The organism is Streptomyces sp. NBC_00464 (genome assembly GCF_036013915.1).
In the GTDB taxonomy this organism is placed as follows: domain Bacteria; phylum Actinomycetota; class Actinomycetes; order Streptomycetales; family Streptomycetaceae; genus Streptomyces.
The window spans coordinates 54947-112617 of record NZ_CP107899.1; the positions used below are offsets into that span (position 1 = coordinate 54947).

48 protein-coding genes and 1 pseudogene (2 of these 49 running past the window's edge) are annotated in these 57671 nt (G+C 71.1%); 31 read left to right on the top strand and 18 right to left on the bottom strand.

Going from position 1 to position 57671, the window contains the following annotated elements; all coding sequences use genetic code 11:
• Nucleotides 1–1758: the 5' portion of an ATP-binding protein gene (locus OG912_RS00290; RefSeq protein WP_327707599.1), read on the bottom strand. The gene continues 876 nt to the left of window position 1, outside the view; 1758 of the gene's 2634 nt are visible here — the first part of the coding sequence; its start codon is at nucleotides 1756–1758; its stop codon lies beyond the left edge, outside the window.
• Nucleotides 1759–1867: 109 nt separating this feature from the next.
• Here OG912_RS00290 and OG912_RS00295 point away from each other — a divergent pair, with 109 nt between their 5' ends.
• Nucleotides 1868–2398: a DUF309 domain-containing protein gene (locus tag OG912_RS00295; RefSeq protein ID WP_327707600.1), complete on the top strand. Its 531-nt coding sequence runs from the start codon at nucleotides 1868–1870 to the stop codon at nucleotides 2396–2398.
• Between the two features lie 94 nt (nucleotides 2399–2492).
• Nucleotides 2493–2858: a hypothetical protein gene (locus OG912_RS00300; protein WP_326740332.1), complete on the top strand. Its 366-nt coding sequence runs from the start codon at nucleotides 2493–2495 to the stop codon at nucleotides 2856–2858.
• A gap of 28 nt (nucleotides 2859–2886) precedes the next feature.
• On the opposite strand, the gene OG912_RS00305 is transcribed toward OG912_RS00300, so the two are convergent.
• Genes OG912_RS00305 through OG912_RS00315 form a run of 3 tightly spaced genes read right to left on the bottom strand, consistent with a single transcriptional unit; the run spans nucleotide 2887 to nucleotide 6987 of the window.
• Nucleotides 2887–4116, bottom strand: coding sequence for an FAD-dependent oxidoreductase (locus OG912_RS00305; protein ID WP_327707601.1), 1230 nt, complete (start codon nucleotides 4114–4116; stop codon nucleotides 2887–2889).
• Nucleotides 4113–5534, bottom strand: coding sequence for an NAD(P)/FAD-dependent oxidoreductase (locus tag OG912_RS00310; protein ID WP_327707602.1), 1422 nt, complete (start codon nucleotides 5532–5534; stop codon nucleotides 4113–4115). The genes OG912_RS00305 and OG912_RS00310 overlap by 4 nt, the downstream gene beginning before the upstream one ends.
• Before the next feature lie 19 nt (nucleotides 5535–5553).
• The gene (locus OG912_RS00315; protein ID WP_327707603.1) at nucleotides 5554–6987 is read right to left on the bottom strand and encodes an FGGY family carbohydrate kinase; all 1434 of its coding nucleotides are present in this window, start codon (nucleotides 6985–6987) and stop codon (nucleotides 5554–5556) included.
• Nucleotides 6988–7307: 320 nt separating this feature from the next.
• Between OG912_RS00315 and OG912_RS00320 the strand changes: the two genes are divergently transcribed.
• Both OG912_RS00320 and OG912_RS00325 read left to right on the top strand, forming a co-directional pair.
• Nucleotides 7308–8315 (top strand): hypothetical protein, encoded by a 1008-nt coding sequence (locus OG912_RS00320; RefSeq protein WP_327707604.1) that lies wholly within the window; start codon nucleotides 7308–7310, stop codon nucleotides 8313–8315.
• An 86-nt stretch (nucleotides 8316–8401) separates the two neighbouring features.
• Nucleotides 8402–9931, top strand: coding sequence for an amino acid permease (locus OG912_RS00325; RefSeq protein ID WP_327707605.1), 1530 nt, complete (start codon nucleotides 8402–8404; stop codon nucleotides 9929–9931).
• 63 nt (nucleotides 9932–9994) lie between these two features.
• Here OG912_RS00325 and OG912_RS00330 read toward each other — a convergent pair whose 3' ends face one another.
• On the bottom strand, nucleotides 9995–10765 hold the full coding sequence (locus tag OG912_RS00330) for a sulfite exporter TauE/SafE family protein (protein ID WP_326740326.1): 771 nt from the start codon (nucleotides 10763–10765) through the stop codon (nucleotides 9995–9997).
• 131 nt (nucleotides 10766–10896) lie between these two features.
• On the opposite strand from OG912_RS00330, the gene OG912_RS00335 reads away from it, so the two are divergent.
• From OG912_RS00335 to OG912_RS00360, 6 genes are all read left to right on the top strand, one after another.
• Nucleotides 10897–12069, top strand: coding sequence for a substrate-binding domain-containing protein (locus tag OG912_RS00335; protein WP_327707606.1), 1173 nt, complete (start codon nucleotides 10897–10899; stop codon nucleotides 12067–12069).
• A 102-nt stretch (nucleotides 12070–12171) separates the two neighbouring features.
• A complete protein-coding gene (locus OG912_RS00340; protein WP_327707607.1) occupies nucleotides 12172–13533 on the top strand; it encodes an ABC transporter substrate-binding protein in 1362 nt (453 codons plus the stop codon).
• A 47-nt stretch (nucleotides 13534–13580) separates the two neighbouring features.
• The gene (locus tag OG912_RS00345; protein ID WP_327707608.1) at nucleotides 13581–14576 is read left to right on the top strand and encodes a carbohydrate ABC transporter permease; all 996 of its coding nucleotides are present in this window, start codon (nucleotides 13581–13583) and stop codon (nucleotides 14574–14576) included.
• Nucleotides 14573–15448, top strand: coding sequence for a carbohydrate ABC transporter permease (locus OG912_RS00350; protein ID WP_327707609.1), 876 nt, complete (start codon nucleotides 14573–14575; stop codon nucleotides 15446–15448). Before OG912_RS00345 ends, OG912_RS00350 begins: the two co-directional genes overlap by 4 nt.
• A 37-nt stretch (nucleotides 15449–15485) precedes the next feature.
• Nucleotides 15486–16526: a hydroxyacid dehydrogenase gene (locus tag OG912_RS00355; protein WP_327707610.1), complete on the top strand. Its 1041-nt coding sequence runs from the start codon at nucleotides 15486–15488 to the stop codon at nucleotides 16524–16526.
• Nucleotides 16523–18424: a DUF2264 domain-containing protein gene (locus tag OG912_RS00360; protein WP_327707611.1), complete on the top strand. Its 1902-nt coding sequence runs from the start codon at nucleotides 16523–16525 to the stop codon at nucleotides 18422–18424. The genes OG912_RS00355 and OG912_RS00360 overlap by 4 nt, the downstream gene beginning before the upstream one ends.
• A gap of 46 nt (nucleotides 18425–18470) precedes the next feature.
• Here the strand turns inward: OG912_RS00360 and OG912_RS00365 are convergent, their stop codons facing one another.
• From OG912_RS00365 to OG912_RS00395, 7 genes are all read right to left on the bottom strand, one after another.
• A complete protein-coding gene (locus OG912_RS00365) occupies nucleotides 18471–19103 on the bottom strand; it encodes a LutC/YkgG family protein (RefSeq protein WP_327707612.1) in 633 nt (210 codons plus the stop codon).
• Nucleotides 19100–20641: a LutB/LldF family L-lactate oxidation iron-sulfur protein gene (locus OG912_RS00370; protein WP_327707613.1), complete on the bottom strand. Its 1542-nt coding sequence runs from the start codon at nucleotides 20639–20641 to the stop codon at nucleotides 19100–19102. The genes OG912_RS00365 and OG912_RS00370 overlap by 4 nt, the downstream gene beginning before the upstream one ends.
• Nucleotides 20638–21405, bottom strand: a complete 768-nt coding sequence (locus OG912_RS00375) for a (Fe-S)-binding protein (RefSeq protein WP_326740317.1) — start codon at nucleotides 21403–21405, stop codon at nucleotides 20638–20640. The genes OG912_RS00370 and OG912_RS00375 overlap by 4 nt, the downstream gene beginning before the upstream one ends.
• Nucleotides 21406–21615: 210 nt before the next feature.
• Nucleotides 21616–22347, bottom strand: a complete 732-nt coding sequence (locus OG912_RS00380; RefSeq protein WP_327707614.1) for a FadR/GntR family transcriptional regulator — start codon at nucleotides 22345–22347, stop codon at nucleotides 21616–21618.
• 170 nt (nucleotides 22348–22517) lie between these two features.
• Nucleotides 22518–23561: a S66 family peptidase gene (locus OG912_RS00385; protein WP_327707615.1), complete on the bottom strand. Its 1044-nt coding sequence runs from the start codon at nucleotides 23559–23561 to the stop codon at nucleotides 22518–22520.
• A 55-nt stretch (nucleotides 23562–23616) separates the two neighbouring features.
• Entirely contained in the window at nucleotides 23617–23994 is a 378-nt protein-coding gene (locus OG912_RS00390; protein ID WP_327707616.1) for a nuclear transport factor 2 family protein, read from the bottom strand.
• Between the two features lie 100 nt (nucleotides 23995–24094).
• Nucleotides 24095–24874, bottom strand: a complete 780-nt coding sequence (locus tag OG912_RS00395; RefSeq protein ID WP_327707617.1) for a crotonase/enoyl-CoA hydratase family protein — start codon at nucleotides 24872–24874, stop codon at nucleotides 24095–24097.
• A gap of 135 nt (nucleotides 24875–25009) precedes the next feature.
• On the opposite strand from OG912_RS00395, the gene OG912_RS00400 reads away from it, so the two are divergent.
• Together OG912_RS00400 and OG912_RS00405 are read left to right on the top strand one after the other, a co-directional pair.
• The gene (locus OG912_RS00400; protein ID WP_327707618.1) at nucleotides 25010–25900 is read left to right on the top strand and encodes a DUF2510 domain-containing protein; all 891 of its coding nucleotides are present in this window, start codon (nucleotides 25010–25012) and stop codon (nucleotides 25898–25900) included.
• 117 nt (nucleotides 25901–26017) lie between these two features.
• Nucleotides 26018–26323: a hypothetical protein gene (locus tag OG912_RS00405; RefSeq protein WP_327707619.1), complete on the top strand. Its 306-nt coding sequence runs from the start codon at nucleotides 26018–26020 to the stop codon at nucleotides 26321–26323.
• Here OG912_RS00405 and OG912_RS00410 read toward each other — a convergent pair.
• Complete coding sequence (locus OG912_RS00410) at nucleotides 26308–28020, bottom strand: tetratricopeptide repeat protein (protein ID WP_327707620.1); 1713 nt, start codon at nucleotides 28018–28020, stop codon at nucleotides 26308–26310. The genes OG912_RS00405 and OG912_RS00410 overlap by 16 nt on opposite strands.
• 473 nt (nucleotides 28021–28493) lie before the next feature.
• Between OG912_RS00410 and fusA the strand changes: the two genes are divergently transcribed.
• A complete protein-coding gene (gene fusA, locus OG912_RS00415) occupies nucleotides 28494–30578 on the top strand; it encodes an elongation factor G (RefSeq protein WP_327707621.1) in 2085 nt (694 codons plus the stop codon).
• Between the two features lie 66 nt (nucleotides 30579–30644).
• On the opposite strand, the gene OG912_RS00420 is transcribed toward fusA, so the two are convergent.
• Nucleotides 30645–32090 (bottom strand): glyceraldehyde-3-phosphate dehydrogenase, encoded by a 1446-nt coding sequence (locus OG912_RS00420; protein WP_326740308.1) that lies wholly within the window; start codon nucleotides 32088–32090, stop codon nucleotides 30645–30647.
• A 206-nt stretch (nucleotides 32091–32296) separates the two neighbouring features.
• On the opposite strand from OG912_RS00420, the gene OG912_RS00425 reads away from it, so the two are divergent.
• From OG912_RS00425 to OG912_RS00470, 10 genes are all read left to right on the top strand, one after another.
• The gene (locus OG912_RS00425; RefSeq protein ID WP_327707622.1) at nucleotides 32297–33235 is read left to right on the top strand and encodes an LLM class F420-dependent oxidoreductase; all 939 of its coding nucleotides are present in this window, start codon (nucleotides 32297–32299) and stop codon (nucleotides 33233–33235) included.
• Nucleotides 33236–33402: 167 nt separating this feature from the next.
• The gene (locus tag OG912_RS00430) at nucleotides 33403–36372 is read left to right on the top strand and encodes an ATP-binding protein (RefSeq protein ID WP_327707623.1); all 2970 of its coding nucleotides are present in this window, start codon (nucleotides 33403–33405) and stop codon (nucleotides 36370–36372) included.
• Between the two features lie 90 nt (nucleotides 36373–36462).
• On the top strand, nucleotides 36463–36603 hold the full coding sequence (locus OG912_RS00435) for a hypothetical protein (RefSeq protein ID WP_327707624.1): 141 nt from the start codon (nucleotides 36463–36465) through the stop codon (nucleotides 36601–36603).
• Nucleotides 36600–39959 (top strand): S8 family serine peptidase, encoded by a 3360-nt coding sequence (locus OG912_RS00440; RefSeq protein WP_327707625.1) that lies wholly within the window; start codon nucleotides 36600–36602, stop codon nucleotides 39957–39959. The genes OG912_RS00435 and OG912_RS00440 overlap by 4 nt, the downstream gene beginning before the upstream one ends.
• Before the next feature lie 429 nt (nucleotides 39960–40388).
• A complete protein-coding gene (locus OG912_RS00445) occupies nucleotides 40389–40565 on the top strand; it encodes a hypothetical protein (RefSeq protein ID WP_187285003.1) in 177 nt (58 codons plus the stop codon).
• Nucleotides 40566–40575: 10 nt separating this feature from the next.
• Nucleotides 40576–41268: a hypothetical protein gene (locus OG912_RS00450; RefSeq protein WP_327707626.1), complete on the top strand. Its 693-nt coding sequence runs from the start codon at nucleotides 40576–40578 to the stop codon at nucleotides 41266–41268.
• Entirely contained in the window at nucleotides 41265–42296 is a 1032-nt protein-coding gene (locus OG912_RS00455; RefSeq protein WP_327707627.1) for a DUF6895 family protein, read from the top strand. Before OG912_RS00450 ends, OG912_RS00455 begins: the two co-directional genes overlap by 4 nt.
• Before the next feature lie 43 nt (nucleotides 42297–42339).
• Nucleotides 42340–43263, top strand: coding sequence for a DUF6895 family protein (locus OG912_RS00460; protein WP_327707628.1), 924 nt, complete (start codon nucleotides 42340–42342; stop codon nucleotides 43261–43263).
• Between the two features lie 71 nt (nucleotides 43264–43334).
• Entirely contained in the window at nucleotides 43335–44318 is a 984-nt protein-coding gene (locus OG912_RS00465) for a serine hydrolase domain-containing protein (protein WP_327707629.1), read from the top strand.
• Nucleotides 44319–45028: 710 nt separating this feature from the next.
• Nucleotides 45029–45604 carry a M23 family metallopeptidase gene (locus OG912_RS00470; RefSeq protein WP_327707630.1) on the top strand — a complete coding sequence of 192 codons (576 nt, stop codon included), beginning with the start codon at nucleotides 45029–45031 and terminating at the stop codon, nucleotides 45602–45604.
• Nucleotides 45605–45866: 262 nt separating this feature from the next.
• On the opposite strand, the gene OG912_RS00475 is transcribed toward OG912_RS00470, so the two are convergent.
• Complete coding sequence (locus OG912_RS00475; RefSeq protein WP_327707631.1) at nucleotides 45867–48758, bottom strand: AfsR/SARP family transcriptional regulator; 2892 nt, start codon at nucleotides 48756–48758, stop codon at nucleotides 45867–45869.
• 679 nt (nucleotides 48759–49437) lie between these two features.
• Here OG912_RS00475 and OG912_RS00480 point away from each other — a divergent pair.
• Together OG912_RS00480 and OG912_RS00485 are read left to right on the top strand one after the other, a co-directional pair.
• Entirely contained in the window at nucleotides 49438–49941 is a 504-nt protein-coding gene (locus tag OG912_RS00480; protein ID WP_327707632.1) for an N-acetyltransferase, read from the top strand.
• Between the two features lie 160 nt (nucleotides 49942–50101).
• Nucleotides 50102–50347, top strand: a complete 246-nt coding sequence (locus OG912_RS00485) for a hypothetical protein (protein WP_327713650.1) — start codon at nucleotides 50102–50104, stop codon at nucleotides 50345–50347.
• 60 nt (nucleotides 50348–50407) lie between these two features.
• Here the strand turns inward: OG912_RS00485 and OG912_RS40005 are convergent.
• Both OG912_RS40005 and OG912_RS40010 read right to left on the bottom strand, forming a co-directional pair.
• Nucleotides 50408–50620: pseudogene (locus tag OG912_RS40005) on the bottom strand (MmyB family transcriptional regulator); the annotation flags it as partial.
• Nucleotides 50524–50862, bottom strand: a complete 339-nt coding sequence (locus OG912_RS40010) for a helix-turn-helix domain-containing protein (RefSeq protein ID WP_443060934.1) — start codon at nucleotides 50860–50862, stop codon at nucleotides 50524–50526. The pseudogene OG912_RS40005 and the gene OG912_RS40010, both read right to left, overlap by 97 nt.
• 207 nt (nucleotides 50863–51069) lie before the next feature.
• On the opposite strand from OG912_RS40010, the gene OG912_RS00495 reads away from it, so the two are divergent.
• The 3 genes from OG912_RS00495 (at nucleotide 51070) to OG912_RS00505 (ending at nucleotide 53106) form a co-directional block, all read left to right on the top strand.
• Complete coding sequence (locus OG912_RS00495; protein WP_327707633.1) at nucleotides 51070–51492, top strand: hypothetical protein; 423 nt, start codon at nucleotides 51070–51072, stop codon at nucleotides 51490–51492.
• Complete coding sequence (locus tag OG912_RS00500) at nucleotides 51489–52529, top strand: zinc-dependent alcohol dehydrogenase family protein (protein WP_327707634.1); 1041 nt, start codon at nucleotides 51489–51491, stop codon at nucleotides 52527–52529. The genes OG912_RS00495 and OG912_RS00500 overlap by 4 nt, the downstream gene beginning before the upstream one ends.
• Nucleotides 52530–52887: 358 nt before the next feature.
• Nucleotides 52888–53106, top strand: coding sequence for a hypothetical protein (locus OG912_RS00505; protein ID WP_327713651.1), 219 nt, complete (start codon nucleotides 52888–52890; stop codon nucleotides 53104–53106).
• A 558-nt stretch (nucleotides 53107–53664) separates the two neighbouring features.
• Here the strand turns inward: OG912_RS00505 and OG912_RS00510 are convergent.
• Nucleotides 53665–54111 carry a hypothetical protein gene (locus tag OG912_RS00510; protein WP_327707635.1) on the bottom strand — a complete coding sequence of 149 codons (447 nt, stop codon included), beginning with the start codon at nucleotides 54109–54111 and terminating at the stop codon, nucleotides 53665–53667.
• 223 nt (nucleotides 54112–54334) lie between these two features.
• Between OG912_RS00510 and OG912_RS00515 the strand changes: the two genes are divergently transcribed.
• The 3 genes from OG912_RS00515 to OG912_RS00525 all read left to right on the top strand — a co-directional run.
• Nucleotides 54335–55084: an ISAs1 family transposase gene (locus OG912_RS00515; protein ID WP_327707636.1), complete on the top strand. Its 750-nt coding sequence runs from the start codon at nucleotides 54335–54337 to the stop codon at nucleotides 55082–55084.
• A 524-nt stretch (nucleotides 55085–55608) separates the two neighbouring features.
• Nucleotides 55609–56514 (top strand): sterol desaturase family protein, encoded by a 906-nt coding sequence (locus OG912_RS00520; RefSeq protein ID WP_327707637.1) that lies wholly within the window; start codon nucleotides 55609–55611, stop codon nucleotides 56512–56514.
• 127 nt (nucleotides 56515–56641) lie between these two features.
• Nucleotides 56642–57671 carry the start of a non-ribosomal peptide synthetase/type I polyketide synthase gene (locus tag OG912_RS00525; RefSeq protein WP_327707638.1) on the top strand. It continues 8297 nt past the right edge of the window, so the window shows 1030 of its 9327 coding nt (coding positions 1–1030); it begins with the start codon at nucleotides 56642–56644; its stop codon lies off the right edge, out of view.

Here is a 57671-nt window from a genome sequence, read left to right on the forward strand (position 1 = left end):
GCCGAGGCCCCGGGCGGGGTGGCCGTTGACCAGAGCCCGTTCGCAGAGGTCCACGATCAGCTGGGAGTTCTCTCCGCGCAGCATCGCGTCGAAGGCGCGCAGCGTGAGCAGCGCCCGCTCGGCGTTGTCCCGGCCGGTGAGGTGGTCGGCGTTGGCTGCGAGCCTGCGGGAGCGGCCTGGGCCGTCCTCCTCGCCGGCCTGCATGCCCTCCCAGAGGAAGTGAGCGGCCTGGAGGCGCATCAGGCCCGGTCCGGGTGCCGTGCGCTCGGCCTCGGCGGCGAGGGCGAGCGCCGCCTCCTTCAGCTGGTTGTTGTGCGACAGCGCTGCGGCCAGCCGGTAGGTGGCGTCGACCCGCAGGTCGTCGGCGAGGCCCGGCATGTCGAGCGCGGACCGCAGGTGCTGCACGGTGGTGGGCGGCGAGCTGAGCAGCGTGGCGCAGCCCAGTTCGTAGAGAAGGGTGGCGCGAGCCTCATGGTGCGGGGGCTCCTGGAGCGCCCGCTCCAGGCAGCGGCGGGCGGCCTCGGGGGCGCCGACCGCGAGGTGCTGGTTGGCGGCCGCCCGGAGCTGCTCGACCAGCTCCTGGTCGTCGTCCGGGTGGACTTCGAGCAGGTGGCGGGAGGCGGCGGCCGGCCCGAGTCCGGCCCGGGCGATCGCCCAGGCGGCCCTGCCGTGCATGGCGGTGCGGGTGGCCGGCGGGATGGAGCGGTACACGGCGGTGGCGATCAGGGGGTGTACGAACTCCAGCGGGTCGAAGCCGCTGACGATACGGGCCTCGCGCAGCCGGGCGGTGCAGTCGGCCGCCTCGGCGGCGCTCATGCCGGCCAGGGTGGCGGCGAGTCCCTGGGAGATGTCCGTGCCGAGGACGGCTGCGGCCCAGGCGAACCGGTTGGCGTTGGTGCCGAGCCGTTCGAGACGGGCGACGAGTCCGCTGCCCCGGGCGGATGCGCCGAGCTCGCGCAACAGTCCGGCGGACTCCTCCAGCGGGGCCAGTTCGCGGTCCTGGACCTTGGCGACGAGTTCGACCGCCTCGTAGGGGTTGCCGCCGGTGACGGCCCACACCTCGCGGCAGAAGGGGTCGTCGGCGTGCTCGCCGAGCGCCGCCCTGACCAGTTCGGCGGTGGCGTCGGGGGTGAGCGCGCGCAGGGCGACCCGGACCTGCGCCGGATGGCTGCCCGCCGCGACGCTCTGGGCCTCGCGGGCGGCGAGCTCCTCGGGGCGGTGTGCCTGGACGACCAGGACCTTCAGTTCGCCGAGCCGGGCGGTGAACGAGGCGAGCCAGGCGAGGGATTCGCCGTCCGCCCAGTGCGCGTCGTCGACGATGAGCAGCAGCGGGCGGTGGCTCCACCGGGAGGCGAGCTGGGCGACGACCCAGTCGAGGCCGTCGCGCACACCCTGCGGGTCGGGCTGCGTTCCGGTCGGCTCGGCGAGGCCGAGGGCCGGTGCCGCGATCTCGTACCAGGCTCCGAACAGGGCCTTCACGTCGTCGGCGGGGAACTGGTCCAGCGCGGGCTGGAGCAGTTGGCGTACGACGTGGAACGGCACCGAGGTGACCGTCTCGCCGCCGCGGGCGGACCAGACGGTGCACCGGTCGGCCGCGATGGCCCGGATCTCGGCCAGTAGCGCTGTCTTGCCGATGCCTGCTTCGCCGCTGAAGACCAGCAGCCCGCCGGTCGCCTGCGCGCCGCACAGTGCTTCAACGGCTTCTGCGGCAGCGGCGAGTTCCGGTTCTCGCTCGTACAGCGGCCGGGACGGCTTCATGCCTACCCTCCCCCAAAGTCGTATCGATGACAGTCGAGCCTAGTCGTGCGCGGGGGGCCACCGACAGTGGTTCGGACAGTTCGTCGCAGGTACGGGGCACAATCAAGGGGTGGACGAGACGCGCAGGGACCGGGACACCGAAGGCCGGGCGCACAATGCGCGCCCCCGGGACGGGCTGGGGCGCCCGCTGCCGTACGGCACGCCGGGGGTGGAGCGGCAGCCCGAGGGGGTGGTCCGCACCCCGGCGGAGACCGTTCGGGAGGCGCAGCGGCTGCTGGACGCCGGAATGCCGTTCCATGCGCACGAGGTCTTCGAGGACGCGTGGAAGTCGGGCCCCGCGGCGGAGCGTGAGTTGTGGCGCGGGCTGGCCCAGCTGGCCGTGGGTCTGACCCATGCGGCCCGGGGGAACGTGACGGGCGGGGCACGGCTACTGCGGCGCGGTGCGGCGGCACTGACGGAGTTCGCCGGGTCCGGCGGGGCGGACGCCTCCACGGAGACCGCCGCGGCAGCCGTGCACGGCATCGGCATCGGCGCACTGACCAGCTGGGCCCTGGAACTGGCAGCGCGGGTGGAGGACGCGGGCGTACCGGCCGTCGACGCGGCCGCCGAGGCACCGCGGCTGCGAGCGGACGGCGGGTGACACGGGCCTGGGTGGCGCCGAACTCCCCTTACTTTCCCAGTCCTTGACCCGGAGCGGTGAACACTGCCGTGCGAAACCATTACCATCCGGCGTCATGAGCACTTCTGACCAGGACCAGGACCAAGCCGTGGACGCACCCATAACCGCACCCGAGGACACCGCGGACACCGCCGAGATCGCCGGAGCCGCCGAAACCACCGACCGGAGACTGACGCCGCGGCAGGCGAGACACCTGCGCATCGTCCTGTCCTCGGTCGGGATGGCGGCGATGGCGGTCGTTCTCGGGCTGCGGATCGCGAGCCGGTCCTCCGTCCTGGTGGTCGGGGTGTACGGACTCGCGCTGATCCTGTGCGGGATCGTGATCGAGCTCAGCAGGAACGGCCGGACCCGGCTCGGCAGCTGGCTGCTGGGCGTCGGCCTGGTGGCGGCGATCGGTTCGGACTGGCTGCTGATCCCCTGAGTGTCCGGATGGTCCCTGAGAACCCCGGTCAGCCGACCGAGACGCGCACCGTGCCACCGTGCGGATCGGCCCGGTCCAGCCAGTCGGCGGGCAGGTGGAGGGGGCGGCCCGGCCGGGCGGGGCGCAGCAGGCGTCGGCGGTACAGCTCCAGGCCGTCCTGCCGGACGACGAGCAGCGGGGCCGTCAGCGGCCGGCCGGTGCGCAGGATGAAGCGGTTGCCGGTCGGCCGGTCGCCGTCGGGGCCGGTCAGATTGGGTGCGATCCACTCCAGTGGGGCCGCGACGGTGAGCGCGGCCCGGCCGGCGGGCCACGCGCCGGTTGCCAGATGGCGTCGTACGGGGGCCGCGAGGGCCCGGCCCTCCGCCGCCGCGGTGCCGGCTCTCTCCACGGCGTGGAGCAGATTGCCGGCGGCGAAGACGCCGGGCGCGTGGGTGCGGTACGCGGCATCGTGGGCGGGGCCACGGGTGCCGGGGTCCAGCGGTACGTCACCGCGGCGCGCCAGTTCGTGGTCGGGGATCCAGTCACCGGTGAACACCACGGTGTCGCACGGCAGAGTCGTCGTTCGGCCGTCCCCGTGGCGCACCGCGACCCCGGTGAGCCGGGGGCTGCCCGCCAGTGCCGTGACGGTGGTACGGGTGAGCAGCGGGGCGCCGTGGTGTCGTCCCAGGGCTGCGGGCAGGGCCGCCGGGCGGTCGGTGACCCGGGCGACGACTTCCACTCCGGCGGCGCGCAGGGTGTCGGCGGCGGCGATGCCGACCGGTTCGTCGCCGACGATCACGGCGCGGGTGCCGATGTGCTGGTGGTGGATGTGGACGGCCTGCTGGAGTTCTCCGGTGGTGTAGACGCCCGCCGGTCGGGTGCCCGGGACGAGCCGGGCGCTGCGCGGGCGTTCGCGGGCTCCGGTGGCGAGGACGACGGCGTGTGCGGTGATCCGTTCGAGGCCGCCCGGTCCGGTGGCGTCGAGGGTGCGGGGTCCGGCCCAGCCGGTGACGGTGATGCCGGTGCGCAGGGTGGCGCCCGCGCGTGCCGCCGCGGCCGTGGACCGGCGGGCGTACTCGGGGCCGCTCGTCCCGCCGTTCGGACGGCTGCTGCCGAATCCCGCGTGGTGGCAGTGGCGCGGGATGCCGCCGGCGCTCTGTTCGCGTTCCAGGACCTCGACCCGCCGTACCCCGGATGCGGCGAGTTCGGCCGCGGCGCCCAGCCCGGCCGGTCCCGCTCCGACGACCAGCACGTCGACGGTCCGCTCGCGGCGGGTCATGGCCCGTTCCCCTCGATCAGTGCGCGGAGCCCCGCCCCGCAGTGGAAGCCCTGGCAGCGTCCGTTGCCGGCCCTGGTCCTGCGGGCCAGGCCGGCGACGGATCGCGGTGGGAGCGTGGCGGCCAGCGCGTCGCGGATCTCGCCCGCGGTGACGCGTTCGCAGTGGCAGACCAGGGTGCCGTACGCCGGGTCGCGGGCGATGAGTTCCGCGTTCAGGTACGGGCGTTCGGCCGCCTCGCCGAGGCCTGGCATGGTGAGGGGTTCCAGTTCGGCGGGGGTGCCCGGGTCGAGTCCGGTCCGGGCGAGCAGGCCGGTGACGTGGTCCGCGATGGCCATGGACGCGGTCAGCCCGGTGGAGCGGATGCCGCCGACGGCGATGTAGCGCCGGCCGGGGTACTCCTGGATCCGGTAGTCCTCCTGGCCGGTGGCTGCCCGCAGTCCGGCGTAGACGGCGGTCACCTCCTCGTCGAGGAGCCGGGGCAGGATCCTGCGGCCCTTCTCCCGCAGCAGGGCGATGCCCTCCTGCGTCGACTCGGTGGCGGTCTTGTCGTCGAGCTCCTCGGCGGTGGGGCCGAGGAGGACGTTCCCGAAGACCGTCGGCGCGACCAGAACCCCCTTGCCCGCGCTGGTGGGAACGGGAAGCAGGATGTGGCGGACGAGGTCGCGGGCGAGCTTGTCGAACACGATCAGCTGGCCGCGGCGCGGGGTGACGGTGAAGACGTCGTGGCCGAACCGGCGGTCGATCTCGTCGGCGTACAGCCCGGCGGCGTTGATCAGGAAGCGGGTGCGCAGCGGTCCGCGGCCGGTCGTCAGGGTGTGGACGGTGGACCCGGGTTCGATGTCGCGGACCGGGCAGTCCAGGTGCAGATGGACGCCCGCGCGGACGGCCTGGGTGGCGAAGGCGAGGGGCGTGGTCCAGGGGCAGATGACCGACTCGTCGGGGACCTCAAGACCGCCGAGCGCTCCCGGGCCCAGGTGGGGTTCCCGTTCGGCGACCTCGTCGGCGTCCAGCAGCCGGGCCGCTCGGTAGCCGTTGGCTTCGGCCTTGGCCAGCAGGGCGGGCAGCGCGGCGAGTTGTTCGGCGTCCCAGGCGACCAGGAGGGCGCCGACGCGTTCGACGGGGATGCCCGTGTCGGCGGCGTATGCGGAGAGCCTGCGCTGTCCTTCGCGTACGAGGCGGGCCTCCAGCGTGCCGGGCACGGCGTCGAAACCGGTGTGCAGGATCGCGGTGTTGGCCTTGGACGTGCCGTTGCCGATGTCGTCGGACGCCTCGACGAGGGCGGTGCGCAGGGGGTACCGGGCCAGTTCGCGGGCGATCGCGGTGCCGACCACGCCCGCCCCGATGACGGTGACGTCGTACGGGGCTCCGCCGGGCAGGGCCGGCAGCGGGTCCCCGGCGGCCGTGACGGTGTGCGTCATCGGGCCGCTCCGGCAGGGGTCATGACCGTTCCAGGAGCGTGTCCACGGCGGCGCGGAATCCGGCGAGGCGCTCGGCCGCCTCCTGGGGGCCGATCCGTGGTTCGTACACCGCGGCCGGCCGCCAGGCGGGTACGGCCTCGGCGAGGGAGAGCCCGGGGTCGAGACCGAGCCGGGCCACGGCCCCGGCGCCGAGTGCCGTGACGTCGGGGAGCGCGGACACCTCGACGGGCCGTTGCAGCAGATCGGCCTGGGTCTGCATGAGGAGTGCGGAGCGGGTCAGTCCGCCGTCGACGCGGAGCGCGGACAGCGGCGATCCCAGATCGGCGGCCACCGCGTCGGCGAGCTCGACGACCTGTGCGGCGATGCCCTCGCACAGGGCCCGCACGAGGTGGCCCGCGGTGGTGTCGAGGCTCAGGCCGGTCACCGATCCGCGCAGGTCACCGCGCCACCAGGGGGCGGCGAGTCCGGCGAGCGCCGGTACGAAGGTGACTCCGCCGGAGTCGGGGACGCCGCCGCCGACGGGGTCGAGGTCGGCCGCGCCGGAGATCACCTTGAGGTCGGTGAGCCAGCGGACCGCGGAGGCGGCCGTGTAGACCTGTCCGTCCAGGCAGTAGCTGGTACGTCCGCCGAGCCGCCAGGCCACGCAGCTGACCAGGCCGCTGGAACCGCGCCGAGGTACGGGACCGGTCTGGGCGAGGAGGAACGCGCCGGTGCCGTAGGTGCACTTGGCGGTGCCGGGTTCCAGGGCACCCTGTGCCAGCAGTGCGGCCTGCTGGTCCACGAGGAGGCCCGTCAGCGGGATCTCGGCGCCGAACGCGGTCGTCGTGCCGAACGCCCCTGCCGAGTCGACCACGGACGGCAGGCGTTCAGCGCCCAGACCGAATATGTCCAGGGCCGCGGGCGACCAGCCGACGTCGTCGAGGTCGAGCAGCTGGGTACGGCCGGCCGTGGCCGCGTCCGTCACGAACGCACCGGTGAGCCGGTGGACCAGCCAGGAGTCACTGGTGGTGACGACGCCTTCCCCGGTCAGTTCGCGGCGGATCCAGGCCATCTTCGGAGCGGCGAAGTAGGGGTCGAGGGGCAGTCCGGTGAGGTGCTTCAACTCTTCTTCGTGCGGCGAGAGTTCTTGGCAGATCCGTTCGGCCCGCCGGTCCTGCCAGACGATCGCGTCGGTGAGCGGTTTCCCGGTGTCCGGGTCCCAGGCGAGCACCGTCTCGCCCTGATTGGCGAGCCCGACGGCGGCGACGGGTTCACCGGCCTCGGCCAGGGCCTGCGCCCCGGCGTCGAGGACCGATCCGAGCAGTTCTCCGGGGTCCGCCTCGACCGCTCCTCCGGGCCCGTACCGCGGCCGCACCGGAGCGGAACCGGAACCGATCACGCCTCGCTCGGGACAGATCACCAGCGCCTTCGTCCCGGAGGTGCCCTGGTCCACGGCGAGTACCGGGCCTGTCATCGGGTCTCCAGCGGTACGCAAGCCCTGCGGCTTGAACGGAATCGTGATCTTCGGTCGCCGGACCCCAGAGTGGTGCAGCCCAGCGGCTACGTCAAGCGCCCGCAAGGCATACGCCCGGAACTCCGCATCGAAGTTCAACCTCCGGTTTGTGGACGTTACTTGAAGAAGATCCACGATTCATTCGGGAGTTCGGCCCGGGGGGCTCTACACTCACCGCCGAGCAACAACCGGACGCTTTACAGCAGTTCATTTTTCAACTGCTGCTTCACCCCCCACGTCCAGAGGATCGATGAGTCCGACACCACGTCCCGAGCACGTCCATGGCCAACAGTGAATTCCGGCCGGTCTACCATCCGGCCGGACACGACAACGAACTCCGCTCCGCGTTACAGGACTTACGCACCGGGCGCTGGATCGCCATGCGCGATCTGCTGGAGAGCACTCCGGACTGGACCCTGTGGACCCAGCGGACCCAGGTGCTCGGGGCGGTTGCCGCAGGATCGGACGCGGTACAGGCCTGGCTGACCGAGGAACCGCGCAGCGTCGCGGCCACCGTGATGCACGCCCGGGTCGCCGTGGAGCGGGCGGTGCGCGCCCGCCGCGCCAACCATCCCAGCGGGCAGGAACTCTGGCAGGACGCCTGGGAGGCATGCCGTTCGGCCGCCCACGCCTCGCCCGCGGACCCGGTGCCCTGGGTGTGCCTGCTGGCCCTGTCCCAGCTGGACGAGCGCCAGCGACTGGAGGAGCACCGGCTGCATCCGCCCGGACCCATGCTCTTCCCCGGGCCATGGGGCCTGCTGGCGGAGGCCGACAAACGCGATCCGTACAACCGCGAGGCCTACCACCGGATGCTCCAGTTCGTGTATGCGCGCCGGGCCGGGGGTTCCCTCTCCGAGGCGGTCAACTTCGTTCAGTGGGCGGCCTCTTCGGCGCCCGACGGATCGGCGCTCCACGTACTGCCGCTGTATGTGCGAGTGGAGCGGTACCGCCGCGAGAACGGCCACGAGAAGGCGCTGGACCTGCACTGGGTCACGGAGGACGCGGAGCGCGAGGCCTTGCGCGCCCTGGAGATCTGGTTCCACCGCACACCCCGGGCCACCCATACCCTGCTCGATCTCAATCATCTGGCGCACGCGCTCTGGGGGGCGCTCCAGTTCGCCGACGCCGCTCCCGTGTTCCAGGAGCTCGGCCCGTACTTCACCTCGCTGCCCTGGGCGTACCGCACCCGCACGCCCAAGGACTCCCGCGGCGCCGAGGAGGTGTTCCTGCGTGCCCGCAACCGCGCCCTCGCCGCCGCCCGCGATCCCGGCCGGGGGCCGCACGGCTGAGCGGGAATCCGATCTCCCCATGTCCTCGTGTTTCGTTCCCCCCTTTTTTTCTGCATTCCCCTTTTTCCGCTCACGGAGGTCTCCCCATGTCCATATCCACCTCGAACCGGAAGGGTGCCGAGGCCGCCCCGCCCAAGGACGAGGAACAGCGGCTGCGCGAGCTCGGCTACCAGCCGGTGCTGGCCCGCCGCATGGGCGGCTTCGGCAATTTCGCCATCAGCTTCTCCGTCATCTCGATCCTGTCCGGCTGCATGACCCTGTACGGCTTCGGCATGTCCACCGGCGGCCCGGCGGTGATGCTCTGGGGCTGGGCCGGGGTCGGCCTCTTCGTCATCTGCGTCGGCATGGCGCTCGCCGAGGTCACCAGTGCGTACCCGACCTCCGGGGCGCTGTACTACATGGCGGACCGGCTCGGCGGCCGCAAGTGGGGCTGGTACACCGGCTGGCTGAATCTGCTCGGGCTGCTGGGCGCGATCGCCGGCATCGACTACGGTGCCGCGCTGTTCACCGGCGCGCTGATGAACCTGCAGTGGGGTTTCACCCCCACCCCGGGCAAGACGATGATCATCTTCCTCTGCATCCTGCTGCTGCACGCCGTACTGAACCTCTTCGGTGTCCGACTGGTCAGCGTGCTCAACTCGATCAGTGTGTGGTGGCACCTGGCCGGTGTCGCGGTGATCGTGTCCGTGCTCGCGATCGTTCCCTCGCACCACCAGTCGCCGTCCTTCGTCTTCACCGAGTTCGTCAATGACACCGGCTGGGAGAACCCGCTCTATGTGGCGGCGATCGGTCTGCTGCTGGCGCAGTACACCTTCTGCGGCTACGACGCCTCCGCCCACCTGTCGGAGGAGACCTCCGACGCCTCGGTCTCGGCGCCCCGTGGCATCGTCCGTTCGATCTGGGTCTCGTGGCTGGCCGGCTTCGTGCTGCTCGCGGGGCTGACGTTCGCGATCCAGGACTACGTGGGAACCCAGGAGAGCGCGACCGGAGTACCGCCGGCCCAGATCCTGATCGACGCGCTGGGGACCTCGGGCGCCACGGCGATGCTGCTGATCGTGATCGCCGCGCAGCTGTTCTGCGGCAATGCCGAGGTCGCGGCCACCAGCCGGATGGTGTTCGCCTTCAGCCGGGACAACGCACTGCCGGGGTCCTCGGTGTGGCGCAAGGTGAGCGCCCGCACCCAGACACCGGTCAACGCGGTGTGGCTGTCGGTCGTCGTCGCCGGGGTGCTCGCCCTTCCGTCGCTTTACTCGGCGACCGCGTACGGGGCGGTGACCGCCATCAACGTCATCGGCATCACGCCCGCCTACGCCATCCCGATCTACCTGAAGCTGCGCGCGGGTGACCGCTTCGAGCGCGGCCCGTGGCACCTGGGCCGCTGGTCGAAGACGGTCGGCTGGATCGCCGTGGTGTGGGTCGTCATCGTGACCGTGCTGTTCCTGCTGCCGCAGAGGTCTCCCGTGACGATCGACTCGATGAACTACGCGTCGATCGCGCTGGTCGCCGTGCTGGTCCTGGCCACCGTGTGGTGGTTCGTCGCCCGTGGTTCGTACGGCACGCCGTCGGCGTACGGAAACGCCCGCGAGCAGGCGGAGATCGAGGAGGACATCGTCTGACGGACACTCCCAGGTACTTGCCGGCCCCTCCGGATCACGACGATCCGGAGGGGCCGGACGCGCTCAGGGGTTCAGCAGCAGTTGCAGGCCACCCAGCACGGTGGCGCCGATGACGAGGCGTTCGAAGAGCCGCTGGTTGATCCGGTCCACGCATTTCCGGCCGATCCAGGCGCCCGGGACGACGAACACCAGCATGCAGGCGTCCAGCAGCAGTGACTGCGCGTCGATCAGCCCGAGGCCCACACTGAACGGCACCTTGGACGTGTTGACGATGAGGAAGAACCACGCCGACGTGCCGAGGAAGCCGAGTTTGCGGAAGCCGGCGGAGAGCAGATAGAGCGACATGACGGGGCCGCCCGCGTTGGCCACCATGGTGGTGAATCCGCCGAGCACGCCGTACGAGCGGGCCTTGAGCCGCTCGGCCGCGGTCGGCGGGCCCGCCTCGGCCGCCGGTTCCCCGGCCGCGTCCGCGGTGCGGCGCCGCCAGATCGTGACGCCCGCCATGAAGATCAGGATCGCGCCGATGGAGGTCCGTACGGCAGCGTCGCCGGCCCACATCATGAACAGCGTGCCCGCCACCACTCCCACCGCGACGGCCGGGAAGAGCCGGAGCAGAGTCGGCCAGTGCGCATGGCGCCGGTAGGTGAGCACGGCGAGCAGATCACCGGCGATGAGGATCGGGAGCAGCACTCCGGTGGACTCGCGGGCGGGCAGTACCGCCGCGAAGACCGCGAGACTGATCGTGTTGGCGCCGCTCACGGCCGTCTTGGAGAAGCCGACGAGTACGGATGCCGCGGCCAGTGCCGCCAGTTGCCAAAGAGTGAGGGTGTCCATGCCAGGAACAGATCGTAATCCCTCAGATCTCCGGCCTTGAGTGAGCCCTGGCGGCCACCTGGCTATGCTGCGCTCCAAGCGCTCACCAGAAGCGCTCAAACGCACATCGCGCAGGGGTAGGGGGCACCAACATGCGGGAGCCGGTGGAACTCAGGCGTCAGCGGATCCTGGCGGTGGTGGAGTCGCGCGGCGCGGTCAAGGTCAGCGCGCTCGCGGACGAACTGGCCGTCTCCGTGGTCACGGTGCGACGGGACGTGGAGGAGCTTGCACGGGCGGGGCAGCTGCGGCGCGGGCACGGCGTCGCCCGGCCGGTGCGCGATCCGGCGGGGCCGCCGGCGGTTCCCTCACCGCGGGGCGGCGACCCCGCCGGCGACGGGGGTGCGGTCGCCCTGGTCGTACCGGAGCGGCATTCGTACCTGTACGAGACGCTGCACGGCGCCCGGACGGTCCTGGAGGAGTCCGGGATCCGTATCGCGCTGTACCTCGCGCCGCAGTCGGCCGATGCCGAACGGCCGCTCGTGGAGCGGGCGCTGGCGGACGGGGCGCGCGGACTGCTGATCGCCCCGCGGTGGCGCAACGTGCTCTCCGAGGAGCTTGACTACGGCTGGCTGGCAGACACGGGCGTGCCGACCGTGCTGATGGAACGGCGGCCCCGGCCCGGCAGCATCCTGCACGCCCTGGACTCCGTCTGCTCCGACCACTGGTACGGGACGCATCTCGCCGTGGAGCACCTGGTGTCGCTGGGCCACCGCCGGATCGTGCTGGCCGCCCGGGACGACAGCCCGACGGCACGCACCGTACGCGCCGCGTTCGCCGAGATCGCGGCCGCCCACCCTGACGTGGACGACTGGACGGTGGTGCTGAGTTCGCCGGACGCGCTGCCCGGGCCCGGCCCGTCCTGGGCGGGTCCGGTGTCCGGCGTCCCGTCCGGGAGGAGCGAGGACGCGCCGGATCTCGATCTCGCGGCGCTGCTGCGCGAGCGAGGGGCCACGGCCGCGGTGCTGCATGGCGACGTGGACGCGCTGATGCTGGTGCAACGCCTGGTCGAGAACGGGGTGCAGGTGCCCCGCGACTGCTCGGTGGTGGCGTACGACGACGTGGTCGCGGCACTGGGCAGCACCCCGCTGACCGCGGTGGCGCCGCCGAGGGCGGAAATCGGCAGGGCGGCCGCGGAACTCCTGCTCCACCGGCTCTCCGGAGCGGCCGGGGCGCTCGGCCCGATGCGCCGGACACAGGTTCTGCCCGAGTTGAAGGTACGGGGATCAGCGCAGGCGATCACCCGGATCACCCCCGTCACGGACTGAGCGTTTGACCGTTTTATTTTTCTTCTGATCGATCTATTGACCGCTATCGATCAGCCGATCAGTATTCCCCGTGTCTTCATTCAGGAGCCGCGGGAGGCGCCCATGCCCGGTCGACACAGCCGTCGGTCCGTGCTTGCCACGATGACCGCACTACCACTGGCGGGCGCGCTGAGCGCTTGCAGTGGTGGCACATCGGGGGCGGAAAGCACGAGCAGGACCAGCACCGTCAGCAACAATTCCGGCCGCAACACCACGCGCATCACCTTCTGGTCCGCCCTGCGCGGGAGCCAGGAAGTGGTGGAAGCGTTCAACCGGACGCATGACACGATCCAGGTCGACTTCCAGCAGATCCCCTCGGGACCCCAGGGCGGATACGCGAAGCTCAGCAACGCCTCCCGGGCCGGGAACGCCCCGGACGTCGCGACGATCGAGTACCCCCAGGTCCCGGGATTCGCCATCGACGGGGTCGCCGTCGAACTCACCGACATGCTGAGCGACGGACTGCGGGCCAAGCTGCTGCCGCAGGCGCTGGGGCTCACCACGTTCGAGAAGCGCGTCTTCAGCCTGCCGCTCGACGTCGAACCGATGGTGATGCACTACCGCACCGACCTCTTCGAGCGGTACGGCATCGAGGTCCCGCGCACCTGGGACGAGTTCGAGGAGGCGTCCCGTACCGTGCGCCGCAAGGCACCCGAGCGGCGGCTGTCCGCCTTCGCCACGGACGGCGGGTCGCAGTTCGCCGCGTTCGCCTGGCAGGCCGGCGCCCAGTGGTTCGACACCCGCGACGGCGCCTGGAACGTCTCGCTCGCCGATGAGCCGACCCGCCGGGTGGCGGCGTACTGGCAGCGGATGATCGACCAGGACCTGGTCGTCATGAGCCCGGTGGACAGCAGGGCGTACGACGCCCACCTCACCTCCGGCAAGGTCCTGGTCCGGCTCAGCGGCGCCTGGGACGCCGGGGCGCAGATGAAGGCCCGGCCCGGCCAGAGGGGTAAATGGGCCGTCGCGCCGCTCCCCCAGTGGGACCCGTCGAACGCGGCACTCGGCACCCACGGCGGGTCGACGTTCGCGGTCACCAGCAGCAGCCACCACCCGGAGGCCGCACTGGAGTTCATCGAGTGGCAGGTCTCGCACCCCGACGCGCTGCTTGCCCGCCTCTCCAGCGGGGCCAGCAGCCAGTACCCGGCGGCCTCCGGCCTCGTCCCCGTCGGCCGCAAGGCCTTCGACCGCGGCTACTACAACGGCCAGGACATCTACACCCTCTTCGACCAGGAGGCGCACAAGATCCGGGACGGCTGGACCTGGGGGCCCCGGATGACCGCCACGCAGAAGGTCATGCAGGACGGCTTCGCCCGGGTGGGCGGCGGCCAGGGCTCGGTGCTCGACTCCGTGCGCGCGGCCCAGCGGGGCACCATGCCCGACCTCAGGGCACTGGGCCTGTCCACCACCGAGCGCAGCAGCTGAGCCGTGAACCGTCCCCCTTCCCAGCAGCAGAGAGGCAGGTGACACCGATGACCAGCCCAGTCACCACGCCGGCCCCCGCCCCCGTGAGCATCTCCGAGGCGGCGACGGCATCCACCACGTCCCCGCGCACCACCAAGGGCCTCGCCCGCCGGCGTGAACTCGGCGCCGCCGGCGCCCTGATGACCCCCTTCTTCATCCTTCTGGTGACGGTCTTCCTGATCCCGGTCGGGACCGCCGTCTGGCTCAGCTTCTTCAGCGACGACCAGCCGGGGCTCGGCTTCGGGCCGGAGCGCACGGTCTTCGTCGGCCTGCGCAGCTACACCGCCGTACTGACCGACCCGACCTTCCTCAGCGGTCTCGGCACCGTCGTCCTGTACTGCGTGATCTATATTCCGGTCATGGTGATCGGCGCACTCGCGCTGGCCCTGCTGCTGGACTCCGGCGTGGTGCGGCTGCGCACCTGGGCGCAGCTCGGCCTCTTCCTGCCGCACGCCGTACCCGGGATCATCGCCGCCGTCATCTGGCTCTACCTCTACACGCCGGGGCTGAGCCCGGTGATCGACCTGCTCGGCAAGGCCGACATCACGATCGACTTCCTCGGTGTGCACACGGTCGTGCCGTCGATCGTGAACATCGCCCTGTGGAGCAACCTCGGGTACAACATGGTGGTCTTCTACGCGGCTCTGCAGGCCGTGCCGCGCGAGGTCATCGAGGCATCCGTCGTCGACGGCGCCGGCCCCGTCCGCACCGCGCTCCAGATCAAGACGCCCCTGGTGCGCTCCTCCGTCGTGATGGTCGCGATGTTCACCCTGATCTTCGCGCTCCAGCTCTTCACCGAGCCGATGCTGCTGAGCCAGTCGACCCCGATGATCAGCTCGCGCTTCTCCCCCAGCATGTACATCTACGACGCCGCGTTCACCCGCAACAACTACGGTCTGGCCGCGGCCGCCTCGGTCGTCCTGCTGGTCTGCACGATCGCGCTCTCCTACGGCGTGACCCGCTGGACCAACCGCTCCAACACCGCCGAGGAGGACGCCCGATGAGCGCCACCGCTCCCACCCGCACCGCCGCCGTCCTGCGGCCCCGGCTGCTCGGCCGCTCCGTCGTCAATCTGGTCGTCGCCATCTCGGTGCTGTACACGCTGCTGCCGGTGCTGTGGCTGGTGCTCGCCGCGTCGAAGGACCGGGACGCCCTGTTCGGCAGCGATGTGCTGTCGCTCGACCACTTCTCCTTCGCGCAGAACCTCAAGGACCTGTTCGCGATGGACGGCGGTCTGTACACCCGGTGGTACGGCAACAGCCTGCTGTACGCGGTACTCGGCGCCGGGCTCGGGGCGCTGATCAGCATCGCCTGCGGGTACGCCTTCGACAAGTACCGTTTCGCGCACAAGGAGAAGCTGTTCGGTCTGGTGCTGGCCGCGGTGATGGTGCCGCAGACCGTGCTGGCTCTGCCGCTCTATCTGATGGCGTCCGGCACCGGACTGGTGAACACGTTCTGGTCGGTCTTCATACCGGTGCTCTTCAATCCGTTCGGCGTGTACCTCGGCCGGATCTTCAGCCAGGGCTACGTACCGAACGAGGTGCTGGAAGCTGCCCGGGTGGACGGGGCCGGCGAGCTCACGACGTACTTCCGGGTCGCCATGCGGATGCTGGGCCCCGGTCTCGTCACCGTGTTCCTCTTCCAGCTCACCGCGATCTGGAACAACTTCTTCCTGCCCATGGTCATGCTGTCCGACCAGGACCTCTACCCCGTCAGCCTCGGCCTGTACACGTGGAACAGCGCCGCCACCGTATCGCCCGAGTACTACCCCGTGGTGATCATGGGTTCGCTGCTCGCGGTCCTGCCGTTGATCCTCGCCTTCGCGCTGCTCCAGCGCTTCTGGAAGTCGGGGCTCACCGCGGGCGCCGTCAAGTAGCCGGACCCCGCACTCCCCCTCCGGAATCAGGAGAAGAATGACCGGCACCATCCCCCTCGCACCCACCGGAGGACGACGGCCGCGCGCCGCCGTCGCCATGCAGCCGGGCACCGCGGCCGCGCTGCTGAACGCCCATTCGCTGGCCGCGCTCTCACAGGTGTGCGACCTCGCGCCACTGCCCGTACTCGACGACTTCACCACCGACCGGGCCCGTGCCGTACTCGCGGACACGGAACTGCTGGTCACCGGCTGGGGCTGTCCGCCCCTGGACGCGGCAGCGCTCGCCTGCGCACCCCGGCTGCGGGCGGTGGTGCACACCGCGGGCAGCGTCCGCGGGCACATCACCGACGCCTGCTGGGAGCGCGGCATCGAGGTGTCGTCGGCCGCGGCCGCCAACGCGCTCCCGGTCGCGGAGTACACCGTCGCGATGATCCTGCTCTCCGGCAAACGGGTCCTGGAGCGGGCGCACGCCTACCGTTCGGAGCGCGGCCGCGACGACTCGCTCACCACCTCGCCCGCCCTGGGCAACTACGGCCGGACCGTGGGCATCCTGTCCGCCTCGCTCATCGGCCGCCGGGTGATCGAGCTGCTGCGCCCCTACGATCTGCGGGTGCTGCTCCACGATCCGTACGTCTCCGACGCGGAGGCCGCCGAGCTCGGCGTCCAGGCGGTCGGGCTCGGTGAGCTCTTCGCGCGGAGCGATCTGGTGAGCGTCCACACGCCTCTGCTGCCCGCCACCCGGGGACTCGTCAGCCGTGAACTGCTCATGGCCATGCGCCCGGACGGTGTGCTCCTCAACACCGCGCGGGGCGCCGTGGTCGACCAGGACGCGCTCGTCGACGTGCTGCGGCTCGGCCGCATCCGGGCGGTCCTCGACGTCACCGACCCCGACAGGCTGCCCGCCGGACACCCCCTGTGGGAGTGCGAGAACGCCCTGATCACCCCGCACCTCGCGGGCTCCCAGGGCAACGAGTGGCAGCGGCTCGTCGACCTGACGGTGAGCGAGGCCGAACGCTGGGCCGCGGGCGACGGCTTCGCCCATCCCGTACGACGCGAAAGGCTGGCATTCCTCGCATGACCGATCCCTACCCGAACTCCCCGCTGGAGCTTCCCGCCGATGACCGGACCGCTAGTCCGGTCACCGGCTACACCCGCGCGCACTGGGAGGCGGCGGCCGACGGACTGCTGAAGGCCGCCTGGCAGTGGGCCACCCCCGGCAGCGCCCTCCTCGACCTGCCCGGACGCCCGTCCGCGTCCGGGGTCCGTTCCGACGGTCTGGAGGGTTACGCGCGCACGTTCCTGGCCGCGGCGTTCCGGGTCGCGGGCGCGGACGGCAAGGACCCGCACGGCTGGCTCGACCGGTACGCGGACGGGCTGACGGCCGGTACGCGCACGCCGGGCCGGGACGACGCCGAGTCCTGGCCGCTGATCCTCGACCACACCGTCTTCGGCCAGCCCATGGTGGAGTCCGCCTCGGTCGCCATCGGGCTGCGGCTCACCCGGCCGTGGCTCTGGGACCGGCTGGACCCGGCCGTTCAGGACCGCGCCGAACAGTGGCTGCGCGGCGCCCTGCGCCACACCCCCGCACCGAACAACTGGTACCTGTTCCCCTACTCGGTGGCCGGATTCCTGGAGTCGGTGGGCCGCGGGGACGCGGAGACGGCTCGCGCCCGCGAGCGGGCGCAGGACCTGATGGAGAGCTGGTACCGGGGCCAGGGCTGGTACGCGGACGGCGACGGCCGCGCCTTCGACCACTACAACGGCTGGGCCCTGCACCTCTACCCCGTGCTGGATGCCCACCTCTCCGGCGACGCCGAGCTGTCCGCGCACTACGGGACGCGCCTGCGCGAGCATCTGGAGAGCTTCTCGCTGCTGTTCGGCGGGGACGGGGCACCGATCCACTTCGGCCGTTCGCTGACCTACCGGTTCGCGGCCGGTGCGGCGGTCGGGCTGGGCGCGCTCACCGGAGACACCCCACTCACACCGGGCGCGTCCCGCCGGGTGATCAGCGGCTCGCTGCGCTACTTCCTGGACCGTGGCGCGACGGGTACCGACGGCCTGTTGAACCTGGGCTGGCACGGTCCGCACGAGGCGACGCTCCAGCCCTACTCGGGTCCGGCCTCCCCGTACTGGGCGTCCAAGGCCTTCGTCTCCCTGCTGGCCCCCGCGGACCACCCGCTGTGGACGGCAACCGAGGAGCCGGCGCCGAGCGAGGGACCCGACCGGGTGCTCGCGCTGCCCGCGCCGGGGCTGCTCGTCCAGTCGACGCGGGCGGACGGGATCGTACGGCTGCACAACCACGGCAGCGACCATGTCCGGCCGCACGAGGGCGAGTCGGCGGTGCAGGACGACCCGCTGTACAGCCGTCACGCGTACTCGACGGTCACCGGTCCCACCGCGCGGGCGAACACAGCCGACAACCACCTGGCCGTGGTCGTCGCCGGGACGCGCAGCGGCCGTCGGGCCATCCGCCCGCTGGGCGCGGGAGGCGGTGACGGCTGGGGCTGGGCGGCGTCCTGGCACCGTCCGGTGTTCGCGGGCGGGGCACCGATGGTGCCGGGTCTGCGGGTGGAGAGCGTGACGGTGGCCCGCGGGCGCCACGAACTCCGGGTGCACCGGGTGATCGGCGCCGCGCCCGGTGCCCGGGTGGAGCAGACCGGCTGGGCGACCGGTCCCGAGTCCGCGGTGACATCCGCGCTGCACGGTCTGCACGGCTGGGAGTCGCGGGACGAGGTACGCGCCCCGCAGGGCACGGCGTACACACCGTGGGCGGTGCTGCCCCGGCTGGGCGCGGACGCGGAGGGCACGGTGGTCCTGGTGGCGCTCGCCTCGCTGAGCGCCGAACCGGGGGCGGACGCGCTCGGCGCGGTGGTGAGCGGGGTGAACGTCGACGGGGACACGGTCGAGGTGTGCTGGGCCGAGGACTCGGCGACGACCCGGATCGCCTTCGGCCCGGTCACCGTCACCCACGGATGACGAAGCGGACGGGGGGTGCGCGTCGGCGCACCCCCCGTCCGTCGCCCTACGCGTCGGTGCGGATCACGACCGCGAGGGTGCGCGGCCCGTGCACGCCCTCGACCCGTTCGAGCTCGATGTCGGAGGTGGCCGAGGGGCCGCTGATCAGGGTCGTCGGCCGCTCCGGAACCAGCCGGGCCACCGCTTCCGGTACGCCCACCTCGACGGTCGACAGATCGACGACGCAGACATGCAGGTCGGGCACCAGCGACAGGGCCCGCCGCCCCTGGTCGGGTGATCCGTCCAGGAAGATCGTGCCGGTCTCGGCGCAGCCGGCGGCCGATGCGGTGACGACCCCGTCGAGGGCGTCCAGCCGCGGTGCCGGAATGTCGGCGGAGTCCTGTTGGACCTCGCCGTCGAAGGCGGTGAGCCAGCGCGGGTCGAGCCCGGCGGGCACCCCGATCCGGCCGGCTCCCCGCTCCCGAAGCACCTCGGCGACGACCTCGGCCGTACGGTCGGCGGTGCAGGGGTGGACCTGGGCCTTGTAGTCGACGAGCCGGTCGGTGAACAGTGCCAGGCGCTCCGCGTCCGGGAGGGTGCGCCCGGTGCGGTAGGCGCGCGGGATCGGGGTGTCGGCTGCGGGTGCCAGGGCCAGGGCGTCCCGGACACGTCCGAGCACCGTTTCGCGAGCGGTCGTCACTTCTCCTCCTCCTGCTGCTGGTTCTGCGCGTGTTCGTCGGCGGCGGCCCGCATCGTCGCCGCCCCCTCGGCCGAGGCCAGCCAGGAACGGAAGGTCTCCTTGGGCGGGGCCGGAGTGTCACGGCTGTCGCTCCAGCCGTTGAACGGCGGCGGCAGATGCGAGATCTTCCCGTCCCGTCCGGCGATGACCCGGCCGAGCCCCGACGCCTTCTGTGCGGCCGTGAACAGCTTCGGGCTCTTCATCACTCCGGCCGCCGCCTTCATGGCGAGCTTCTCGGCCGTGGTGCCGGACTGCTCGGTGTGCTGGTGGCGCAGCTCGACCAGCAGCGACGGAATGTCGATCTTGACGGGGCAGGCGTCGAAGCAGGCTCCGCACAGACTGGAGGCGTACGGCAGCGAGCTGTTGGGGTCGTCCTTCGCGGCGTGCATGCCGGCGAGCTGCGGGGTGAGGACGGCACCGATCGGTCCGGGGTACGTCGATCCGTAGGCGTGGCCGCCTGCGCGTTCGTACACCGGGCAGACGTTGAGACACGCGGAGCAGCGGATGCAGTTGAGTGCCTCGCGGCCGATCCGGTCGGCGAGGGCGGCGGTCCGTCCGTTGTCCAGCAGCACCAGGTGGAAGGTCTGCGGCCCGTCGCCGGGGGTGACTCCGGTCCACATCGACGTGTACGGGTTCATCCGCTCGCCGGTGGAGGAGCGCGGCAGCAGCTGGAGGAAGACCTCCAGGTCCTGGTAGCGCGGCAGCACCTTCTCGATGCCCATGACGGTGATCAGGGTGTCGGGCAGCGTCAGGCACATGCGGCCGTTGCCCTCCGACTCGACGACGGACAGGGTGCCGGTCTCCGCGATGCCGAAGTTGGCCCCTGAGACGGCGACCTTCGTCGTCATGAACTTCTCGCGCAGATAGGCGCGGGCCGCGGCCGCCAGGTGGGCCGGGACGTTGTCCAGGGACGGGTCGACGCCCGGGATCTCCTTGAGGAAGATCTCCCGGATCTCGTCCCGGTTGCGGTGGATCGCGGGCACCAGGATGTGCGAGGGCTTGTCGTGGGCGAGCTGCACGATGAGCTCGGCGAGGTCCGTCTCGTACGGGGTGATGCCGATCGATTCGAGGTGCTCGTTGAGCCCGATCTCCTGGGTGGCCATCGACTTGACCTTGATGACCTCCTTGCTGCCGGTCTCCTGGATCAGCCGCGCGACGATCTCGTTGGCCTCGCCGCCGTCGCGCGCCCAGTGGACGGTGCCGCCGCGCTCGGTGACCTTGCGCTCCAGCTCCTCCAGGAGTTCGGGGAGCCGGTTCATGGTGTCGGTCTTGATGGCCGATCCCGCGTCGCGCAGCTCCTCCCAGTCGGGCAGCTCGCCGGTGACGTTGAGGCGTTTGGCGCGGATGGTGTGGGTGGCCTTGCCGAGGTTGCGGCGCAGTTGTTCGTTGCCCAGGTCGTCGTGCGCCGCTGCGGGGAACTTCCGGTCGCCGCGCAGATTGCCCGTGCCGTACGGGGAGCGGGGCGGGGTCGCGGGCATGCCGAGAAAGGTGCTGCTCATCGGGCGGCCTCCGTCAGGACGTGCGGCGAGGTGCGGGTGGAGGAGAGGATCTGCGCCAGGTGCAGGGTGCGGGTGCCGGACCTGATCCGGGAGAGGCCGCCACCGATGTGCATCAGACAGGACGAGTCGCCGGCGGTGCACACGGCGGCGTCGGTGGTGGCGATGTTGGCCATCTTGTCCTGGAGCATCGCGGTCGACGTGTCGGCGTTCTTCACGGCGAAGGTGCCGCCGAATCCGCAGCAGGCGTCGGCCTCGGGCAGCTCGACCAGGTCGATGGAGTCGACGGCCCGCAGCAGCCGCAGCGGTTTGTCACCGACGCGCAGCATCCGCAGGGAGTGACAGGTGGGGTGGTACGTGACGCGGTGCGGGAAGTACGCGCCGACGTCGGTGGCGTCCAGCACGTCGACGAGGAACTCGGAGAGCTCGTACGTCTTGGCCTTGACCGTGGCGACGCCCGCGCGCAGCGCCGCGTCGCCGTACCGTTCCGCGACGATCTCGTGCTGGTGGCGGACCGAACCCGCGCAGGAGCCCGACGGCATGACGACGGCGTCGATGGAGGCGTCGCCGAACTGCTCGGCGAAGTTGCGCACCAGAGGGACGGGCTCGCGCTGGTAGCCGGTGTTGACGTGCATCTGGCCGCAGCAGGTCTGCCCCGGCGGGAAGACCACTTCGTGGCCCAGGCGGGCGAGCAGCACCGCCGTGGATTTCACCGCCTCGGGGAAGAGCGTGTCTCCCAGACAGGTGGCGAAGAGTCCGATGCGCATGGGTCTCCCCGATCAGGTTCTCTGCGTGATGTTCAGTGCGTGATTCAGTGCGTGGTGATCAGTGCGTGATGTTCAGTGCATTTTATGGTCCGACCATACTATCCTCCAGCCGGAACGAGGAAGAGGACGGCGCCGGCGTACCCGTGCCTGAACACACAAAAGCCGCCGCGGCGCCCTCGGAAGGGGCACCACGACGGCTCCGATCAGGATTCAGGCAGCAGTCTTCTCGTCGACCAGCTTTCCGTGCAGCCCCCGGATGTGCGCCTCGACCACATCGGCGGCCCGCGCACCCTCGCCCGCCCGCACCAGGCGGAGCAGTTCGGTGTGGTCCGCATTGAGTGCGGCGGCGGTGGCCGGCCAGTCCTCGGCGGCCTCCAGAGCACGCAGGATCAGCGGCCGGACGGACTCGCGGACGGCGGAGGTGAGCGTGGAGGTCAGCTCATTGCCGGAGCTACGGGCGATGTGAACGTGGAAGCGGGTGTCCAGGTCGTTGAACTCGGGCACATCGACATCCGGCGCCCCCATCCGTACGAGCAGCGCCTCGGCCTCGTCCAGATCCGCTGCGGACGCGTGCCGCGCGGCGGCCTCGAAGCTGGACCGCTCCAGGGTGACGCGCGCCTCCAGAACGTCCTCCAGGCTGTAACTGCCGAGAGCGAAGTGGAGCCGGAGCAGCCGCCCGAGCGCGTCGTCGGGGTTGCGGACGATGCGCGCCCCGGCGTCCGGGCCCCGGCCGGGCTGGGCCACCAGGACGCCGATGGTCTCCAGCACCCGCAGCGCCTCACGCAGGGCCGACCGGCTGACACCGAGGACCGGGGCGAGCTCCCGTTCGGGCGGGAGCCTGTCGCCGGCCTTGAGGTCACCGGCGAACACCCGCTGCTCGATGCTCTGGAGCACCAGTTCGTGTGTGCGCGACTGCCGTACGGGCTGCCATTCGACGGGCATCCGCCACCCCCTGCCCCGGCCGGAGCCGTTCCGTTGCCGACCGCTCTTTTCCGAATCTCCCACTATGTCACACACGGCATGTGGTCGGACCAGAAGGAGCGCCCGGAGCAAGGGCCCTAGGGCCTGTGTGGAGTTGTCCCGCGACGCCGCGGGACAACTCCACACAGGCCCTAGTACGTCACCACGATGCGGCGCGCCACACCGTCCACCCGGACCCGACCGCCGAACGGGATGACCAGCTGCGGGTCCGTGTGGCCGAGGTCGACGTCGAGGACGGCCATGGTCTCGGGGGCGTACTCGTCCAGCGCGCGCAGCACCGCCTCCCGCTGCCGTGCCCGGTACTGCTCCCCGGCCCCGGCGTCGAGGGGCTGCTCGAAGGACCAGTTCTTGGCCCGTCCCATCAGCAGCGCCGGGAAACGGCGCAGGAGCCCGCGCTCCCCCATGCTCCGCAGGATCCAGTACACCTCGTCGGCGCTCGGCATACCCTCGGAGGTTTCGAGGAACAGCACCCGGCCCTCGTACTCGGCGGCCGGACGGATCTCCCGGCCGGCCATGAGCAGCCAGGACAGGATCTCCAGATTGCCGCCCCAGCTCGCCCCCTCGACCACCCGGCCGGCGCGGTGCCAGGTCCAGCGGTCGGCGGGCAGCAGGCCGGGTTCGTGGTCGAAGGTGCGCGGGTCCTCCCAGGGGCTGTTGACGCTGCCGGTCTCCTTCGCCGGGGTCAGCTCGTGGTCGCCGTGGGTGAACAGCGCCGCCCGCAACGACTCGGCCGTCAGCGGGTGCAGGGCGCCGGGGCGGCCGAGCTCGACCATCACCGATCCGCCGTGGTAGCCGACGATGCCGAGGTTGTCGAGGAACACCAGCAGGTTGGTGTTGTCGCTGTAGCCGAAGAACGGCTTGGGGTGGGCGCGCAGCAGCTCGCCGTCCAGATGGGGCAGGACGGTGATCTGGTCGTCCCCGCCGATGCTGGCGATGACCGCCTTGATCGTCGGGTCGGCGAAGGCCGCGTGGATGTCGGCGGCGCGCTCCTGCGGAGTGGAGCCCATCTTCCGGGTCGTCGGATACTCCACGGGCTTCAGTCCGAAGTCCTCACGGAGCCTGCGCAGGCCCAGTTCGTACGGCAGCGGGAGGATGCCGGCGAGTCCGGACGAGGGGGACAGCACGGCGACGCGGTCGCCGGGCCCGGGCTTGGAAGGATAGCGGGATGCCGTCATCCGAAGAGCCTAGCCAGCGACCTTCGGACTGTCCGCAGGATATTGACCGGCGGGGCTACGCGGGGCCGGTCGGCGTGCCCTGATGGAAATACATCCGCCAGCCCGCATCCGACTGCCGCCAGATCGAACTGCGCCTGACGCGGCGGCCGTTGCCTTCCGACGTATACGTCAGGTGAACGAGGCCCGGGGCCAGCAGCACCCCGGACATCTCGGTGGCGACGCTCGGGTCGGGGGCGTTCTCGTCGACGGCGGACGTCACGTCCAGGATCGATGTCCTGTCGTAGCGCCGCCCCGAGGCTCCGAACTCGTTGAACTCCGGGTCGAGGAGTTCGGCCACCGCCCCGGGTGACACCCGCACACCCGGGTCGAGCAATCGCAGCTCCCCCTCGATGGCGGCCCGCACGGACCGTTCCTCCTCATTGCTTCCGCTCATGCGTGGACCCTAGGCGAAGACCGCCGGACACGCACGGATCCCACCAGCCGGTCCGACTCGGCCCGTGCCGGCAGGACGATCCGCGCACCGTCCGGCCCGCTCAGCCGTCGAACGATCCGTGACGCCCCGCCCCGCCGCCGAACCGCTCGGCGCCCGCCTGCGTCTCCCCCGCCGTCAGCGGCACCAGGCCGTGCCGGTACTCCCCGGCCAGCGCGTCCGGCTCGCTCAGACCGTGCTGTTCGCGCACGGAGAGCCGGTCGTGGCGCAGGCACAGCTGAGGGAACCCGGCGATCTCCCGGGCGAGTCGCTCCGCCGCGCTCCGGGACTCGCCCGCGGGGACGAGCCGGTTGACCAGCCCCATGCCGAACGCCTCCGCAGCCGGTACGGGCCGGCCGGTGAGGATCATGTCCATGGCCCGGCTCTCGCCGATGAGACGCGGCAGCCGTACCGTGCCGCCGTCCACCAGTGGCACTCCCCATCGGCGGCAGAACACCCCGAAGACCGCATCCTGTTCGGCGACCCGCAGATCACACCAGGTGGCGAGCTCCAGGCCGCCGGCCACCGCATGCCCGGCGACCGCGGCGATGACGGGCTTTCCGAGCCGCATCCGGGTCGGCCCCATCGGCCCGTCGCCGTCGGCGGTGACGGTGTTGCCGCGTTCGGTGCCGATCGACTTGAGGTCGGCACCGGCACAGAACGTGCCGCCCTCACCCCACAACACGGCCACCGCCGCGTCCGCATCGGCGTCGAACGCCCGGAAGGCATCGGCCAGTCGGCGGGCGGTGGGGCCGTCCACCGCGTTGCGGACCTCCGGCCGGGCCAGGATCACCGTGAACACGGGACCGTCACGCTCGATCCGTACGGCGGCACTCTCGCTCATCGTTCGCCTTCCCACGGGGGCCGGTCGGGCCCGGCGGTGGACCGTGCGCCCGCCGTGCCCCGCTCCCGCGAACCGTACGGGGTCCGAGCGCACGGATTCATAGGATTCTCACGCAGTCCGACTACGGTGGCTCCCGTGACGCAGACGAGCCCGCCCGGCTGGCATCCAGACCCCGGGTACACAGGATTTGGCCCCATTCAGGAACGCTGGTGGGACGGCACTCAGTGGACCGATCAGCTCCGGGTGCCCCCGGCCACGCTCCGCAGCCGACGAATACGCATCGGCGTGGGCATCACCGCGGCCGTGGTGGTCCTCGCCGCCATCGGCGGCGGCGTGTACCTGCTGGCGGACGATTCCGGCACGACCGAGAACGCCGCGACCTCCCCGTCCGCCTCACCGTCCCCGGACCCCAGCCGGCAGCCCGGCGCACCGGGCGGCAGCGGCGGCAACGGCGGCGGCGACCAGGCCCCCGAGCAGCAGCCTCAGACCGAGGACGGCTACGCGACGGACATGGCCAGCGGCATCAGCATCCCGGTCCCCGACGGCTGGAAGGGCCGGTCGGGCATGGGCGCCGGGGTGACCACCGGCACGTACGCCTGCCCCGGGGACAGCAAGGAGGAGTGCGTGCGCGGCGGAGTGTTCTCCGTACCGGCCGCGGCGCTGAAGCTGACCACCAAGACCGCGAAGGCCACGGCCGAGAAGGACATCGCGACCAATGCCGAGGAGTCGTACGGCGAGAAGATCTACGGCGGCATCACCTCGCACGAACAGCTGAAGTCCGAGGCGGTCACGGTGGCCGGCCGGCAGGGCTACCGGGTCCGCTGGAAGGTGGTCACGAAGAACGGTGACGACGGGTACGTCGAGTCGCTGGCCTTCCCCTCGCCGCAGGCCGAGGACATGCTGATCGTCGTGCGATCCGGCTTCGACATCAACCCCAAGGCACCCGGCCTGTCCGTGCTGGACGACATCACCAAGGGCATCAAGGCCGCCTCGGGCACGGGCGCCGGCGCGGGCACCAACGCGTAGACGCTCTCTGGACACCCCTCTCGGGGGGACGCCGCACGGCCCGGGTGAGTACCCGGGCCGCCCGGACTGAGTACGCCACCCGATCCCGCACCGGTCCGCGGTTGCTGGAATGGGGTCATGGCTCCCGACGCACCGCGCCCCCGTATGCAGCAGATGACCAGCACCGGCACCACGCTGGCCGTCACGCTGGCCCCGCTGGTCATCGGTGTCCTGCTGGCCCGCACCACCTTGGCCATGGACCCGCTGACGCCGGTGAACGCGCTGATCACCCGCACCGGTCACGGTACGGGCGTCTCCCCCGCCGAGTGGCGTGGCTGCGGCCGGAGCGCGCTGCGCCGGTGCAGGACCTGGAAGCCCCTGGCGCGCCACGGTGTCCGCCGAAGCGCCCGCGCGGGCCGCGCCCCGGCTCAGCCGAGCCGGTAGACGAAGGTGGGCCACGGCTCTCCGGTGGTCCGCTGCCAGGCACGCACGGCGCCTTCGCCGCCCCGGTCGCGTGCACGGGCGAAGGTGGCGACACAGGCCGCATGGACATCGGTCAGCGGGGCGCGACCGGTGAGCTCCTTGAGGCGCCGGAGGGCGACTGCCGCATCGTCCGTGCGGCCGGCGTCCAGATGCCCGTCGGCGGCCGCGCCCAAGGCCCGGGCGAGTGCCGACTGTGTGGCGGCGAGCCCGGCCGCGTGCGGTCCCGGGTCGCCCGCCTTCATGAGATCCCGCAACAGAGTCTCGGACTCCTCGAAGCAGGCCGCTGCCCCTTCGTCGTCCTCGGCCCGGTACCGGGCCCGGCCGAGAATCCGCAGGCGGCCGGCGACCAGTGACCGGCCGTCCGCCGCCTCGGCCCCCGCGAGGCGACGGGTGATCGCCAGCGCCTCCTCCCCGGCCGCCACCGCGCCCCCGAACTCGCCCCTCAGACGCAGCCGGACGCTGAGGTTGGCGAGTGTCCGGGCCAGCTCCGGCTCGTAGGGGCCGGAATCGCGCCCGACGGCGCGGCGGTAGAGCTCCACCGATCTTTCGGTAGCGGTCACAGCCTCCGCCCCCTCGCCGTCGCGCGTGTGGCAGCGGGCGAGAGCGTCGAGGGTGACGGCGAGCCGGGGCTCGTGGGCGTCCGGACCTGCGACGGCCAACCGCTCGCAGAGGAAGACGAGTTCCTGGAGCACGGCCCGCTCCTCGGTGTGTGCGTCCACCAGGTCGAGGTGGTGGGCCAGACAGTCCAGGGCGAGCGCGAGCAGGGCCTCGTCAGGAACCTCGGCGCCGACCGGCAGATTCCGGCAGCGTGCCACGGCCTCCTCGGCCGTGGCACGCGCCCGGGGACGGTCTTCGGTGGCGCCGAGGCACCATGCCAGATCGATGAGCAACTGGGCCCGCATCACCTGCGTTTCCGGGAAGAGCCTCGGGGCGAGGGAACTGACGCGCTCCCTGGCGTCGCTGCCCGCCTCGACCGCCTCCGCGAACCGGCCGAGCACCCGCAGCCCGCCTGCCAGTTCGGCCAGCACTCTGGTGTGGAGCACGGCCAGCCGGAACTGCTGCCACAAGGGCAACTCCCGCAGCAGCTCGACACACTGGAGATACACCTCCACGGACTCGGCCGTGTGCCCGGCCCGGCCGAGGACCCATGCGTGCGCGCGCAGCGCGGCGGCGGGGCTGCCCAGGGAGCGGTCGGCACGCCCGGGCGTCACGGACCGGTAGGCGGCTACGCTGTGACGGACCGTCACTATTGCCTCGTCCGACCGGTCCAGCCAGGCCAGCGCCAGGGCGCGCATCAGGTGGCAGTAGGCGGTCTGAATCGACGAGGCATGAGCGTCCGGGACGTTCAGTGACTCCTCGGCCGCCGCACACGCCTCCTCGTATCTGCCCGCATGGAGCAGCAGTTGGGCCTGGAGCACGAGCGAACGGGCCAGCAGGTCAGGGGCTCCGGGGCGCTCGCGGAGCATCGCGGCCCGGCACAGGGCAACGGCCTCGGCGCCCCAGCCGATCCGTCGCTCCAGCGGCTGCGGACGCACGAACACCCAGTGGGGCGACGAACAGCGGAGCAGCGCGGCCACGAGCAGCCTCCCGCCCGCCCGGTGTCCGTCCCGGCCGGCGGCCGGACGCAGCACCGGCAACAGCATCCGGACAGCTCCCATGCGCTCCCCCTCGGCACTCGGCGGTCGTAGGGGTGACAGCCGAGGACGCCGCATGGTTGCACTCCGATCGGTACGCATGCGTCCCTGGTCGGCCACAGGGTCGCCCCGGCGCGGAAAACCGGTTCCCCCGGCCGGACCCCCTTCCCTAGACTCGCCACGAAATCGCGCGCCGGCTCTCCGACGCGGCGCGCGCACCGTGACCATCGAGGGGAGACCTGTCGTGCGCTACCGCACCGCTGTCGTCGTTCCCCTGTCGCGGTACGAGGTGATCCTGGTGTCTACCTCCGCCCGGCGCCGGCTGCGCGGCCGGCCCCGGACACCCATGACGAACGCCTGAACCCTGTCCGCTTCCTGACGGACCGTCCCCGCGCTCCGCGCCGATGGACGACGAGGGTTCCGCCGCGCCCATGAACGGGCCGCTTCGTCCGGGCATCGCGCCGTCTTCTTCCGGATCACCCCGAAAGGCACGGACCGTGCGTACCGAACTGCACCGTCAACTCACCAGCCAACTCACCGACGTTCGCAATCTGGGCATCCTCGCCCACGTCGACGCCGGCAAGACCACCGTCACCGAGCGGATCCTCTACGCCACCGGCACCACCCACAAGCGCGGCGAGGTCCACGACGGGACGACCATCACCGACTTCGACTCCCAGGAACGCGACCGCGGCATCACCATCTTCGCCGCGGCCGTGAGCTGCACCTGGGCGGGCCACCGGATCAACCTGATCGACACCCCGGGGCACGTCGACTTCGCCGACGAGGTCGAGCGGTCGCTGCGGGTGCTCGACGGTGCGATCGCGGTGTTCGACGCGGTCGCCGGCGTGGAGCCGCAGAGCGAGTCGGTGTGGCGGCAGGCCGACCGGCACGCAGTGCCGCGTATCGCCTTCGTCAACAAGCTGGACCGGGCCGGCGCCGACCTGGACACGGCGGTCGCGTCGATCCGGGAGCGGCTGCACACGATCCCGCTCGTGGTCCAACTGCCGATCGGCCGGGAGGAACAGTTCGACGGAGTGGTCGATCTGCTGCGCATGCGGGCCCTCGTCTGGGCCGATGGCCACGACACGTACGAGGAACGGGAGGTCCCCGATGAGCTGCGGGACGAGGCACGGCGGCGTCGACGGCTGCTGGAGGAGACGGTGGCGGAGCTCCATCCGGCCGCACTGGAGGAGTTCTGCGCGCAGTCGGAGCTCTCCGAGCGGACGCTGGCCAAGGCGCTGCGCGATCTGACCCGTACGGGCGAGGGTGTCGTGGTGCTCTGCGGTTCGGCCTACCGCAACCGCGGTGTCGAGCCGCTGCTGGAGGCCGTCGTGGCGTATCTGCCTTCCCCGCTGGACGTGCCGCCCGTGCGCGGCACGCTCGGCGAGGCGGTGCAGGAGCGGGCCGCCGATCCGGCGGCGCCCTTCGCCGCGCTCGCGTTCAAGGTCAACGCGACGGCAACGGGCCGGCTGACCTATCTGCGCGTGTATTCGGGAACGGTCAGGAAGGGGGAAACGGTGCTGGACGCAGGCGCCCGGCGCAGCGAACGCATCGGCCGGATCCTGCGGGTCCAGGCGGACCGGCACGTCGACGTGGACTCGGCGGTGGCCGGGGACATCGTCGCGGTCATCGGTCCCAAGGCCGCACGGGCCGGTGCCACCCTGTGCGCACCGGATGCCCCGCTGGTCCTCGAACCGCCGACGGTGGCCGATCCGGTCGTGTCGGTGGCGGTCGAGGCGCGCAGGAGCACCGACACGGAGCGGCTGATGGCGGCGCTCGTGCGGCTGGTCGAGGAGGATCCGTCGCTCGCGGTACGGACGGACTCCGAGACGGGCCAGACGGTGCTCTCGGGCATGGGTGAGCTGCATCTGGAGGTGGCGGTGGAGAAGATCCGTCGCGCCCATGGCCTGGACGTCCGGGTCGGCCGGCCGCAGGTCGCCTACCGGGAGACGGTCGCCCGCGGTGTGTCCGGCCTGGTCCACCGGCATGTCAAACAGGACGGCGGGGCAGGGCAGTTCGCCCATGTCGTCATCGATGTCGAGCCATGGGCGGACCCGGAGGGCGACAGCGGCACGGGAGCGGTGGAGTTCGTGTTCCGCTCGGCCGTCGTCGGCGGCCGGGTGCCGCAGGAGTACGTCCGGGCGGTCGAGGCCGGCTGCCGGGACGCGCTGTTGGAGGGGCCCGTCGGCGGGCATCCGGTGACCGGGGTGCGGGTGACCCTGACCGATGGCGCCACCCATCCGAAGGACTCCTCGGAGATGGCGTTCCGTACCGCCGGCCGGTTCGCGCTGCGGGAGGCGCTGCGTGCCAGTGCGATGGTGCTCCTGGAACCGGTCGTCGAACTCACGGCGACCGTGCCCGACGAGTCCGTCGGCGGCGTGCTCGGGGATCTGGCCGCGCGGCGCGGCCGGGTGTCCGGCTCCACCGCGCGGGCCGGTTCGGCGGTGATCACCGCGACCGTGCCGCTGGCCGAGCTGTTCGGCTACGCGACGCGGCTGCGGAGCCGTACCCAGGGCCGGGGCACGTTCACCACCCGGGCCACCGGCTACGCCCCGGCACCGGCCCCGGTGTCCGGTTGACGCACGGGGCCGGCCCCACCCTTCAGCGGGTGGGGCCGGTCCCGTCGCTTCGGACAGCGGCCGGGTTCAGTGAACCGGTTCGGGGTACGTCGGGTACTCCACCCCGGAGACGTGCTGCACGACCCGGATGACCTGGCAGGAGTAGCCGAACTCGTTGTCGTACCAGAGGTAGAGGATCGCGTTGTCGCCGTCGACCTGGGTGGGGCCCGCGTCGACGATGGAGGCGTGGCGTGAGCCGATGAAGTCGCTCGACACCGCGTCGGGCGCGGTAGTGAAGTCGATCTGGCGCTTGAGGGGCGAGGTCAGCGACACGTCGCGGAGGTAGTCCAGGACCTCGTCGCGCGTCGTCTCACGGCCGAGCTTCAGGCTGAGGATGGCGATCGAGACGTCCGGCACCGGCACCCGGATGGAGCTGCCCGTGATCGTCGCCTCCAGGTCCGGAAGCGCCTTGGCGACGGCGGAGGCGGCGCCGGTCTCGGTGATGACCATGTTGAGCGGCGCGGAGCGGCCGCGACGATCGGAGTTGTGGTAGTTGTCCAGCAGGTTCTGGTCGTTGGTGAACGAGTGGATGGTCTCCACGTGCCCGCGCAGGACGCCGTACTCGTCCGCCATCGCCTTCAGCGGCGGGACGATCGCATTGGTGGTGCAGGAGGCGCAGGAGATGATCTGCTCGTCCGGCTTGATCATGTCGTGGTTGACGCCGTGCACGACGTTGAGCACGTCGCCCTTGCCCGGCGCGGTCAGGACGACCTTGGCGACACCCGGGCGCAGGTGGTTGGAGAGGCCCTCGCGGTCGCGCCACTTGCCGGTGTTGTCGATCAGGATGGCGTCGTTGATGCCGTACGCCGTGTAGTCCACCGACGTCGGGTCGTCGGAGTAGATGACCTGGATCTCGTTGCCATTGGCGATGATCTTGTTGTTCGCCTCGTCGACGGTGATCGTGCCCTGGAACTGGCCGTGGATCGAGTCGCGGCGCAGCAGGGAGGCACGCTTCACGATGTCCTGGCCCGCACCCTTGCGGACGACGATGGCGCGCAGCCGCAGACCGTTGCCGGAGCCGGCCTTCTCGATGAGCAGCCGGGCCAGCAGCCGGCCGATGCGGCCGAAGCCGTACAGCACGACATCGCGCGACTCGCGGCGCTCGATCTTGTTGGCCCCCGTGGCGCCGGCGACGGCACCGGCGGTGAACTCGGCCTCGGAAAGGCCCCGGTCATCGGCCTTGTACGTCGCGGCGAGCATGCCGATGTCGATCTGGGAGGGGCCGAGATCGAGTGTGGTGAGGGCCTGGAGGAACGGCAGGGTCTCGGTGACCGAGAGCTCCTCGCCGTCGATCTGCCGGGCGAATCGGTGGGTCTTGAGGATGCTCACCACCGACTTGTTCACCAGGGAGCGGCTGTGCAGAAGGACGGTGACATCCCTCTCGCGGTGCAGCTTCCCGATGATCGGGATCATCGACTCCGCGATCTCCTCGCGGTGCATCCAGTTGGTGAACGAGTCGTCATTGACAGTCACAGGTTTATCTTTCGAGCTAGGCGGCGCTCATATGGTAACCCGCCGGTCTTTTGATCTTCCCAACGGTGCCGCCCGGTGGCCCCGGAGGGTGCGGAAGTACCTGATACGGGCGGGTCGGCCGGGGCTCGAACGGGTTCACACAGCGGACACGAAGTCGTCATACGGGAACCGGAATGTGCGGCCAACTGCCCCCGGTTCTCGCTCATATGACTGTGGGAGTAGCACTCAGCGCGACCGGATCCGACAACCAGATCGATGCCACCGTGCGTCTCGCCCGGGAGGCCGCTGCCGCGGGGCTGCGGTCCGCCTGGTTCGGGCAGACCTTCGGCGCCGATTCCCCTCAGCTCGCGGCGATCGTGGGACGAGAGGTACCGGAGCTACAGGTGGGCACGTCGGCGATCCCGGTCTTCGGACGCCACCCGCTGCTCGTCTCCAGCCAGGCCCAGACCGCACAGGCCGCCACGCACGGCCGCTACCACCTCGGGCTCGCACTCGGCACGAAACCGCTGACCGAGGCGGCCTTCGGCATCCCCTACGAGCGCCCCATCGCCCGTCTGCGCGAGTTCCTCACCGCACTGCGGCAGCTCATCGAGACCGGCGACGCCGACTTCCACGGCGAGCTGCTCACCGCGAGCACCCCGCTCCCGGCGCGCGTGCCCGGGGCGGAGGGCGGCGTCCCCCTGCTCGTGGCCGCGATGGGCCCGCAGGCACTCCGGGTCAGCGGCGAGCTCGCGGACGGCATCCTCCCGTACCTCGCGGGACCCCGGGCCCTGGCCGAGCACATCGTCCCGGCGGTCACCACCGCCGCCGAGGCCGCGGGCCGCCCCGCACCCCGGATCGTGGCCCTGGTCCACGGCGTGGTCACCCGCGACACCGACGCCGCGCGCAGGACCGCCACGGAGCAGCTGGCTTTCTACGAACAGTTCCCGTCGTACGCGCGGGTCGTGGAGCTCTCCGGCGCCGCACGGGCCGGCGACGTGGCCGTGATCGGTGACGAGAAGACGGTGGCCGCCGAGGTGCAGCGCTACCGGGACGCCGGAGCCACCGAGGTGGTGTTCGCGGGGACGGACCTGGCCGGCGAGGCCGACCGGCGGCTGACGTGGGAACTCCTCGGGGAGCTGGCGGGCGGTCGCGAAGGTCGTTGAACCGCCCTTGCCCGGCCACCACCGGTGGACATGGTCCGGATCGTCCGTCCCCACGCGGAACGCCCGCGCCCCCGGCCGTCCGAGGCGCTGTCCCGCCGTCCGGAACCTCTGCCATGATCGCCGCTGTGGACGTCGGGCTGGGGGCGAGGCAGTGAGGGGGAAGCTGCGTGACGGTCGGTGTCGGTCCTGGGTTCGTGGGCCGCGAGGCGGAGGCAGCCGCCCTCGGCGGTGCGGTCGGAGCCGGATCGGCCCTCGTCGTCGTGGAGGGCGAACCCGGCATCGGCAAGAGCCGTCTGGTGCGTCACGTCCTCGAAGAAGCCGCCGGCCGGACCGTGCTCTGGTGCACCGCGCCGGCGCTGTCCGAGCCGTTTCCGCTCGGGCCGGTCGTCGACGGCATCCGCCGGCTGAGCCCGGACCGGGTTCCGGACGGGCTCAGTCCCATGGCCGGTGCACTGAGACCGCTGTTCCCCGAGTGGGCCCGGCTGCTTCCACCACCGCTCGATCCACTGGAGACGGCGGGGGCGACCCGGCACCGTCTGTTCCGCGCACTCGGCGAACTGCTCGACCGGCTCGCCGTGGACGTCCTGGTCCTCGAGGACGCCCACTGGGCGGACACCTCCACCCTGGAGCTGCTCCTCACCCTCGTGGCGTCCGGCGGAGGCAACCGGTCGCTGGTCGTCACCTACCGGCCGGCCGAGGTCGCCGAGGCACCACCCCTGTTGCGGCTCACCTCGCGCTCCCCGGTGGGGATGCGCCTTGTGCGGATCGCCCTGGGCCCGCTCTCCGTCCGGGAGACCGGTCAGCTCGTCGGATCGATGTTCGACGGCGAGGAGGTCTCGGCGGACTTTGCCGCGTTCCTGCGGGAGCGTACGGACGGGGTCCCGCTCGCGGTGGAGGAATGTGTCCGGCTGCTGGCGGACCGGCGCGACGTGGTCCGCCGCGGGGGTCGATGGATCCGCCGGGTCCTCGGCGACCTCGAAGTGCCGGCCACCGTACGCGACTCGGTCCTCGAACGGCTGACCAGGATCCCGGGCGTGGGCCGCAGCCTGCTGGAGACGGCAGCGGTGCTCGGCGTACCGGCCGACGAGGCGATGCTCGCCGAGGTTGCCGGGATCTCGCGCGCCGAGGCCGGCGAGGGGCTCGCGGTGGCACTGTCGGCCGGTCTGCTTCAGGAGAGCGGGGCCGGGCGGTTCGTCTTCCGGCACGGCCTCGACGCCCAGGCGGTCGGCGAGTCGATGCCCGTCTCGCGGCGTCGCCTGCTGCACGCCCGCGCGACGGACGTCTGGAGGCGCCGGTCCCCGGACGCGCTCGAACGCCTCGCCCACCACAGCCGTGAGGCCGGCGACCTGGACGCATGGTGCCGGTACGCGGAGGCCGGCGCGGACGTAGCACTGGAGTCCGGCGACGACCGCAACGCGGTGGGAGTGCTGCTCCAACTCCTCGACACCGGCATGGACACCGGTTCCGCTTCCGACACCGAGGCCGTTCATGAGCCCGCCGAGCGGCGCCGGCGGCTCGCCACGAAGCTCGGTGAGGCCGTGTTCTACGGCGGTGCCGCGCTCGGCGACATCGTCGACACAGCGGTCGAGGAGATCCACCGGGTCATCGCCGACCCGCGCGTCGGCAAGGCCGACGGGGGCGAACTGCGCCTGCTGCTCGGCCGGGTGCTGTGGCGCGCGGGGCGACGCCAAGCCGCGTTCACCGAGCTCGAGGCGACCGTCCCCGACCTCCACCACCGCCCTGACCTCGCCGGGATCACCATGTGCAGCCTCGCCATGCCCGTCGTGCCCGGCTGGCCGGCGGCCCGTCACCTCGGGTGGCTGCGGCGCGCCGAGGAGCATGCGGCCCACGCCGAATCGACGCACCTGCGCGTCGCCGTCGGCACGGCTCGGGCGGCGACGCTCCTGCTGCTCGGCGACGCGTCGGCGTGGGCCTCGACAGGTGCGCTGCACCGCCCCGAACATACGGGTCCGCGCGACATGAGTGTGCACGCCACAGGCCTGCTCAACGTGGCGGCCGCCGCGCTGCCGTGGGGCCGGTACGAGGAGACCCGAGGCCTGCTGCATGCGGCAGCCGCGCTGATCCCCGACGCCGAGCACCACCGGGTCGCCGAGGGGTCACGGCTCATCGAGGCCACGCTCGACTGGCACACCGGCGCCTGGGAGGGCCTCGCCCCGGCGATGTGCCGACTGGCGGACGCGGAGACGACCGAGGTGCACGACGCGCTGGTGGCCCGGCTCCTCGCCGGTCTGGTCCGCGGGGCGACCGCACCGGGTCCGGGCGACGAGACTGAGCTGCGAGCGGTGGCCCGGCAGCTGGACGCCCTCGGAATCGCCGAACCGGTGACGCTGCTGCCGTGTGCGTTCCTCGGCCGACGGGCGCTCCAGGACGGCGATGCGCAGCGGGCGCTCGACATCACCGCACCCGCCGCGGAGGCCGTTGCGGCCAAAGGGGTGTGGCTCTGGTTCGCCGACGTGGCGCCGGTGCACGCCGAGGCGTTGGCGCGCTCGGGCCGCCGCGCGGACGCCGAGGCGCTCGTCGCGGCATTCACCCGGGCCGTCGAGCCGTCGCTCGCGCCCGTGGCCGCCGGTGCGGTCGACCTCTGCGGGGCGGTTCTGGCCGAGCACGACGAGGACTTCGCCGGGGCGGCCGAGCTCTACCGTGCGGCGGCGGCGGTCTGGGCCGGCATCCCGCGCCCGTACGACGAACTGCTCGCACTCGAAGGCGTCGGCCGCTGCCTCCTCGCAGACGGGCGGCGCGGTGACGGGCTCGGCGTTCTGCGAGATGTCCGGACGAGGCTGACGGTGCTGGGCGCGACCCGCGACGGTGACCGGATCGCCCGCGTCCTGCGCGAACAGGGCGAGGACGTCGTCCGCACCTGGCGGCGCGGCCGGCGCGGATACGGCGACGCGCTGTCACCGCGGGAGCGCGAGGTACTGGCCCTGGTGGCACGGGGCCTGACCAACCGTGAAGCCGCCGAGGCATTGTTCCTGTCGCCCCGGACGGTGGGCCGCCATCTGGAGTCGGCCATGCGGAAGTTGCACGTCACGACGCGGACCGCCGCGGCCATGACCGCGGTGGAGTCCGGGCTCCTCGCCGCGGAGAGCGACAGCGCTTCCGACGGAACCGCGCACTGAGCGACGTACTACCGGGTCCGCCCCTCCGCCCATTGATTGGGTCATCTGCACACTCGCACGCCGCGCTCGGCGCCCTGAGGCTGAGCGGTCATGAACAGTCCACACCCCGTCGACCCCGACACCGATGGCCAACCGCCTTCGGTGGAAACCCCGTTGATGCCCTCCACTGATGACCACGAGGGCCAGGACCGCGACCACGAGTCGTACGAGGAAGGGTTCGAACCGCTGTGAAATCCCCGTCACGCAAGAGAACCGGCGCCCGGCGCACCACTGTGCCGCGGGCCTGGGCGCTCCTCCTGGCCGCCGGGCTGGCGGCAGCCGGCCTCCCGGCCATGGCCACGGCCGCACCGCCCCCTCCCTCCCAGGGCCCCGGCCCCTCCGTCGAACGCAAGGTCACCCAGGACCTGGCCGACGAGGGCACGTCGACGTTCTGGGTCTACTTCAAGGACCGGGCCGACCTGGCCGGCGCCGCGAGAATCAAGGACCGGGCCCGTCAGGGGCGCGAGGTACGCAACAGACTGCTGGAGACCGCTCGCACCAGCCAGGCCGGACTGATCGACGTGCTCAAGGACGCGGACGCGAACCGGTCCGATGGCGGGCACGCCTACAAGTACACCTCCTTCTGGCTCGCCAACACGGTTGAGGTGACTGGGGATTCGGCCCTGCTCAAGCGGATCACGGAACTTCCGGGGGTCGACCGTGTCGCCGCCGACCGCACCTATGCCCTGCCGAAGATATCCGCCACCGCCGCCGAACCGGCGGTCGATGACGTGGAATGGGGCGTGGACCGGATCGGCGCCCCGAAGGTGTGGGAGGAATTCGGTGCCGCCGGCGAAGGGATCGTCGTCGGCAGCATCGACTCGGGTGCGCAGTTCGACCACCCGGCGCTGGTGAAGCAGTACCGCGGCAACAACGGCGACGGCACGTTCACCCACGATTACAACTGGTTCGACGCCGCCCGGGTGTGCGGCGTGATCGAGCGCGTGCCCTGCGACAACGTGGGGCACGGCACCCACACGATCGGCACGATGGTCGGCGACGACGGACCGGGCAACCATGTCGGGGTCGCCCCCAAGGCCAAGTGGATCTCGGCCAAGGGCTGTGAGTTCAGCAGCTGCACGCAGAAGTCGCTGCTGGCCAGTGGTCAGTTCATGCTGGCTCCGACCGATGTGTACGGCAAGAACCCGCGCCCCGAGCTGCGCCCGCACATCATCAACAACTCATGGGGCAGCGCGGACGTGGGCAATGACCCCTGGTTCCAGCAGACGGTCAAGGCATGGGTCGCCGCCGGCATCTTCCCGGTCTTCTCCAACGGCAACGAGGGACCGACCTGCGGAACGGACGCCAACCCGGCGAACATGCCGGAGAGTTACGGTGTGGGCGCCTTCGACCCGGACGGGAACGCCGCCTCGTTCTCCAGCCGCGGCCCGTCGGCGTTCGACGACGACATGGTCAAGCCGAACGTCTCGGCGCCCGGTGTGGCCGTCCGCTCCACGTATCCGGGCGGCAAGTACGCCGTCGCGAGCGGCACCTCGATGGCTGCACCGCACGTGGCCGGCGCGATCGCGCTCCTGTGGTCCGCCGCTCCGTCCGTCGCGCGCGACATCGACGAGACCCGTCGGCTGCTCGACGGGACCGCCGTCGATGTCGCGGACGTCTCCTGCGGCGGCACGACCGAGAACAACAACGTGTACGGCCAGGGCCGCCTGGACGCCTACGCCGCCGTGGCGAAGGCCCCCCGGGGCGCGACCGGCTCCGTCACCGGCGTGGTCACGGACGAGGGTGACGGCAAGCCGCTCGCGGACGTCACCGTCGGCCTCCGGGACGCCGAGGGCCATCCGGTGGGTCTGGTGCGCACGACCGACGCGGACGGCCGCTACAGCATGCCGGCATCGGTGGGTGGCTACACCCTGTCGGCCTCGGCCCCCGCGTACGACACGAAGACGGCGGCCGTCGACGTCGTCGAGGGGAGTACGGCGACCGCCGACCTCGCTCTCCCCGCCCGCCCGGGCAAGGTCCTCGACATGGCCGTCGACCGGACGTCGTTCGGGACCGTGCCGATCGGCACCACCGGCGGCCCGGTGACCGTCACCCTGACCAGCAACGGCAGCCGGCCCGTCACGGTGTGGTCGGTCACCGACCACGACGGCGCGTTCGTCCACGAGGCCGGCACCTGTGGCTTCGCCCCGTTCACGCTGGACAGGAAGGAGCACTGCACCGTCGAGATCTCCTTCCGGCCGACGGCGAAGGGGGATCAGCAGGGCACCATCTCCCTGCTCGACAGCGCGACGTACAAACGCCGCAAGGTGACGGTGAGCGGTACCGGAGCCGTGATACCCGCGCGAACCGACGCACTGCGTATGCGCGGCGTGGAACGCAACATGGACACCGCGGTCATCGATCCCGAGGGGCGGTATGCCTACTTCGGCACCTCCAACGCGCAGGATCCGCTGCCCGGTTACATCGCCAAGGTCGATCTGCTGACCTTCAAGCGCGTCGGCACCCTCTCGGTGGGCATCGGCCAGAAGCTCATGCAGGCCGCGGTCATGGACCCGGCGGGGAAGTACGCCTACTTCGCCGTGGCGGCCACTCCCGGGCGCGTGGTGCGGATCGATCTCGCGACGTTCACCATGGACAAGATCCTGGCGCTCGGCACGGGCGAGGACAACCTGCGCTCAGCGGTGATCGACCCGACCGGCCGGTATGCCTACTTCGGCACCGGCACCAACCCGGGCCGGGTGGTGAAGGTCGACTTGGAAAGCTTCACCCGCGTCGACGCGGTCACGCTCCCCGCAGGCGAGGATTTCCTCAGCAGTGGTGTGATCGACTCCCGGGGCGCGTTCGCCTACTTCGGGACACTGACCTATCCGCAGGGGCGTGTGGTGAAGATCGACCTCGCTGCCATGAAGGAGACGGGATCGATCGCCCTGCCGCAGGGTCAGGCCTATCTGCGCTCGGCGGTGATCGACCCGGCCGACAGGTACGCCTACTTCGGCACCGGTGAGGGCAGCGGCGGCGGCAAGGTGGCCCGGGTCGACCTCGCGTCCTTCGAGCACGCCGGGACGATCAGTCCACCGGGCGGCGGACCGTTCTTCTCCGCCGTGATCGACCCGGCCGGCCGGTACGCGTCCTTCGGCACCCTGTCTCTGCCGGGCCGGGTGGTGAAGGTCGACCTGGAGCGGTTCGAGGGCGACGGATACACCATCCTGGACACCGGCGACGACGCCCTGATCTCGGGTGTCATCGACCCCCGCGGCGACTACGCCTACTTCGGCACGATGTCCCTCCCGGGTGAGGTGGTCAAGGTCCGGACCGGTGCACGGTACGAGATGAAGGCCTCCGGCAGCCTGCGCCGGGGTGTGCACTCGGCGGCCCTGACCTGGGACGGTGCGACCACGGACAAGGTCGAGGTGGTCCGCGACGGCAAGGTGGTCGCGACCGTGCCGAACACCGGCCGGTACACCGACCGGATCGCCGTCCGGGGCCGCCCGACGTACACGTACCGGCTCTGCGATGTCGGCATCCCGCGCTGCTCCACCGATGTCGAGGTCGACTTCACGGAGCCGGCGCACCCGGCCGCCGGCTGACTCCTCCTCGCGGACGTGCCACGCGTGAGCCCGGTTGTCCGGGCTCACGCGTGGCCGTTCCGCATTCCGACGCGGCATCGAGGGCCCCCACCCCTCACGGATCCGCAGCACCGGTTCTTCCGGTGCTCCCCTCATCCGCGCGCTCGCCCGCGTAAGCGCCAAAGGTTCCGCTCCGTAACCCCAACAGCGCGGCGGCCGATCGCCCGGGTGCACGTCCTGACACCTGAATGCGCCCCGCGCACCACCCCCCGTCCAGTGAGCGAATTACACATAACACCAGGTCAAAGCCCCAACGCGACTCCAGTGAATTCACCATTCAATTAAACGTGGAAATTCCCTGGCCGCCCCATCGGATTTGCGGGTTCGCATTCCGTGCATTCCACTCGGAACGTACGACAACCCCATTTCCCACAGGACGGGGCAACACCCATGTACACCACAGAATCCACTGCCACCGACATCGAGCTGGACCTCGACGAGGCGCTCAACCCGGGCGAGGCCGAAGGCTTCTACCGCGACTCCCGCGAGTGCGCGTATCTCGCCCTCCTCGGAGGCGGCTCCGCACTGCTGCTCTCGCCGCCGACCCCGCGCCCGAAGAAGGGCTAGTCGGTAGCAAATGGACCAGTCACATGCTCCGTCCCCCCTCGCGGGTGCCGTGCATGACCTGGCAACAGAGGTGGTCCTCGCTCTTCGGAGCGGGGACCACCTCGCCACGGTTTGCGGCGCGGCAGGAATCGACGAGGACAACCGGACGGGAATCGCCGCGGTACGCGTCATCGGAGCCGATCTGCTGCTGCCCAGTGTGCTGCACGGGCACCATCCGCATCCCGGGGACATCGCCGTACTCCACCGTGCCGTGAGGGAGTTCCCGCCCCGGCCCGACGCCTCCGACGCCGCGGTCTGGAGCCACTGGGGCATGATGTCCGCCCTGCACCGGACGGCATCGGCCACCGCACCCGGCGCCGACGAACCGAATGCGGCCTGGCTCGAAGGGGCCCCCTGGCAGGCCTTCACCCATCAGCTCTCCGTACTGGCCCCGCTCGCCGTGCCCGCCGCCTCGTCGGCCGTGCACCGGGCCGCCGCCCACCGGGTCGTGGACCTGTCCCGCGGGTTCGTCCGCGCGGTGCGGCGACGCAACTGGCTCCAGGCGGCGGGCGCCGGACGCTGGCTGGCCTCGCTGGACGGCCGGCCCGACAGCCTGGGCCTGGACCGCGGACTCGACTTCGTCGAGCTCATGGGCGGCACGGACCCCCGGGTCGCGCTGCACGTACGGGCCGCCCGTCTGATGGCCGAGGGGCGGGCGCGGTGACGGCATCGGTGGCCACCGCCCCCGGTGGTACGGCGGGCGCCGCGCTGTCCGTCCTTCCCGGCGTGCTGCGGCGGGCGCTCGGCTGGGCCGACGCCCACCGATCGGGGTTCGTGCTCCCCTCGGACGTACTGGAGCCGCACACCGAGGTCAACCGCACCCTCAAACCCCTCGGCGAACTGGCCCAGCTCTGCACCACGATCCGCCGCAGCACCGCCCCGCACACTCCCGAACACGGGACGGCCGGGGACCTCATCACGTTCGCGTGGGACCAGGTGCACGCCGGCGACCTGCTGCTGGAACTGCTGCGCGGCGAGCCCTTCGCCGCTTACCCGTACGAGATCTACGCGGCCTTCGCCGGATACGGACTGCGCAACGAGGGCTTCGAGCGTCTGGCCGGGACGCTCTCCGCGACCAGGGGCTGGGCCCACACCGAGCAACAGGCCAACCGGGAGCTGGGACTCATCAACTCGGAGAGGCGGGTCGGCACGGCCCCGCACGCCGATGCCGGTGACGTGCTCGCGCGCACCTGGCTGGGCGGGCTGTCCGAACCGTGGATGTTCGAAGGGCCTTCCGGCTACGCGCTGACCCACACCGTCTTCCACATCACGGACTGGTGCTGTGAGCCCGAGCGGATGCCCGCCGACATGGACGCCTATCTGCGGGCCTGGCTGCCGCCCTGGATCGACGGCTGTCTGGAGAGCCGGCAGTGGGACCTGACCGGCGAGCTCCTCGCGGTCGCCGCGGCCCTGCCGGGACCGCCGCCCACGGACCTGCTGGACGCGGTCTGGCCCGCGCTCGCCACCGCGCAGGCCCCGAGCGGTGCCGTACCGGAGACGGGCCCCACGGTGCAGGCCGCCTCACCCGGCGATGCGAGGCCGGGGCCGGGCGCGGAGCCGGACCCGTACCCCTTCCTCGCCTGCTACCACTCCACCCTGGTGACCGCGTTCGCCGCCGCACTGTCCCTCAAGCGGCTCACCGCGCACCGGGCGGATGCCGCCGCAGCGGTCACCGGGGCGGCTGCCGTATGAGCCGCACCCGCCTCCGCACCAGCCGCACGAAGGGAGCTGCCGCATGAGCGGCATCCAGCAGATCCATGACGTGGGCGCGCGGGCCCTGGGATGGCTGTACGAGCACCGGGCCGGCTTCCGGCTGGACGACGACCCGCCTCCCGAGGTGGGTGTCCTGGACCGGTTCAAGCCGCTCGGCGAACTGGCGCTCATCAGCAAGGTCATCTTCCGGGAAGGGGTCGCGGGCTCCCAGCAGGCCACGCTGGCGCGCAAGCTCCTCGACCACGCCTGGCACGAACTGCTGGGCTCGGGGAGCCGCCTGCTCGACGGCCAGCGACGCGAACCGCTGTGTCCCGTACCGATGGAGGTCTACGTCCCGTTCCGCGAACTGGGGTTCCAGGCGCCGTCCCTGGAGGCGGCTGTCCGCCTGAACCACCGGCTGAAGAGCTGGGGCGCACTGGAGGTCGTCCCGGTGCGCAGGCTCGGGCTCAGCGCCATGGAACGCCGGTTCGGCCTGGAGCCGAGCATCCCGGTCGACGAGGCATTCCGGCACACCTGGCTGTCCCGGCGGCCCGAGCCATGGACCGTCGAGGGCAATATCGGGTACGACATCACCCACACCGTCTTCCATCTGACCGACTGGGGCGCGAATCCGGCCGGGCTGCCCGCCGATGTGGCGGACTACCTCGCCCTCTGGCTGCCGGTGTGGCTGGACGACTGGCTCGACCTGGGCCGCTGGGACCTGCTGGGCGAACTGCTCGTCGTCGACGCCTGCCTGCCCGAACCGACCCTGGACCCGGCCGCCTGGCAGGGATTCGCCGGGGCGCAGCAGGAGGACGGGGCGATGCCGGTGATGGGCGGCATGCCGGACGGCGACGAGGAGTCCGTCTTCGACCTCGTCTACCACCCCACACTGGTGGCGGCGTTCGCCTCGGCACTGGCCCTGTCCCGCGCGCTGTCGGACCTCGCCGCCCCGGCCCCCGCGTGACGGCCCCGCACGAGGTCCGCCGGACCTCCGCCGGTCGTCCGTCCCAGGGCGAGGGCGAGAGGGTCCGGCTGATGGCCGATGCCGCCCGGACCATCGACGCACCCGACCTCGTGATCGCGCTCAGCCACCGGGGCCGACGGGTCTACCAGCTCGACGGAGGCGTGCAGCCGGGCAACGCACCCCGCTACGAGCTCGGTTCCGCTTCCAAGCCCTTCACCGGGCTGCTCCTGGCCGCACTCGTCGCGGCGGGCCGGCTGCGGTACGAGGACTCGGCGGCCGAACTGCTGGCCCCCGGCCAGCCCGTGCATCCCTCCGTACGCGCCATCACCCTGCGCCATCTGATCACCCACACCTCGGGCCTCCCCGCGCTGCCGGCCGATTTCTACCCACAGGCGCTGCCCCGGTGGTCGACCGCGCCGTACAGCCGCTACCCCGCCGACCGCGTCGTCCGGGCCTTCCTGCGCGCCCGCCCGCGCCACCGGCCGGGCACCCGCTGGCACTACTCGAACTTCGCGGTCTCCGTACTCGGTCACACCCTGGCCGCCGCCACCGGAACCCCCTGGGAGGCGCTGCTCCAGCAGGAGGTGCTGGACCCGCTCGGCCTGCACGACACGCGACTGCGACCGAGCCCGCCGCCCGGCGACGCCGTGGGGCACCGGCGCGACGGAAGACCGCTGCCCGCGCTGGACACCGGCGGCTTCAACGCCGCCGGAGCGGTCCGGGCGACGCCCCCGGACCTGCTCACGTTCCTGGAAGCGCACCTCCCGGCAACCGCTGCGCCCACGCGCCCGCCGGCCGCCGCGTTCTCGGACGTACGGCAGCCTCTGCTGCGGCGCGGGCTGCGCCACGCCCATACGCACACGCTCACCTGGTTCCGCCATGCGTCAGCGCGCGGGCCGGTCTGCTTCCACGCGGGAGCCACGCTCGGACAGCAGATGTTCCTCGGATTCCGCCCGGACACCGGTACCGCGGTGGCGGCGATGTGTACCCGGCGGGTTCACCGGACGGACCCGTTCATCGCGACGATTCACGAGCTGCTGACGGAGAAGCTCTGACCGTTGGCGTTCGAACCGCGCACAAGCTGCTGCACCTGGAGGAAGGCCGGCTCCGCCGGACCCCAGGAATGACCAAGGGCCGGTTTCGGATTTCTCCGAAACCGGCCCTGATCCACGACTGTCTCCAGTCGGGACGACAGGATTTGAACCTGCGCCCCCTTGACCCCCAGCGCTATCGCGCCCACCGTGTGGTCCCCGACGGGTCCCCGGACAGCAGGACGCGGTCGTCACCGTCGTAGGTGAGGGTGCTGGCGGGTTCAGCCCGTCGGGGTCCAGGACGTGCACGGCCTGACCACGCTGTCCAACGCCTACCCCCTGCCGGACGTCTGGCCTCCACCACCGATGCCATGACTCCGGCAACCTGCCCGACCGAGCGGTCGCCCGTCTGCACAGTCCGACGATCTCGGCCTTGAACTCCGGCGTGAACGAACGACGAAGGCGTGGCTTCTTCCTCCCCATGCTCTCCATGGTGGACATCCTGCCGGGGCTGAACCCCAGATCTCGAATGTCCGTCAAAGCGGATCGAGCCCACCGGCCACCCTCGCTCCGGGACGCGGCCTGTGACGCGGAGGGATTCCGCCACAGCCCTGCGCACCTCTGGGCCGGCGAGGGAGCAGATGTGCGGGGTCGACGGGCGGAATGTATCCGCTGTGTATGCCCGCCTCCTTGAATCGCCGTGTCACCCGACGCACGACGACAAGGGGAGAACCATGCACAGGAATTTCCGCCGGTCGCTGATCACCGTGAGCGCGGTCGCGGCCACCGTGTTCACCGTTCCCACCGCTGTCGCGGCGCCGGTCGCGAACTCGTCGGAAGCCGCCATTGCCGCACGGCCCGCCTTCAAGATGCCCTTCGAGTGCAACCAGACATGGCTCGGCAACAACTGGTCGGGGCACAGTCCCGCGCACTCGATCGACTGGAACCACTACGACGCGAACGGCACCCCGGACGACCTGGGCCGCCGGGTGTTCGCCAGTGCCGGTGGCACGGTCCTCGAGTCGTACTACTCGACGGGCGCCGGATACGGGAACACGATAGTCATCGGTCACGGGGGCGGCTGGCAGACACGGTACGCCCATCTGAGGACTCGTTCGGTGACCGCGGGCGCCACGGTGAACGTGGGCCAGCTGATCGGCGAGGTCGGCAACACCTCGGCCCTCTACGACATCTCCCCGCACCTCCACTACGAGCAGAAGCACGACGGAGCGGTCGTCGTCGCGGTCGTCCAGGGTGTCACGTGGAGCGACTACCTCAGGCGCAACCAGGTCAGCAACAACAGATGCTGACACACCGCCGGGTGTCGGCGGGAGGACCGACCGGCACCGATGACCCCCTGTGCCAGATGTGGGTGCGGACGGCGGTCGCACCCACACCTGTTTCCCTCGGTGCCGCTCAGAGGCTATCGAGTGGCCTCTGAGCGGCATGCGAACGCGGTCCGGTGCGTGCGATTCCAGGGCGGAGAGGGAGGCGACGCGGCACGTCGCCGCCTCACGACAACACGGGAAGCGTGCGTGCCGGCCGCCCGGCCGGAGGTCACCCGACAGCCTCTCAGCGCATGGAGCGGAGTTTGGCGTCCACCAGTCCGGCCTCATCGGGCAGGCCCAGGCGGCGCCAGGTCGCGAGGGATCGGTTGAAGTAGTGCCGCGCGGTCTGCTTGCGGCCGGTCGCGTTATGCAGCTCGCCCAGCAGGCCCGCCACCCGGGCCTCGGCGCGGCGGTCCCCGAGCTGCTGCTGCACAGCGAGTGCACCGATCAACAGCGCCGACGCCTCACCGGCGTCGCCCTGCCGCAAGCACAGTTCCGCGATGCTCTGCTGCACGTACGCGGCGCAGTGCAGGTCGGCCAACTCGTCGAAGATGCCGAGGGCTCGCTCCAGCTCGCCACGCGCCGCCCGCGGTTCGCCACGAAGTTCGTGCAGCATTGCGACCCTGCGGCGCACCTGTGCCTCGCGGTGCCGGTCCCCGTCGGCACGGGACAGTTCCAGGGCCCCTCGCAGCCAGCCGTCCGCGGCCTCCGGGTCCTTGCGCTCCAGCCAGACGGAGGCGATCGCGTTGCGTGCCACCGCCTCGCCGTGCCGGTCGCCGTACGCGGCGAAGTCCTTGAGCGCGGCGGTGAACGTCCCGAGCGCGGCGCCGAGATCACCCACGATCCGGTGGACCGAGCCGGAGCCCACCGCGGCGATCGCTTCCCCCGTGGGGTGTCCGAGCTCAGCGAAGAGCGCCCTGGCCCGGTCGAAGGAGGCGAGCGCGTCCGGATACCTGTCCTGGTAGAGATGAAGCTGGCCGAGGTTGCGCAGCAGGGAAGCAGCCCTGACGTCGTCGTGGTGCGGCATGGCGTCGAGCACGAGCCGGTGGGTCCGCAGCCATTCCCCGTAGTAGCCGCGCATGTCGAAGAAGCCCGCCAGTTCGATCGCCAGGTCGGCGGCCCTGTCAGTCCGCCCGAGCCGGACTGCCGCGTCGACGGCGGCGACGAGGTTGCGGTGCTCGCTCTCGAACCAGTCCACGGGCCGGGCGCGCACCATGAGGACGACATCGTGCGCCGGTCCGTCCGGCAGACCCCGCTCATCGGGCTCGCCCAGCACACCGAGGAAGCGGGTGGGCATGGCAGCGTTGGCGGAGCGGGCGAGGGCGGTGAGCGCGTCTATGACCCGCAGGCGCCGCCGCAGCCGAATCTCCTGATTGTCCGTCAGGACCAGTTCCCGGGCGTAGCACCGCAGTAGGTCGTGCATGCGGTAACGGTTCAGGCCGAGACGGTCTCTGCCGACGACTTCGACGAGGTGTTCGTCGAGCAGGGTGTCCAGACCCCCCGCCGTCTCACTTTCGCACCCCGTCGCAACGGCGACGAGCCAGCCCGGGACGGCGTCGTCGGGCAGGTCTCCGAACGTGCGGAAGGCGGTGGCGGCGGGCTCGGGCAGATGGCGGTAGCTGAGTTCGGCGCCGGCCCGCACCTCCAGCTCGCCGAAGCGGACCGCCCCGAGGCGACCGCGCTCGTCGCGCAGCGAGTCGGCCAGCGTGCCGGCGCTCCAGCCGGGCCGGTTCACGAGCCGGGCGGCCGCGATCCGTACCGCCAGCGGAAGTGATCCGCACTCGGCGAGGACACGGTCGGCGTCGGCCACCTCCCGGCGCAGCCGGTCCGCGCCGACGATGGCCCCGAACAGGGCGCGGGCATCATCGTGCCGCATCAGCCCGAGCGGGCAGGCACGCGCCGGCAGGCCGGGCATCCGGCGCCGCGAGCTGACCAGCACCGCCGAACCACCGGTGCCCGGAAGCAGTGGGCTCACCTGCGCGCTGTCCAGGGCGTCGTCGAGCACGATGAGGAAGCGCCGCTGGGCCAGGCGGGAACGGAACATCGCGGCGCGTTCGCCCGGTTCACCGGGTATCGCACTGTCGATGGCGCCCAGGCCACGCAGCATCTCGGCCAGGACGTCCGCCGGCTCACGGGGGCACTCGCTCGTTCCGGCCAGGTCGACGAAGAGCTGCCCGTCCGGGAACAAGTCACGCACCCGGTGGGCGACATGCACAGCCAGCGTGGACTTCCCGACACCCGGCGGGCCCGACACCGCCGCGACCACGGGCTGCCGGCCAGCGGTGGACAGTAACTCCTCCAGGTCGGCGACCTCGACGGCGCGTCCGGTGAAGTCGGGTATGTCCATCGGGAGTTGACAGACGGGCATGGGCGTTGCCACGCGATGGCGGGCGGGGTAGCCGTTGACCTCGGCGCCGATGGCCCGCAGCGGTTCGCTCGGCTCCATCCCCAGCTCTGCGGCGATCACCTGCTCGGCCTCGGCGTACGCGGACCGCGCCTCGGCGCTGCGGCCCGCGTCGTGCAGCGCGTGCACGAGCATCCGCCACAGGTCCTCCCGCAGAGGGCTCTCGGTCAGCCGGGACCGCAGGCCGGAGACCAGGTGGGCGTAGTCCCCGAGCCGGAGCCGTAACTCGAGGCATTCGTCGACAGCGATGGACCGCAACCCCTCCATGCGCGTGATGGCCGGGTCCCACACCACGCTGGAGGGCACGTCCTGGAGCATGCCGCCGCGCCACAGCCTCAAGGCCATTTCGTAGGCACGCAGTGCCGCGGTGTCCTCACCGCGGTCGCGGGCGGCGCGGGCCGAGGCGAGATGCTGCTCGAAGAGCAGCATGTCCACCTCCCCGGGCTCGACGCCCAGCGAGTAGCCGGAGGGCTCGGTACGCAGTCCGTCGACCGCCGTCGGGGGCAGCCGCAGCCGCAGCGTCCGTACGTACGTGCGCACGTTGGCGACCGCGGACCGAGGTGCGCCACCTGGCCACAGGACCTCCGTCAGCAGGTCCAGTGAGACGAAGCCGTTCGGCTGGAGCAGCAGAGTGGCCAGTACGGCCCGGGGCTTGGCCCCGCCGATCCGTACCGGGACACCGTGCGCCCTCACCTGGAGCGGCCCCAGGACTCCGAATGTCGGCTCCCCCACCGCAGCCCTCCGTGATTTCGGTAACTTCGGTGCAGCGTAACGATGTTCGAAGCGTCTCCAGACGAAATCCGGGTGACGACTCCCCCGCGCGGGCCTGCGACCACACGGCGACCACCACACCCACACACGCACGAAAGGCCGCCCCCTCACGAATGAGAGAACGACCTCCCACCTGCGTTTCCGCATGGTCGGGACGACAGGATTTGAACCTGCGACCCCGTGACCCCCAGGTGAGGGTCAAGGGTATTTTCTGGATATAGCGGACTTAATCCGGGCGCGAGTTATGCGTGTAGGCATGCATCGTGCACCACCGCGCGTAGCGTGTGGTCCCCAACTGGTCCCCACGCGCCCCCTTCCCATTGTCCGGCCGACGCCTCGCGCGAGCACCTCAAGCTCCTTCGAGGAGAAGTCCCCCGCCTGGCAGCATCCACGCCGCCGACGGGAATCGCCCCCTCGCTGCTTTGAGAGGCGTGGCTGAGTTCGAACGCACCCCGTCATCTGTCCCAGCAGTCCTGTGAGCCGCTCAGTGGTTGTTGTCGTTCCGGTCTTGAGGTGTGTGCGTCGAACGGGAGTCTCAATCGGGTGATCGCGGGCCCTGCCCGGCATGAGAGCAGGGCCTGGCGGTATACGGGCAAAATCCAGGGGAGCGGACCGCCGCGCGCTGCTACGGTCGGGCGCCATGAGCTGGCTTCCCGATGACTTCGTCCACCCCGTCCTGGTACCGCTGCCGGACGGTGGCCATCACCTGCGGCCGATCCGGGAGGCAGACACCCCGCTCGACTATCCGGCTGTGATGGGTTCGCGCGACCGGCTGTGGACCATCTTCGGCCCGGCCTGGGGCTGGCCCGCGGCCACCATGACCTACGAGGCCGACCAGGCCGACCTGTTGCGGCACGAGAAGGAGATCGCCGCACACCAGTCCTTCAACTACGGGCTGTTCGACGCAGCGGAGACAACTCTGCTCGGCTGTGTCTACATCGACCCACCGGAGAGGGCCGGCGCGGACGGCGAGATCTCCTGGTGGGTGGTGGACGATCTGGTGGGCAGCAAGGTCGAGCAGGCCCTCGACGCGCTGGTGCCGCAGTGGATCGCCGACGACTGGCCGTTCGAGCAGCCGCGCTTCCTCGGCCGCGAGATCTCCTGGTCGGACTGGCTCGCCCTGCCGGAGCATCCCGACGCGTAATTGGTTGTTGCCCGTACCAATCTCGAAGGCTGTCGATCGTACGGGAGTCTCGATCGGGTGACTACGGCGGTTTCCGCGCGTGAAGGCAGGGCCTCCAGGTAGCTCGGGGGTGCGATCCCATTCCGAGTGGTTCCCGGAGGCCCATTTGTCTTTGTTGTACGTGCCCGAGCACATTGACTTCAACTCGCCCGCCGTGTTGAGCGATTGCCTCGCGCACGTGTACGGCAACGCGGCCGACCATCCGGACCTGGTGCGCTGGCATCCGTCGGACATGACGGACGCGGAGTGGGCGGCCGTCCGGCCGTTGAAGAGGCCCGTGACCCGTGGATCGCTGCTGTTCCAGCACACCCGGAGGATCGTGTGTTCGCAGGCGCAGCGGGACGGCGAAGCCGAGGCCGTGCGCTGACGCGCGCGGACGTGGTGGTGCCAGGTCGATGAGTTCGTGGGCCAGGCGTTGGAGTTGGTCGTCCGGGTTGCACAGGCTCTCGGCCTGGATGCTGTCGATGATGTGCCACGCCCACTCGTCGAGGTTGACGATGCGCGATGGGAGGCCTTGCGGGTGCAGCAGCACCCGGGGAACGTTCACCGGTGGTACGAGCAGATGCGGAGCCACACCGGCGGTGAGGGCGTGGAAGGCTTTGTTGGCCGAGACGAGGTCACCGTGTCGGTCGACGACCACTGCCGGGTACGGCAGGTGGCCGTGAAGGATTCGTTCGAGGGCGGTGCGAATCGGTGCGAGTTGGGGGTCGTCCAGGGGGTCTGCGGGTAGACCGGTGCGCATCCCGCCGCTAGGAGCAGTTCATTGCGCTCGCGGATCGGCACTTCCAGGGCTTCGCCCAGCCGGATGATCATTGATCGTCCAGGGGCTGACCGTCCGCTCTCGATGAAGCTGAGGTGCCGCTGCGTGGTTCCGGCGCGCATAGCCGGTTCCAGCTGGCTGACGCGCCGCCGGGTGCGCCACTCGCGCAATGCTCCGGCGAGCCCGCCTCTGCTCGATTCGCTGATCACCCCTCTTGTCTCACCCGACCGGCTGCTGATCCTCGATTCCCTGCGGGGAATTGCCGTGCGCCGCCCGGCTCAGCAGAGTCGTCGCCGCACCGCAACCACGCGCAACCGAGGGGATCCACCATGGCTGACATTGACATCCACGACCTCACCGACCGCTACGTTGCGGTGTGGAACGAACCCGACGGGGAGCGCCGCCGCGCCGCGATTCGCGCACTGTGGTCCGCCGACGCCGTCCATGTGCTGCAGCCTCCCAAAGAGATCCTGCAGACCGCTGAAGGACTGGGCTTCGAGCGTCTCCTTCTGCAGGCGCACGGCCACCGCGAGGGGGAGTTCCGCGTGGCGCGCGCCCACGAAGAGTTCGTCGCGCCGGGTACCTTCGTCTTCCGGTCGCGCAACAACTCCGACCGGCTCCACGACGTCGTCAAGTTCAACTGGGAGATGGCCCCCCGGGGCGGTGGTGAGGCCGCCGGCGTCGGGCTGGAGATCCTCGTGCTCGGCCCGGACGGCCGCATCGTCAGCGACTACCAGTTCATCGAGGGATGAGCGCGTCGACGGCCGTGCGCCCATCGATGGTGCGCAGCTACCACCTCACCACCGGCGGCGGTATCGATGGCCTGTCACTGCGCACGCACACACCCCGCACCCCCGGGGCGGGGGAGGTCGCGGTCGCGGTCCATGCCGCCTCGCTCAGCTTTCGCGAACTTCTGGTGCTACGAGGGCAGTACGTGCTGCCTGTCGAACCGGATGTCATACCGGTCTCGGACGGTGCCGGTGAGGTCGTCGCCGTCGGGCCGGATGTCCGGCGGGTGCGGCCAGGCGACCGCGTCACCGCCGCACTGTTCCCGCGGTGGCTGGACGGCCCGCTGGAACCGTCCTACCTGCCGCAACTGGGTGGCTCGCTCGACGGAATGCTGACCGAACTGGCCATCCTCCCCGAGGCTGCCCTGGTGCCCCTCCCCGACCACCTCTCCTACGCCGAAGCGGCAACTCTTCCCTGCGCCGCCGTCACGGCATGGAACGCCCTGACCGGCGACGGCCGCGGAGTCCAGCGCGGTCAAACCGTACTGGCCACCGGCTCCGGCGGCGTATCGCTGTTCGCGGTGCAGTTCGGCAAGCTCTTGGGCGCCAGAGTGATCGTCACGACAAGCCGCGCGGACAAGGAGCAGCGCCTTCGCGATCTCGGAGCCGACGAGGTGATCAACTACAGCGACATCCCGGACTGGCATACCGCCGCCCGTGAACTCACCTCCGGGCGAGGTGTCGACCGCGTCGTCGACACCGCCGGAACGCTGGAGCAGTCGCTGAAAGCAGTCGCCGTCGACGGACACATCGCCTTTGTCGGGTCCCTCTCCGGCAACTGGCCACCGATCGACCCTCGTCTGCTGTTCGGTGCCGCAGCTACGGTCCGCGCGTTGGCCGTCGGCAGTCGCGCACAGTTCATCGCGATGAACAACGTCATCACCGCGCATCGGCTCCGACCGGTCCTCGACCGGACGTTCTCGTTCGAACAAGCCGCGGCGGCGTACGGGTACTACGCATCGGCCAGCCCGTTCGGAAAGGTGATCATCAAGATCAGATAGTCGGCGAGCGTGCAGGCCGGGGGGTGAGTAGGAGGACGGGGGGGGACCCGCGCACGCTCGGTCGTCGGCAGAGCAGGAATGCAGGGACAAGGCGCCCAGGGCGGCCACCGCTGCGCGGGTTTTCGACCGGGGTCCATGGGCTCTACCGCAGTTGGTCGCGTCGGCGGTCAGGTAGGCGGTCTCGGCCGTGTTGCTCGTCAGCTCGATGGGCTTGTCGTAGGCCGCGCGCGACTGCTGACCACGGCACAGCCGACGCAGCAGGTCGGCGCGGGTCGCGTGGTAGGCGTGATGTTCGGCCAACTCGTCCTCGAGACGGCCGACGGCGGCCAGAGCCACCTCCGGGCCGTCGAGCTCGGCCATGGCGATGGCTCGGTGTCTGCTCGGGAACGACGAGCTCTTCGGACGGATCCAGTACCTCGCCCACCCGGGACCGGGCGATGGCCCACTCCTTCCAGTCCCGCTCGGCCACGGCCAACTCGGCCTCCTCGCGGTCGGCTTCTTCCCGCAGCTCGTCCACCCGACGACGGGCAGCAAGCTCACGTTGTTCCAGCAACCCCACGACCGACGGCATCCGTGACCTCCCAGGGAGCGATGACACGACAGGCCACCACTCCCACAACATGGCCACCCCTATGCCTGACCAGCTAAAACAGCGCCCTCAGGTTCGGAACGACAACAACCACTCAGTGGCGCACCAAGCCCTACAACCATGACCGAAGACTCTGCGGGTCGTCTGCGGGTCCCTTGGCGCGCGGACAAGGGAAAATCGCTGGTCACGGACTCTCTTTCGGGCGTGGTGGTCGCGTGTGGTCGCACGCTGAGAGTGTCAGGCCCTTTTCCGCCTCGTGGAGGCGATCGCCATGCGTACCAGCGCCGGCCGAGGCCGCATCTACCGCCGCTGCGGCTGCAGAGACACCCACCGTCACCAGATAGGTGCCCGCTGTCCACACCTAGCGACAGACAGCACCCACGGAACCTGCGGGTTCGCCGTCGATGTCCCCGCCCCGGACCACCGCAGAACGACCGTGCGCCGGGGCGGCTTCACCACCCAGGATGCGGCCGATGAAGCCTTGCGCCAGTTCCTCGAAGGCGAGGGCGGCGGGTTCGACGCGGACTCGAACCAGACCGTCGCCGCCTACCTGAACACATGGCCGGCTGCGAAGGCGCTCGTACTGAAGCCGACCACGATGGCCGCTACCGCGACTACGTCCGCAACGACCTCGTCCCCGCGTTCGGCACCCTCAAGCTCGACCAGCTCGCCCACCGGCATATCGCGGCCTTCGTCACCGGCCAGCTCGCCTGCGGCCGCGGCCGGTCCACCCTCTACCGGTGCCTCGCCACCCTGTCCAGCGCGCTCGGCAACGCCGTCCGCCAGCACCGCCTCCCCCACAACCCAGCCTCTCCCCCGGTGCTGCACCGGCCGCCGTCGCCGGAACGACGGATCTGGACAGCGGAGAAAGCAGCCCGATTCCTCACCCGCTGCCATCAGACCGACCCCGAGATGGCCGACCTCTACGAAGTCCTCATCGGCACCGGCATGCGCAAGGGCGAAGCCCTCGGCCTGCACTGGAACGACGTCCACCTCGACCAGGGCGTGCTCTACATCCGCTGCACACTCTCCGCCGTCGACAACAACCGCCCCGTCCTCCTGCGACCGTCCGTCGCCTTCTGGAACGTCTCGACGGCGATGTCCTGGACCGGGCCATCGGCGCCTTCTTCGACACCCGCCTCAACCAGACCGCCCCGGACGGTGAGCGGGCCCCGCATGCGGGCCGTCGGGCTGTCGCGGGTGGACGGCAAAGACGGTGCGCGGCTCACGCACGACCGAGAAGACCGCGGTGGTCCTGCTCGCCGCGATGGACCACACCGGCACCGTCCTGGCCCAGCGGCAGATCGCCGACAAGAGCAACGAGATCCCCGCCTTCGCAACCCTGCTGGATGCGATCGAGAATCTGGACGGCGTCATGATCACCGCTGACGCGCTGCACACCCAGCACGCCCACGGCGCCTACCTCCGCTCCCGCGGGGCCCACTACCTGGCGATCGTGAAGAAGAACCACGCCAAGCTCCACGACCGGGTGCGTCATCTGCCCTGGCGGGACATGCCGTTGGAGCACTACGACCGCACCCGCGCCCACCACCGCATCGAGATCCGCAGGCTGAAGGCCGCCGCCTTTGATCACCTCGACTACCCCGACGCGAAACAGGCCCTCCAGATCACCCGGTGGCGCCTGGACCGGGCCACCGGAGAACTCACGATCAAGCGGATCTACCTGATCACCAGCCTCGCCCCCGGCACCGCGACCGGCCCCGAACTCGCTTCCTGGATCAGAGGCCACTGGGGCATCGAGAACCTTCTGCACCACGTCCGCGACCGGACCTTCCGCGAGGACGACTCCAAGGTCTGCACCGGTCATCTGCCCCGCACCATGGCCTCCCTGCGCAACCTCGCCATCGGGGTTCATCGCCAGGACGGTGCCGCCACCATGGTCGCGGCCCTTCGACGCACCGCCCGCGACTACCGCCGCCCCCTGACCGCCCTCGGGCTCACCTGACGAACCCGGACAAGATCACTTCACGCAATGCCCCTGCCCACACGGGAGTCTCCGGCGGCCGGGGATCATCCCTTGTTCGGTCGCCTGCAACGTTGACGGGCCGCCAGGTTGGGTGGGCCTGTATACCCGGGCAATTCTCTCCTTGCGGGCTCCTGTGCGGTCCGGCCGCCCGAGTTGTACAGCTCGTGTTCCGTCCGTGGCCCCACACGCGCTCCCACGGGGCGATGGTTTCGGGCATATCCGCCGGGCCCGGACCCCGCGGTAACCGCTCTTTACGCGGGTGGCGACCGGCATGGCCGGCGCCGCCCACGCGAGTGCGGAATCGTTACTTCCGGTCACCGGCACCCCGTGCCCTCCCCCCCGCCCCACAGACACCGAACAATAAAAAGAACTTCTTCTTATAAATTACCCTCGTGCGCCCCCCTTACCGCGCTGGCCAAAAAACGCCGTTCACTCATTCACGGCCCCTCACGTCCGCTGCTACTCTGCGAACTCCCTATTCGGATGTGATGGAGATTCTCCGCATGGAATATCGACCCGATACGGGGTCTCTGCCGGCGAATGCGTGGACCACCGGCGCGTCCGCCCGCGAGTGTCTCCGCTATGCCGCGTACCCGATTCTGCTCCTGTCCGCAGTCTGGCTCTTCACCTCGGTTCTGCGCTTCGACTGGGACCGGGGCCGGGCCGTCCAGCTCTTCCTGATCGGCACCATCGTCTATCTCGCGGCGCTGGAGCGGCTGATCCCGCACCGGACCGACTGGCACCCAAGCGGCCGGGAACTGTGCTGGTACGCAGCCTATTTCGGGTTCACCATGGCCGGCGCCGTGCTCGGCCAGTCGGTCGTCGCGGCCGTTCTGGCCGCGACCCCCGTCACGGGCCCGGGGCTCGCGCTCGGGGCCGAGGTGCCCCTCGCGCTGCTGACCTCCTCACTGACCGGCTACCTCGCCCACCGCTGGGCGCATTCCAATCGGTGGCTGTGGAAGGTACACGGAATTCATCACGTCCCGGGAAAAGTGAACGTCGCCAATAACGGCGTCAACCACCTACTGGATGTCGCCTTCAAACAGGGCACGGTCCAATTGACACTGGGATTTCTCGGATTCTCCGCCGACTGCCTTTTCGCGGTGGCGCTCTTCACCCTTGTCCAAGGCTATTTCGTGCACGCGAACGTGGACGTCCGACTCGGTCCGCTCCACCACGTCCTGGCCAGCCCCGAGCAACACCGGCTGCACCACAGCGCCGACCTGGCCGAGGCCGGTCACTTCGGCGTGGACCTCTCGGTCTGGGACCGCCTCTTCGGCAGTTTCACCTGGCGACCGGACCGCCGCCCGGCGATCGTCGGTGTCCAGGACCGCGCCACATTCCCGGAGACCGGCTCGATCGTCGCCAGCCTGCTCCACCCCGTGCGCCGCCCGCCCCACACCGCGTAGTCCCCCGTACCGCGCACACCCGCTCCGTACCGCGACCTCCCCGCCCCGTACCGCGCCGTACCGGCGTCGTGCCCCCATACACCCCCGCCCGGCCCGTACCGAGGCGTCGTCTCCACCGGATTGGACCATGACGGACTCACCCAGCGCCGCCCACCGCGACAAGGTCGCCATCATCGGCATCGGCTGCCGGCTCCCCGGACACGCGGGTGACCACCGGTCCTTCTGGCGCAATCTGATCGAAGGCCGGGACTGTCTCGTCCCCACCCCGGCGGACCGGTACGACACCACGACCCTCGGCAGCCGCGACCGGGCCAAGCCGGGCCGGCTGACCGGCGGCCGGGGCGGCTACATCGACGGCTTCGACGAGTTCGACCCCCACTTCTTCGGGATCAGCCCGCGCGAGGCCGAGCACATGGACCCGCAGCAGCGCAAGCTCCTGGAGGTGTCCTGGGAGGCGCTGGAGGACGGCGGACAGCGGCCCGCCGAGCTGGCCGGGCGGGACGTCGGCGTCTTCATCGGCGCCTTCACCCTGGACTACAAGATCCTGCAGTTCGCCGACCTCGGCTTCGAGACGCTGGCCGCGCACACCGCGACCGGCACGATGATGACGATGGTCTCGAACCGCATCTCGCACTGCCTCGACTTCCGCGGCCCCAGCGTCTCGATCGACACGGCGTGCAGCTCCTCCCTGGTCGCGGTCCACCTGGCCTGCCAGAGCCTGCAGCGCGGCGAGAGCGAACTCGCCCTGGCCGGAGGCACCCTGCTGCACCTCGCGCCGCAGTACACCATCGCCGAGACCAAGGGCGGCTTCCTCTCCCCCGACGGGCGCTCCCGCGCCTTCGACGCCTCCGCCGACGGCTACGTACGGGCCGAGGGCGTCGGCGTCGTGGCGCTCAAGCGCCTCTCGGACGCGCTGCGCGACGGCGACCCGGTGCACGCCGTGGTGATCGGCAGCGGGGTGAACCAGGACGGACGCACCAACGGCATCACCGTGCCCAGCGCCGACGCCCAGGCCACGCTCATCGAGCGGGTCTGCGCCGAGGCGGGAGTGACACCGGGCAGCCTCCAGTACGTCGAGGCACACGGCACCTCCACCCCCGTCGGCGACCCGATCGAAGCGCGGGCGCTGGGCCGGGTGCTGGCGCAGGGCCGGGCGC

Coding starts and splice junctions, on each gene's coding strand:
- OG912_RS00300 (WP_326740332.1), top strand. CDS start 2,493: ATGAGCACTTCTGACCAGGACCAGGACCAAGCCGTGGACGCACCCATA.
- OG912_RS00305 (WP_327707601.1), bottom strand. CDS start 4,116: ATGACCCGCCGCGAGCGGACCGTCGACGTGCTGGTCGTCGGAGCGGGA.
- OG912_RS00310 (WP_327707602.1), bottom strand. CDS start 5,534: ATGACGCACACCGTCACGGCCGCCGGGGACCCGCTGCCGGCCCTGCCC.
- OG912_RS00315 (WP_327707603.1), bottom strand. CDS start 6,987: ATGACAGGCCCGGTACTCGCCGTGGACCAGGGCACCTCCGGGACGAAG.
- OG912_RS00320 (WP_327707604.1), top strand. CDS start 7,308: ATGGCCAACAGTGAATTCCGGCCGGTCTACCATCCGGCCGGACACGAC.
- OG912_RS00325 (WP_327707605.1), top strand. CDS start 8,402: ATGTCCATATCCACCTCGAACCGGAAGGGTGCCGAGGCCGCCCCGCCC.
- OG912_RS00330 (WP_326740326.1), bottom strand. CDS start 10,765: ATGGACACCCTCACTCTTTGGCAACTGGCGGCACTGGCCGCGGCATCC.
- OG912_RS00335 (WP_327707606.1), top strand. CDS start 10,897: ATGCGGGAGCCGGTGGAACTCAGGCGTCAGCGGATCCTGGCGGTGGTG.
- OG912_RS00340 (WP_327707607.1), top strand. CDS start 12,172: ATGCCCGGTCGACACAGCCGTCGGTCCGTGCTTGCCACGATGACCGCA.
- OG912_RS00345 (WP_327707608.1), top strand. CDS start 13,581: ATGACCAGCCCAGTCACCACGCCGGCCCCCGCCCCCGTGAGCATCTCC.
- OG912_RS00350 (WP_327707609.1), top strand. CDS start 14,573: ATGAGCGCCACCGCTCCCACCCGCACCGCCGCCGTCCTGCGGCCCCGG.
- OG912_RS00355 (WP_327707610.1), top strand. CDS start 15,486: ATGACCGGCACCATCCCCCTCGCACCCACCGGAGGACGACGGCCGCGC.
- OG912_RS00360 (WP_327707611.1), top strand. CDS start 16,523: ATGACCGATCCCTACCCGAACTCCCCGCTGGAGCTTCCCGCCGATGAC.
- OG912_RS00370 (WP_327707613.1), bottom strand. CDS start 20,641: ATGAGCAGCACCTTTCTCGGCATGCCCGCGACCCCGCCCCGCTCCCCG.
- OG912_RS00375 (WP_326740317.1), bottom strand. CDS start 21,405: ATGCGCATCGGACTCTTCGCCACCTGTCTGGGAGACACGCTCTTCCCC.
- OG912_RS00380 (WP_327707614.1), bottom strand. CDS start 22,347: ATGCCCGTCGAATGGCAGCCCGTACGGCAGTCGCGCACACACGAACTG.
- OG912_RS00385 (WP_327707615.1), bottom strand. CDS start 23,561: ATGACGGCATCCCGCTATCCTTCCAAGCCCGGGCCCGGCGACCGCGTC.
- OG912_RS00390 (WP_327707616.1), bottom strand. CDS start 23,994: ATGAGCGGAAGCAATGAGGAGGAACGGTCCGTGCGGGCCGCCATCGAG.
- OG912_RS00395 (WP_327707617.1), bottom strand. CDS start 24,874: ATGAGCGAGAGTGCCGCCGTACGGATCGAGCGTGACGGTCCCGTGTTC.
- OG912_RS00405 (WP_327707619.1), top strand. CDS start 26,018: ATGGCTCCCGACGCACCGCGCCCCCGTATGCAGCAGATGACCAGCACC.
- OG912_RS00410 (WP_327707620.1), bottom strand. CDS start 28,020: ATGGGAGCTGTCCGGATGCTGTTGCCGGTGCTGCGTCCGGCCGCCGGC.
- OG912_RS00425 (WP_327707622.1), top strand. CDS start 32,297: ATGACTGTGGGAGTAGCACTCAGCGCGACCGGATCCGACAACCAGATC.
- OG912_RS00435 (WP_327707624.1), top strand. CDS start 36,463: ATGAACAGTCCACACCCCGTCGACCCCGACACCGATGGCCAACCGCCT.
- OG912_RS00445 (WP_187285003.1), top strand. CDS start 40,389: ATGTACACCACAGAATCCACTGCCACCGACATCGAGCTGGACCTCGAC.
- OG912_RS00450 (WP_327707626.1), top strand. CDS start 40,576: ATGGACCAGTCACATGCTCCGTCCCCCCTCGCGGGTGCCGTGCATGAC.
- OG912_RS00460 (WP_327707628.1), top strand. CDS start 42,340: ATGAGCGGCATCCAGCAGATCCATGACGTGGGCGCGCGGGCCCTGGGA.
- OG912_RS00465 (WP_327707629.1), top strand. CDS start 43,335: ATGGCCGATGCCGCCCGGACCATCGACGCACCCGACCTCGTGATCGCG.
- OG912_RS00470 (WP_327707630.1), top strand. CDS start 45,029: ATGCACAGGAATTTCCGCCGGTCGCTGATCACCGTGAGCGCGGTCGCG.
- OG912_RS00480 (WP_327707632.1), top strand. CDS start 49,438: ATGAGCTGGCTTCCCGATGACTTCGTCCACCCCGTCCTGGTACCGCTG.
- OG912_RS40010 (WP_443060934.1), bottom strand. CDS start 50,862: ATGCGCGCCGGAACCACGCAGCGGCACCTCAGCTTCATCGAGAGCGGA.
- OG912_RS00495 (WP_327707633.1), top strand. CDS start 51,070: ATGGCTGACATTGACATCCACGACCTCACCGACCGCTACGTTGCGGTG.
- OG912_RS00500 (WP_327707634.1), top strand. CDS start 51,489: ATGAGCGCGTCGACGGCCGTGCGCCCATCGATGGTGCGCAGCTACCAC.
- OG912_RS00505 (WP_327713651.1), top strand. CDS start 52,888: ATGGCGATGGCTCGGTGTCTGCTCGGGAACGACGAGCTCTTCGGACGG.
- OG912_RS00520 (WP_327707637.1), top strand. CDS start 55,609: ATGGAATATCGACCCGATACGGGGTCTCTGCCGGCGAATGCGTGGACC.